A 47,380-nucleotide genomic window follows, 5' to 3' on the forward strand; every position below is an offset into this window, starting at 1 on the left:
GGTAACAATGGGAATAACGGTAACAATGGGAATAAGTGAATTGTCGTAGAGTAATCCCTTCATAGTATGACCGCGTTAAATGGGGCCCTTTTGGGCCCCATTTTTATACTTCGCGAGATAGCCTCAGTAGCTCCAGCCCTGATCTTGCAGGCTTCATTTCAACACTAAATCGCTCCTCCAAATCCGATGCACTGAACATCAGGACATGGAAATCCAGTTTCACATGACAACTACTATTGCTTAGTAAACCAGCACCACGTCTCATGTGTCAGTGTAGAATTATGACGTCATGCATCACCCATTGTGGAGCCATCCATGCCAAACCTTATCAAGATCAACACACTACCAGGCCGACAGATCGACATAAGACCTGCTAGCGTCAAACGGGAGTGGATGGAGAATTCTCCAGACCGCTTTGCTTATCGCTGTCTTCCTCTCAATATCGCTAACGCTCACGGGTGGACCATCGCATGCAGCTCGCGATTTAGCGTACGGTGGAACGGAAGCGACGCCCTGGAAGCATTAGAGTTCGTTTATGAAAATGAGGCTGACCCACCTGCGATTTCACACTTTGGATCAGGTATTCTAACGTTTCACATCAACGCCATTGTGACAACAGAGCCAGGGGTATCGATACTTGCTAGCGGTCCTTTTAACGATCCGCGAGCTCATATCTCCCCGCTAACTGGAATCATCGAGACCGATTGGCTGTCGTTCACGTTCACAATGAACTGGAAGATGACTTCGCCAAATGAATGGGTGACCTTTGAGAAGGGTGCGCCATTCTGTATGATCTTTCCTGTGCGCTTAGATGACATTGAAGCATATGAACTTGAAGTTACACCTCTTGATGAGGAATCAGATTTGATGAAACGCTACGCTGCATATTCGGCTTCGCGAAATGAGTTTAATGAAAAGCTCAAGGTTGGGGATCCCGAGGCGGTATCACGCGGCTGGCAGAAGGATTATTTTCAGGGACGAGACGATGATGCCAAAATCAGCCACCATCGAACTGGGCTCAAGCTATCAAAACCAGTGTTTCGGGGCGTTTAAGTCTACACACCCTTGGATAGTATGATTGCTTCTCAAACAGCTTAAGTGATTTCTGGCCATGTTGGGACCGCGACAACTCTGCGGCTGAAGGCTGTGTACAGGGTCCAAGTGTCTCTCGAAATACAAGCAGTGATACCTCAGCAGGAGATAGTACGGTAAAAACAAGGCTGCCAGAAAATAAAATTTTTCAACTGAATCAATAATTTATTCACTTATTTGGAAATCACATTCCGAGTCTCGAATGCTTTTGACCTAGATCAATGTGAAGTTTGCTCAAAAGGTGAACAATCCCTTGGTTCTGACTTTTGAGGAAGGGGAGTGTCTCGAGATGACAGGCAGGAATTTCTTTAAGAACTCTGTATCAAAGTTGTGTGTCGGCTTGTTTGCTGTGGTGAGTTTGGCTGGTGTTCCTGATTTTGCAAGAGCGCAAAGTTCGGAGTCCGGAAATGTTCTGAGAGTGCCAGAAGGTTTGTGCACATGGGATTGGTCTAAGCCGAGTACACGGCAGATCCTTGCAAAATTGGCAGAACGTCCAACGTTCCATACAAACATGCGGTATGTGTCGGAGGAATGTCCTCTTGTATTTTGCGAGATAGATACTGACGGCGATGCATTGCTGATTGCAGATCTTATGCAAGGTCGCACTTACTACCCTGATCTCATCACAACTCTGGAAAACGCCTGTCCTCAGGTAGCGTTGGCTTTCGCAGAAGGGGCAACCGCCAGTGGGCAACAGAGCAACTTGGCCGCAGCAGACCGCGCCAGAACGCCCGAGCAAGGTGGTCAGGTTGTGAGTGATGACGACGACAGTGGTGGAAATAACGAGCCCGGCCCTGGTAATGAGCCCGGTCCCGGTAATGAGCCCGGCCCTGGTAATGAGCCCGGTCCCGGTAACGAACCCGGTCCCGGTAACGAGCCCGGCCCTGGTAATGAGCCCGGTCCCGGTAACGAGCCCGGTCCCGGTAACGAGCCCGGCCCTGGTAACGAGCCCGGCCCTGGTAATGAGCCCGGCCCTGGTAATGAGCCCGGCCCTGGTAATGAGCCCGGTCCTGGTAACGAACCTGGTCCCGGCAACGAACCGGGTCCAGGACAAGGTCAGAATCCGGGCAATGACAAGGACGTCGGAAATTCCAAATATGACGGCGTACGGGGTGAGGAGCCCTCAGGAAAAGACAAGGATACACCTCCGGGCCAAGAAGATAAGGGAACACCCCCGGGGCAAGCGGACAAAGACACGCCTCCAGGCCAAGAGGATAAAGGCACACCTCCTGGAAAAGGTGGCACACCTCCCGGCCAAGCAGATGCTGGGGATTTGGAAGACGGCGAGTCCATCTTGGTCTGTGAAGTCGAGCTGTCTGAAGATGAGTGCTTCGAACTTTGAGAAAACGGCTTCTTGGAAAGCGTGTTTCTAAGAATAGGAGTGCGGGGCTCGAGAGGGTCCCGCACTGCGTTTTCAGCTAGGGCAAAATACTCTTTGCCCACCTTGCTGCATCGAACGTCACCAAGGACGTAAAAAGTGATGATATTCAGAATTCGCCCATCCGCCAAAAATCTGATCTTCGTGATTGCCAATCTGCTGATTGCAGCGGGAGCCACAGCCGAAACACAAAACCCCTATGCGCTCAACACAACTTGGGAGACAAAATACAAAACATTCAACATGTCTTCCTTCGCCTACATGGATCGCAACGAAAACGGTTCCTATGACCTTGGTGATCAACCTCTTGCAGGTATCATCTTTGTTTTGGAGAAGGATGGCCAAGAGCTTTGGCGCGTTGCTTCCAATGAAAACGGGTTTGCCAATTTCGCGGGCTCCCGAGTAACCGACGAAGCGCCGATATACGAACTCGGAGACTACAGCTTTACCGCTCTGGTTCCGCCTGACTGGCGTGTTACGTCGGGGAATACATCGCAGATCAGGAAATTTATCGATGTCCCAGGAGCCTCGATGGGCGGTGGTCTGGATGAAATGATGAACCCAGTTGGGTTGGTTCCACCGAAGGAAATCCGGGGGCGGGCCGAAGTGGGTACAGAGCTAAGAATCTCAGGTCCTGGTTTTTCGTCACATCCAATCGAAATTTCAGAGACAGGACAGTTTCGCATCACAGTTCCTGAGCGTGGGCGTTACGAGTTGACGTCGGGAACTTTCAAGCGGCTGGTTGAGATTGAGGAGTATCCGGTCAATATTGGAAACCTTCGGGAAACAGAGCCAGTTTCAGGTCGCCTCCTGACGCTCACGTTTGACGAAATCTCCCAGAATGAGCTTAGGAAAGTGCCTTCAGGATATGGCGGGCTGGAGTGGTTCAACTTCAATGCAATGATTAACGTCTTCGCAAAGTCCAGCCGTGGCTATGTGAATGGCGCCACTTCAGGCAGTTTCATAGCTTACAACAGTTCTGGCCATCCAGGACGGATCAGTCATCCTGACGGCTATGATTTTGTCGAAGTTCATCTCACGGGAGCCTGGCCTGATTCAGAGGGGGAAACGGCAATTTTCGAGTTCTGGCGTGGAGATAAGAAGGTCGCAGAAGATCAAGTAACGCTAAGCGCCTATTCTCCGGTGCGGTATGCGCCGCACATGTCCAACATCACCAGTGTCCGCATCTCTACGCAGCATTACTGGCAGATGGTGCTCGACGATCTTATCGTGGGTTTAGCGCCTTAAGACTCTGCTGCCTTCCCAACGAGAGCATCTGCCCGTGCGGTGGTGGTATCCATGAAACAGCGTAGTGCTTCTCGCGTTGCTTCCAGCTCAGCTCCAGTGGCACGGCGGGGCAGGGTGCCGTCAAACCGGGCGAACACCTTTGCCCCTCGGCCAAAAGGCAAAGGCACAAGCATCTTATCCCAAGTGTTGAGCTGCCGCCCGCGCGTGGTGGAAAACGCATAGCAGAAGACCGGTGCCCCCAGCGTACGCGCCCAGTCGAGCGGCGCATCGAGCACCTCATGCGCTGGACCCAGCGGACCATCCCCGGTCATGCCAATGCTAACACCGTCACGAAAGCGTCGCAGTACCTCGCGCGAGGCACTGCGGTTCGACCGGGTGCGTGACATCTCCACCGCTTGCAAACCAGCTCGGCGCTGCACCGCGCCTGAGATGCGTCCCACCGGTGAGCGGTTGTAGAGACTGGAGAGCGGTCCATCTGCAACCGGCCAATGGATGGCTCCCATCACTGACCGGCTATGCCACATCACCAGCAGGATCGGGCCTTCGGACAAGGCATCCTGTAGATCTGTAAGACCTTCAACCTGCCAATCCGTGTTTCTGTCACAAAAGGCCAGATAACCCCAACCAAGGGCGCCCAGACCCGCCGCAACCGTTTTAGATGTCTCGATCCGTCTGCGCAGGGACACGGGAGTTTGCCTAAAGAATTCGTAGAGCCGTTTGTTTTGGAGGTTTTTGCCCTTCAAGACAAGACTGCACCAACGCCATGACAGGAGGGGGCTGACCTCTATACCAAATCACTGTAGAGGCAGGCGTAAGACCCAATGGAATCCTGCATGGCCCTGTTAGCCGCTTCAAAGAAACCGAAAGACGCCAAAGAGAAACGGCCAATGTTCAGTGAACAGGACCGCGATAATATCGCATGGTTCTGGCGTAACTACCTCAAGTCCAAAACACCTTGGCTTTTTGTGGTACTGGGCATGATAACCATTCAAGGGGTGGTCTATCAGCAATTTCTCTCTCTGACAGAAGACGGATTAAGGGTGATCTTCGACAGCGGCGCAATGTCCGACCTGATCGAGGTCTGCGCAATCGTCTTTGGCCTCTTCACCACGCGTGCAATCATCTCCTACCTGATCCCGCGTTTGTCTGTGCGATTGGCAAGTGACGCAGTAATGAAGCTGCGACGCGATCTAATCGACCACCTGATGACACTTGATCTGGCGTTTTTTGAGCGTACTCAGTCTGGCGAGATCATCCTGCGGTTGGTCAACCAAGCGCAGGGACTAAGCCTCTTCGTGGGGCAGGCCACGGTCAATGCGGTGCGAGACGCTGCAACGGTCATCATCGTTTCGGGCTATCTGATTTACAAATCACCGCTTCTGTTCACTGCTGCTCTGATCATCCTGCCAACAATTCTACTTTTGTTGCAGCATGTGTCCGCAAAGATAAAAGAGGTCCAAGCTACGTCAGAAAACGCCATGGGCGCCTATATGACAGGCATTGACGAGATGTCCTCAGGCATGCGCACTGTAAAAATTGCGGGGCAGGAGCCTATCGAGCGCGAACGTCTCGTAGAAGCCACCAAAAATCTACGCAAACTATCAATACGCCTACAGAGCGCTCAAGCTGTTGTCGTCCCCGCCATCGACATGATGGCAGCTTTTGTTTACGTGCTGTTAATCGGCGGTGGCGGCTACATGGTGCTGTCTGGAAGCTTTGGCCTCGATGGGGCTGGGATCATTGCATATCTACTTGGGCTTGTCCTGGTTTTTGATCCAGCAAGATCGCTGGCCAGCTTCTTTGCAAAACTGCAGGCCAATTTGATTATTCTCAACGGAGTGCGAAGTCTTCATCGGGAGAAACCGACCATTTTCGACAGAGAGAATGCGCATACGGATTTCAACACGGACGGTGACATCGTGCTCGAAAACGTCCGCTTCAGCTACGATCGTAAGCATCCACTTTTTGACGACCTTTCGATGCGCTTTGAAGGTGGCAAGGTGACAGCCATCGTCGGTGCCACTGGCTCCGGTAAGACCACGGTGCTAAGCCTGCTGACCCGGCTTTACGACGTCGAACACGGTCAGGTAACTATCGACGGCACGCCAATTACGGATCTAAAGATCAAAAACTGGCGCTCTTCTTTCTCAGTGGTGGCCCAGGATATTGTAATCTTCAACAGCTCGCTGAAAGACAACATCCGTTACGTGCGTCCAGATGCAAGTGACGAAGAAGTACGTGCCGCCGCAGAAGCCGCTGAAATCGCAGAGTTGATGGATGCTCGTGGAGACAAGCCACTTGGTCCTAAAGGCAGTCAACTATCAGGTGGGCAGAAACAACGCATCGCAATCGCTCGTGCCTTCTTGCGGGCCTCACCAATCCTGCTGCTTGACGAGGCAACCTCTGCCCTTGATCAGAAAACTGAAGACAAGGTCAAACATGCCTTGAACCGCCTCTCAAAAGGCAAAACCACTCTTATTGTAGCTCATCGTTTGTCGGCAATTACCCATGCGGACTGGATATACGTGCTAGATGCCGGAAAAGTGGTCGAACAAGGCACCCACAAAGATCTTTTGGCACAAGCAGGCCTCTATGCTGGAATGTATGGAGCACAAAAAAAGAGCTACCGATAGGAACAGCGTTCATTGGTGCACTTTGGTCTACGGCGTCAACACGACAAATCACCAGGAAGAACAAGCCAGAAAACGGAACTCCGTGTGGTTGCTGGGCGCGGCAGATCGGCAGACCAGTCTAATTTTCTGACATTGAGCAAAGCATATTATAGAAGCTGATTTCATCTCGAAAGTGGGCCTTGAACTCATTGCTTCCACAAAAGGCCTGCTCTTCTATGGTGAAAGCATTGGCCTTGTTTTGGGTACGGTTAAGGGTACTAAGACCACCAACATGGTTCCTGGTTTGCCGGAGATACTCAGTCAGTGGCGCAAGATTGGACTGGTCAAAAATCTTGATCTGACCGCTTCTGACGTAGTCTTCCGCTAAAGAAAATCGCTCTTCAAGAGTGGAGCCATCCCTGCTGGGATGTCCGAGCATCCAACTGGTTTGGGCAATCTCAACCCCCGCGAATTTTGTATCCATAAACTCCGGGAGGGACATTGTCCGCATGGCCTTCATGCTGGGGCCAAAGCTTTCGGGGTTTTCCTCAGCCCGACGGGCATGCCCAACTGCAGACAAAAAACGATCAACCGGGTTGCGGATAACAGTGAATACATCACCCGCGTTTGAACCACGTTTTTCAAGCAGCTTCGAGAGATAAAAATGGCCTGCAACTGTCGAATATACGTTGATGTCTGTGCAAGCTGTAAGCTCTTGATGGGTCGAAAAATACTGATATCCGATAGATTTGGAGCGCAGAACCTGTGTGATTGAGGTGCCCGCAGTTTTAGGAATGTGCACGAAATCAAGTTGTGCGCTCAAGCCTGAGACACGATGCATGATTTCCGTCATATGTGCCTGTGCAACGGAAGTCGCGAGCTGAAATCGACCTTCGGTTCTAGGACGTCTCAGTACGAAAAAAACACTGTTCTCCAAAACCGTTTCATACTCAGCCAGTCTAGCGACAAGCCACCGAGGAAACGAGAGCAGAGCGTCCTTGTGGGCAACGATAACTTCGTAATCTGTTGTTGAGCTTATCTGGCTGTAAGGGGTGACACCAGCCTCACCAAAGGCTTCGGGTACAAGGACAGGGCCGTTTCCAGCCACACGAAGGGCTTTTTCATAGGCTACCTGCCAGTAGGTGTCTGGATATATGGCCAAGAAGGCGCTCCTTTTTATGACTTTCTACCGCAGCGTCACATCACACACCGTGGGGGTTTTTCTATGTCACGGCGTTGCATGGATTGTTTGAGCAGGGACGTCATCTCGTCCAATCGGATATCAGTCGCTCAGCTCGCTCAAAATCGCGCGGTGAAGTTATCTTGAAGTTGTCTTCGTGTCCTTCGACTACACATATACGAAGTCCGGCTTTGCAGGCGATTTCCACGTCATCAGCCGCATCGGCATCTCCATCAGCATGGGCTGCCATGATGGCGCCAAAGCGAAAGGCCTGCGGGGTCTGTGCTCTCCAAAGGCCATCACGCGACACAGATGTCATTGCTTCAGAACCGTCAGTTCTCCAAAGAGCATCGACAACTGGTAAGCCAGCAAATGCTCCGTCAAATTCCGGCAACGGCCGCAGAACCGCCCGTATCAATTCCTGCGCACAAAAAGGGCGTGCCGCATCGTGGATCAGCACATTTGCAGGAGCCTGATTGCGCAACCCTTCAAGACCCAAGCGCACGGAAGCCGCCCTTGATGACCCTCCTTGGACTGGAGGCAAGAGTCTGGGATCATCGAGCCCGGCGATGGCGGCATCATACTTGCTCCGATCATTTTCATGGATCACGACACAAACGTGATCGATGTCGGAGGAAGCAAGAAAAGCCTGTACCGTGTGCCACAGAACCGCACGCCCTTCTAACAACAAGTATTGCTTGGGTGTCATTTGCATCATGCGGCTGCCTCGGCCCGCAGCAACGATTAGCGCGGCATTTGTCATACCTGGTTTTCCTCTGGCTTGGCTGCACGGCAGTTGTAATCCTAGGCTGCTTTTACTGCTCAAAGCGGTATTGCCAAGTCCTCCGAGCGATGCAGTGTCCGATGCATGAAAAGGACAAATTTTACATAATCATAATTATGCGTAAAACGAATTGTGCGGGACACATTCTGAACTGAGTTTAGACATCTTCCCTATCTTACGGAAAAGCATAGTGCACAAACATCATCCACACAGAGCTGGCTCTGTGTGGATGATGTTTAAACTTTTCAAATGCTTAGCCCAAACGTGCTGGCCGAAAGCATCTATTGTTTCGCGGTCTTACGACGATCTGAGAAGCACCTTGTTGGAACTGATTGAAGCAGCCACTGTTTGATACAAAAGAGCTTTCGAAGAACTGTTGGCTGCCGACCTCAGCAAAACAGTTTCGGCCTCTTCAAGTATATTTGCGGCTTCACGCTTCAGTTCAGCGGTTTTGTCTTCTCGTACGGCCCGCATTGGGGGCGTAGAGAGGATTTTTTCTTGGTTCGATGGATCTGTTAGGTGGGCACGAAGCGGCGTCTTTTGACGGTCCAAATTGTTCCTGACCAATGCATCCAGCTTACGCGCTGCGTCAGAGAGAGTTTCTCGTACCAGCTCATCACCTCCAGCTTCTTCGATAGCATCGGCCAAGTCACGATACGTTGTCGCAAAGCAATCAACCTTATAAGGCTCATCCATCGAGTTACAGATCGCTTCGATTTGCCCCAAGCGCTCAGCAATCACGGAAGCTTCATTTGTTTCTGTCAAAACAAGCCCACTGATCACCGTCGATCCAGATGCCGCCCCACCATCAAGGTTCGACCTACCAGAAAGATTCAGTGCCCTTTCACGACGTGGACCATCATCGTCGTCCGATACAAATCTAAATGACGGCGGAGAGTCATCATCACTGCTGTTTCCGGGGGATGGAGGCTCATCGTCATCCGGTGTCGGAGGAGCATCGTCGCCATCATCTGGAGGCGGTGGTGGAGGAGGAGGAGGTGGTGGTGGTGGAACATCGTCACCATCATCTGGAGGTGGTGGAGGTGGCGGAACATCGTCGCCATCATCCGGTGGAGGAGCATCAAAAAGGGAGAATCCCGGCAACTGGCCAGAGTCGGCTCCTGGCTCAGGACCAGTCCATTGAACCTGATATTCTCCGTTTTCATTGATCGTGCCGGAAAACTGTCCCGAGAAAGGCTGCGTAAAACTCTGCTCGCTATCACTGAAGGTCGTAGTCCCCTGAAAACTACCGGATATGGTACCATCAGGAGAAATACTCCCGGAGAGGTCAGTGCTGCTGAACTCCTGGTACCCTGGCTCGGAATAGCTCTCCTGCAGACTACCCGAAATCTGGCCATCAGGACTAATGCTGACTGATCCGCCCGGAACGTCATATGTTTGCGCATGGGCCGCAAATGCGGATGTTGCAGCCAAAAAAGTAAATGATTTTAGAAGATGACGTCTCATAGTGCCGTCCTTGCTGAGCAATGTATGTAGCAGAAGCCTAACGGCGATTGGTCAATTCTGTCAAAGACGACCGGCACGTGGGAAGAGCAGTGAGCCGCCCTGCCCTACTCAAACGGTTGGCGAAAAGTAGAGCCAAGTAGAAACCTAAAGCCTGAGCAAGTAGAAAAAGTTGAACTCAAGTAGAATTTGAGCAGAAGCATCAGGATTGGCTGTTTGGCTTTAGGTTCTCTTTAGGCCGGTGGAAAATCCGCCTATCGCCAAGGTGTGGCACAGACCGTTCACTCCACCTACCAAGGCGTCGATCCGCGTACAGGATGGAGCCAGACAGGGGAGATGGCAGGCTACATCTACGGAGCCAAGGCAGATCGGGTTCGTAAGAACATCCGACGGATACAGAATGACCTCTCTGCAGATACCCACCTGATCCCGATCTTCAACGCTCAAGGCAATGTGGTGGCCTATGAGAGAACCATGGATCCCAAGAAGCGGGAGGTTCTCCAGCAGGATAAACACATGGCTCGTATGTTGGGTGTCTGGTCTGGTCGTATCGTGGAAGAGACCCAGTCCGACATGTTCAACAAGCAACTGGTTCAGACGCTCAAAGACACTTGGGAAGAAGCTCGGAAGAATGGCGAAGAGAGCCAGTTCATCAATGTGGCTGATCCCAAGGTGAAAGATCAGGTCATCCGGGATGCTTGGGATACGATGGGCTACAAGCTCAAGGAAAATGCAGCAGAGCTCTTCGGGGAAGATACCCTCATGATCCGTAAGGACATGGTGAATGATGCTCTGGGCTTCCACCAAGCGTCTGTGCGGGATGCCTGGACCGGTGTCAGCCGGTGGTCTCCTGAGGCTCAGAACGCCATCAAGGAGGCTGCTACGGTCATCATGGGGGACAATGCCTACAAGTACATGGTGAAGGCAGAGACGGCTGTTACAGAGGTTGTGAGCATGGCCAAGACCACCATCGTGGTGCGGTCTCTGACGGTCATCTGGGAAAACCTGATCTCGAACAACCTTCACTTGATGACATGGGGTGTTGGTCCTCTGCAGTTGGTGAAGCAGCAGCGAGCCAAGTTCCTTGAGATCAACCAGTATGTTCAGAACCAGAGCAAGATCCTGGAGCTGAACGCTGAGCTGGCTGCCAATATCGACAATCCTGCCAAGGCACGTCGGATCAACGCCGAATTGCAAGTCCTCGAAGATGCCAACAACAACCTCTCGATCAAACCTCTGCTCGATGCCGGTGAGTTCAGCACAGTCTCTGAGAGCTTGACTGAGCAGGATCAGGCTTTGCGTGAGGGTAAGCTCGAAGAGTACCTCGATTGGGCTGCAGACAAGCTTCCTGGGCCTGCACAGACAGCGTTCAAGAACTTTGTCATCACGAAGGACTCTGCCCTCTTCCAAGGGCTCAACAGGGCTGTTCAGTACGGTGACTTTGTGGCCAAGGCTGTTCTCTACGATCACCTGATCAAAGAGAAGGGATACTCGGAAGAAGATGCCATGCGAGTGATTGCGGAAGAGTTCGTGAACTACAACCGTCTTGCAGGCAGGGATCGGGATTACCTTGAGAGCACAGGCATGCTGTGGTTCTGGAACTACAAGATCCGGATCATGAAGGTATTGGCTCGGATGGCCAGAGAGAGACCGGCGTCACTCGTATTGTGGACTGGGGGAGTTGGTCCCATGCTGGATGTCGACTCCGCAGCAAGCGGGTCACTTCTCGGAGCATGGAACAAGGGGACCTTGGGATATTCGATAGGTCCGGAGATGGGCATCGATTCACTGACGATGAACCCATGGAATAGCTTTTACCTTTTAGATGCTTTTTAGCCGAAATCGGGGTTCTACACCAAATTGGCCTTTAGATCTTAACTTTTAAGTTGAACTCTTCCAACCTGCCAAATCCATTAACCGAAGACAAAAAAGCCATCACCGATGTCGATGCTGACCAAATATACCCCTAAAAACCAAAAAGTTAAAATCGCCTTCAACAGAGTACCCTCGCTGGGCGGCTAGAACAGGTCGGCTCAGGCACGGGAGCCGGCCTGTTCTACCTAATGTACAGACTTATTTTAGAACGTATATTCGACGAAATCTGTGTTTGACAATCCAGTCAACTCGACCAGCGAGTCGATGTTGTCAAACACAGCCGTTTGTGACCGGCTAGTTGTCGTTGACCAATCCGTGTCAAACCAGAGCTCGCCTTTTCCAGACGTCGAATTGAAGACCAAAATATAGCTTTGCAGCGCGCTACCTGTTTGGTTTTCGATTTGGTCCTGAGACAGGGCAGTCTGAAGCTCGACAATCCGCAGAGTTTCAGCATTCGACAACCCGGTAATCGACGCAACATTTTCAATGTAATCGTCAGTACTGACTACGGTACCAGCTTGCGTTTCGGTGGTGTTTCCAAAAGCAACGCGTTGTAGACCTACAGTGTCTTCTCCAGCCGTGAAGTCTTGGATTGTTGACGTGCCGGACCAATTGGAGAAACGGAATTGGTCCGATCCCTCATTGCCCGTCAGAACATTGTCCCCGCCCAAACCATAGAGGACGTCATTCCCAGACCCACCCTGGATCACATCTGCGGCCCCAGAACCGGCAATACGCAGGTCCCCTGTGGCATTAGACCCGTCAAGATTGACAGCCCCTTCAAATCCTCGTTCGTCAGAGGCCGCGTTCAAGTTCACACCCGTTTCAGCGGTGATGGTCAGCGCTTGAGATCCAGAAATGGTGAAATTGGTTGGCCCATTTTGGTTGTCAAATGCATAATATAAGTCGCTTCCATTATCCTCAGACCGGATGACGTTCGCGGCGGCATTGCTGCCACTGGAAATGATCTCAACCGAAGAAATATTGGAGTTGCCAAACCCGATAGCGGCATTGTCATTACCCGAGTTTGTATCGGTCACAATCCGGATTTCCCCACCTGTGCCGCTCTGAGCCTCCAGTTCAAATGACAGGGAAGTACCCGCATTCTGGCCAGAGAACCGAACCGTCTCATCCCCTTGACCCTGATCCGACGTGAATATGAAGTGATCGTCGTTTTGGATACCTGTGATATTGAGGCGATTGCCATTTGATGTTTGGCCCGCAAAGATAAAGGTGTCGATGTTTGTGTAGTTGTTTGCGACAAGACTTGAGACGGCATTTGAGGCTTCCAGCATCTCGAAGCTGGTAACTTGGTTGATCGAAGATGGGGACAGATTGGTGAACGTCTCCACGATCAACGTGTCCATGCCGCCTCCCCCGTTCAGAGACAGGGTGTTTGCACTGTTAAACAGTGAATTGTTCAGCTCCAACGAATCCGCTTGTCCACTCCCTGTAAAGGAGAATGAGGACACAGTGCTCCCTTCAGCATTGATGGCCAACCCGCCAGCTGTCATCCCACTCGCATCCACAGATTGAAGCGTACTGAAACTGTCGTCTGTATCTTCAAGGAAAAGCTTTTGGTCTCCTGTGATAACAAGAGACAGAAGTTCCATGCCCTGTAAGTCCAAAACAGATGGGCCCGTGCCACCAGTTTCAATATTTGCAATCTCGAAAGTAGTATCAGATGTCGGTGCAGTGGTAGCTGCGTAGAAGATCGCACTGTCTTCCAGAACTCCGGAGTTCTCAACATAAAGGTCAATAACATCATTGGTTGAGGCGCTTCGATCCCCTTTGAAGGAAGCGGTCGTTTCACCATTCATATTGACCAGTCTGATCTGTGTACCTTCATCAAGATTGGTAAAATCAGTAAATATGGCATTCGTTGAGCTGCTCATCGTGGAGGTCACCGACATCTCACCTTCAATCGCGACGAAATTGAAAATGAAAGTGCCATTTTGGGCCTGATTATCCACGGAAATTTCTTCAAGACCTGTGGCCGCAGGGGCTACCGTTTCGGTATTATTTAAAGAAATCACACGCACCGCGAGTGTGTCTGTTCCTCCACCCGCCGCGATCACATCATTGTCTTGCAAGGTACCAGCGCCATTGGCTGAGATTGTTGCAGAGTAAGTGTCATCATTCCCAGTACCTTGGGTATCTGTACCTCCGCCGCCGCCGCCAGGCTGGTCCTGGCTTGTTGTCAGATTAATTGTGTTACCCGCAACTGGGAACGCTGCTGTGATTGTCGCTGTGGCGGTGTCAACGGACGCCTGTGTACCATCAACATTGTCTAGAATGGTGTCTTTCAGAGCGCCGGTGCCATTGTCACCAACAGCCTCCGCAGCAGCAACATATGCAGTAGCAACATCGATCTTGTTGGTCAGAACTGCCAGATCATTACCTTGAGCACCGCTCATGATGTTCAGGATCACCTGACCAACCTCAGCGCCTGGCTTTAACACTTCTTTAACCCAGAAGTTATCAGGCCCAATGTTGCTTGGATCACGGTTGAACAGATTGTTGAATACATCCGTCACGAGTTTAATCGCGTCGGCCTGGCTAATCACGGCACTATTTACTGATGGATAGAGGTTAAGCGTCTCAGTTTGTGGAACAAACGATCTGGCAACTTGTGCAGGCGTCTGACCGTTCGAAAAATCAGTGACATACGCATCCTTACCAGGAACCGCAGGAGCCCTGTTATAATACCCAATGAAAATAGCTGAAACTCGATCTTCAAAACTTAGTGTGGAGAAAACTAGGGCCATGAGACATACCTTTTTTAAAACCGAGACACAAAGTTGGCTCGACATTGGGAGTTGTGTGTTGGCCTGATAAATCCGCTATAGGTAGATCTATGGCGATCAACATGATGAACTGCGACTACGGTCACTACATTAAAATAACATTTTGATCTTAGACAGTTTTTCGATTCGTTCCAGTGCCTGTTGCCCAGTCTAAAATTTGCAGCTGCTTACTTCTGATCCGACTTCCAAAATCTTCCAAACCAGTTAAGAAATCTTCCCACTTCAATATGCGTCCCGTCATCTTCAGGTTCGCGCACGGGCTCAACAGATTGACTAACGCTAATGGGGCCAAGATTTATGCCAAGGCCCTGTAATGTCTCGAACTTCCCGTCCTGATCTTTTGGTGAATTCGGATGGCAGACGATGGCATGTTGACAGAAGCCTTTCTTCGTTCCATGTCGCTGATAAAATGAATGGCCCAATGCAGCCAAAGTCAGGCCCGTCCGTTCACAACGGCCAAGAACAGGCTTCGTCCACCCATCCTTTATTGCACAATGCTCCCAAGCTTCGGGCCTCTCTGACCAGTCAATATGATAGTTGTTCAGAAGAACCTGGTTGAGAGTACGCTGATCATCTCCATCGAAACTTGAACGAACAGTATCTGCGAAAGCTGCTGCCTGAGGGCTCGGCCGCATTAGAAAGAAACCGGTACATGCAGAAAATCCCCAAAGCTTCTTTGCGTCGTCAGGAAATGATCCAGGCTGGAACAGGAAATCCGCGTCGATTGACTTTAGGTCGGCCAGTGGGTTTTTGAGCCAAATCGCATCGACGTCGCTATACAAGATCGTATATCCTGATTTCAAATATTCAGATGCCACTTCAAGCTTTAGAGAGATCGTAAATACGGCTTTCTCAGTCGGAAAATGTATCTCCCCATAGTTCTTTTCTTCCGGCGCGAAGTTCGCTTCTACAAACGCATACTTGGTACAAGGAAACCTATGAGATTTCAGATACCTGAATGACTCTTCATCTGAACAAACAAAATGGGGCTTTATCCCGGTTACCTCCTTCACCTGAAGCCCCCAAGCCAAGCCTAGTTTGGCGTATTCTTCACTGATCACCGTAAACAGGAAAAGCTTCTCTTTGTCTTTTGAGGTTATCATTGGCTGTGGTGCCACCCTTGTTTTTCATACTCATTTTTGTTCGATTGACTGTCTCAGTAGTGACTTTGGCTCCGGCAATGCAAGAGCCATCAGGCTTGGGCCATCGATATCGACAACGGGCTCGGCGAGAGACATGTATCTATGCAGGAAGCCTTGCCTTCATGACAGGCTTATCCTCGATCCAAGCAACCACAGGGCGGAGCAGACCGGGGTCTGGAAGACTGATGGAGGAAGACCCTGACACTGGCACGTGGCTAGGTGTCGTTCCTGATTGACTACGTTGAATGGACGCCATAGTCACGCCAAGACCTCAGCTAGCATCTTGGAAGCATGTAATAATGACTGATGAAGTTCGTCTTTTCTTTGACGTATCGTCCTTGCTCAACCACATTCGGCATGCACGTCACTACACAGGCATCCAACGGGTTGTCTCGATGTTGGTTTCCGAGATTAGCGAAATTCATTCTCCTTCAAATGTATATGTCTCTTACTATGATCGAAAAGACAGAAACCACAAATGTTTATCCCTTGAGGATCTGACAGCGGACGTCTTAAAATCCCCTACCCGACTTCAATCTGTCTTTTTTGAAGACCGGAGCGTTCATACGTCAAATACAGTGTTGAAGCGCTATGAGCACAATTCTATCAAAAAAGCGTTTTACAAGATACAGTTCGATTTTTTTGCAAAAATGGGGAAGAACCGGAAATTTAAAAGATTTGGAATTACTGCTGCAGATTGGATCAAAATAAGAGAGAATGAAAAAAATTCGTCTGTGAATAAGAAATTAAACTCCATGCCGGCACTTGAAGTGATGAAGCCAGGTGACAAGCTGGTTCTACTCGATTCAACATGGAATGAGAGATATTTTGCATTCTTTAAGGATGCTCGAAATATGGGGTGCCATGTTTATACCTTGGTTCATGATTTGATACCCATTATCACCCCTGAGACAACACCAGGGTTTGTCCCGCTCGATTTCAAAAACTGGCTAACAGGATCTCTCGATTTTACCGACTCTTATTTGGCTGTTTCAGATGCAACCCGGAAAGATCTTGAATTGTTTCTAGATCAGTTTGATGAAGATCGTGAGATCGAGGTCATCAGATTGGCGCAAGCTCAGTTTGCAGACGAACCTAGAACTGAAACCCCTCCCTCTCCGAGAACTTACACGGAGTTGAAGGCCCCACACGACCGTTTGAAAAAACTGTCGGATGTCGGTCCAATCATCCATTTGCCCGACGCCACCCGTGAGGCGCTTGGCTCACCTTTCGTTTTGTGTGTAGGAACCATCGAACCACGGAAAAACGTCTGGCGGCTTGCGCTGGCGTGGAAATCCCTGATTGATCAAGGGCATGTTGACCTTCCGAGGCTGGTTATCGCTGGCAAGGAGAGTGTCATGGTGCAGTCTCTTAAGGACCTGCTAAACGCAACCGGCAATGTCTACGGATATGTGTCGGTTCTCGATAGCCCAAGTGAAGACGCCTTGAGGCGTCTTTACGAAAACTGCCTGTTTCTCGCTATGCCAAGCCTGTTTGAAGGATGGGGGCTTCCTGTCGGCGAGGCCTTAAGCTTCGGAAAGACAGCTGTCGTTTCCAATACATCTTCCTTGCCTGAGGTAGGGGAGAATTTGGTCGAGTATTGTGATCCTGAATCTGTCAAAAGCATTGCGGATGCAATCATGCGGCTCGTTGGTGACTCTGATCACCGTGCCAATCTAGAAGCCCGCATTCGTGAAACGGAGCTGCGCTCCTGGCATACAGTCGCAAAAGAGCTGCATGATATTGTTGTCAGTGAGAATAGCGCAAAGCCCAGACTTGCGTCGTCTCCAATGATGCATCCTGCCAGTTAGTTGGCGTCTGAAAACTCGATAAGATCCAATTGTAATGGAGTGTACCCTTCTAAATTTCGCTGGATACATGCCGTTACGAAGATCCGCAGGATCGGCGATTTCGATGCAGCACTCATGATCAGCTTAAACCGTGCAGAGGTACTGTTTTCAGACTAGCAGGTCACAGGCTGACTGCCCTACCCTTCCCCACGTTGCTGAGCCCACTTCTTGCAGAAGCCCAGGAACGCCATTTCCGGATTACGGGGCGTCGTGCTGGCCCAGGCACGCCAATCTGCCTCGATTGCGTGAACATCCCAGCCGGGGGCAGCGGCGCGAGCCATATCGTAGACGTCCGGGTCGAGTGGAGGGATGTCGACCGCCTCAGATGGGTCGGCCCCTACGGTGCCGCGGGAGCGGGCAATGAGCTGGTCTTTGGCGTCGTCGATGCGGATCTGGTAATCCGGCATGTGATTGTACTCGGCATCCTCCTTGGCGATGGTCGCCACGAGGCGGCGGAATTCGCGCAGGGTCGATCCCGAGCCGCATTTCTTCTGCAGCACTTCCATCGAGACGCGCCATTCCTTCTGGCGGCCGCAGTGTTTGCGCGCCAGTTCGTAGATGCGCCGTTCAAGCGGTTTGCGCAGGCGGAAATACTCGCGGCTGAGGGTCAGCACCTCCTGCGCGCGGATGGCGTTGAAGACCCAGTCCGACAGCTTGACCTCCACCTCCTGCATCCGCCCGTCGCGGGTCTCGCGGACGATCCTGGCGCGTTCGATGAGGCCGAAGGTCTCGAAGATCTCCTTGCCACCGGTGGTGATGTTGGTCGAGATCCGGGTGCCGGCGAGGCGCTCCATCGCGGCCTTCAGGAGGTTGTAGCCGCGCCCGGTGGTCATGCGGTTGGTGGCCTTGAGCAGGTCGGCGGCCTGAAAGCGGATCACCTGCTGGGGTTCCTTGCCTTCGTTCATGCCCTTGATGAGCGAGGAGATGCAGTAGATCAGCACGTCGCGGTCATGCACCGTGGCCAGCCCGTCGACCGAGGGTTTGATGTCGATGGTGACACCGTTGTGTTCATAGCGCCGGGGCCGGGTGTCGGGCTTGGTGCTCAGGGAAAAGATAGGGTGTTCCATCGAGCCCATGTCGCCCTTGGGGGCGGCATCGAGGATGTCACAGACAAAGAAATCCCCCTGCGGATGGCGATCCGGCAGCAGCGGATAGGCGGTTGTCGCCGATGACATGAGGCACGCTCCTCTACGACACTTCACACACGCAGCACCGTACAACGACATTTCACACACGCCAAGGGGAAAACGACACTTCACACACAGGGCTTTCGACACTTCACACACGGTGCGTGCCGAAAAGACGAGTCGCCGCAAGGGGTTATCGGGCAGGTTTCAGGGGGATCAGCGGCTTGATTCGGGAATCACCACTCTACACACGGTGAATCACCACTTTACACACGCAGAATCACCACTTTACACACAGGGGGTGCTCGGAAGGCTTTGAGAAAGCTAGGAAAAAGCAGCCTGATAGGTGCCTTAACACGAGTCTAACACTTATTAACACTCTCGAGGCTGGTGATTGTTCACAGATCAGGATGAGACCACTGATGATTCCCGTTCAATCACGCAGAGAAGATAGAGCAGGACCTCGTAGCTACTGCTTTCCTTCAAAGTGCGTGATCAAGATATCGAGCATATCGGCATATGTACGGCGATCTTCTTTGCAAAGCGCTTTGAACCTTTGGATGGTGGTCATAGGGCCTTTGATACTGATCTGACCATCAATGCTTGCTTCCCGACTGGGCCAGCGTTCCATCGCATAAGGTTGTCGTGTCTCGTGTTCATTGCGGAGAGGTTCAGATTTGGAAGGTTCAAATTGTTTCAGTCTGTCGAGATCCAACGATTTAGGCATTTTGTGTTTCCTCGAGCAATTCGACAACCTCGGCAGCAAATGCTTGAGCGTTTGCAATGGCTTTATCAACACCATTGACGTCACTACGATCTAACTGACGCAATCCTCCTCCTGCATTATGCAATGAAGAAAACGCTGTGCGGCGATGAAGTTCAGTTTCAAAAACACGCCCTGCCCTCTTCAATTCAGAGTGTATGTGTTTTTCAAGTCTGCTCTTCACCGCGGCAGAAGTTCTTGCCAGCAAAATCGCTGCAGGAATGGGCCTGCGGCGAGCACGGCTCTCCATGGCAATTTCTGCTAAGGTATCTATCGCTGCATCCGCATCCTGCTGCTCTTCACCAGATGGAATGATGACAAAGTCAGACTCAGAAATTGCGAAAGACGTGAGTCGGCTGGCTGAACCCTCAAGATCGATCAAAACAAAAGCTGCTTTGCTTTTTGCATCATCGATCTCAGATTGAATGCTTCGCTCTCCTCCACTCGAAATAACATCGAGAGAGGGGTGTGCCGGAGACAATGATGCCCATCGTTTGAGACGTTGCGCGGGATCCGCATCAATCATGATGACACTTGTACCTTCAGCAAGCTCGGTGCCGAGAATGATTGCTGAGGTGGTTTTTCCCGCTCCACCTTTGGAGCTCGCAAATGAGATAACCGGCATAGACTCCTCTATAAAGTAGCTGCAAGTATAGTACTTATGCCTAGAGTATCCAACTCATGTCAACCAATGAGTAGATTTGTAATGTCGTAGGTATAGTAGATATACCTATAGTACCTTATGGTACCCTACTCTACCTGTGGGTAGTTAATCGAAGCATGCTTGTGTGCTGTGGATAGCTCGACTACGCACAGCACACAACACATCCGAGAACTTCGTTTTTAGCCCAAACTCAATCTCCCAAAACGGCAGCGTACAAACCCCATGCCTAGACTATTGGTATCGACATTCAGACGACTGCTGGACGTGACGCTTACAGAACCGGGTGAGCTTCAATCCATCAAGGTCGTAAGCGACAAACACGGTGTCTACTTCGGTCTTGCACGGAAGGGGCCGATTGTTTTCGTTGCCGAACGCAACGCGGATATCGATCAAAAGCCAATTACGCCTGGTGATCCGGTAGACGTTATTCGTGTTTATGTGATGTTGCCTGGCGGGCGGTTGCTACCAACACCTATCCGGTATGGACATAAAGACTTCTACGATCTTCATGAAATTGAGGCAGACCAGAATTCCCTGTTTGTTACAGTGAGTAAGTATCCGTTTTTATTGAAGAAAAGCATTATTGGGTCAGATCAGCCCCTTCCGGTCAATGAAGCTGTCCCGTCGCATCTCAAGCGCCATGACGATCATACTTTTGACGCGTACCACATCAATTGTGCAAGCAGGGGAGGGGACCACCTATACGTTCTTGCCCACAACTGGGATGATCCGAGTTTTGCAATGCGTCTATCTCTCAAAGAGGCGCATCAAGGGCGCGTTGTCTGTACGAGAGTCTATGAAAATCTGGGGTCTTGTTGCCATGACATCGTGCCTATGGGCGATGTGTTTTGGACGCTCGACAGTCGGGGTTCAGCGCTCGTGAGAGTCAGCATCGAAACGGGGAAACAAGATAGATTTCTTCTGGAAAGCCCCTCTGACCCTGATCTCCTGGGTTCTGGAGAGACCATTGGCATCCCATTTCCTCGGGGATTGGCTCGATTCGGAGACCTGCTCGCGGTGAGTTATGGGTTCAATGAAGACCGTGCAGACCGCATGGATAGCAACGCTATGCTTGCGGTGTTCGACCTCAAGAAAGAGATTTTCACTAACCATATCCATTTGGGGAAACATGGAAACACTTGCGCAGTGTTGAGCCTCTAAGGCACTGGAAAATATGATTTTTGCAGACTGATTGAGCCTCGTGGAGTGGAGGTTCGATCAGATGCGCTTGGCTAAGAAGTCAGGGAGCAAATCTGACGCCACAAGCGGGGGCCGAGTACTTGATACGCGTGGCTCTGTCGCCAGCGATTTGCGTTCTCACGTATTGTGTTCAGTTGTCTTGCCGTGGTGGGCTCGGTTTCAGGATCTCGCAATGCTCGGATCACAGGTTTGAGCCCTTGCGCAATCGCTTCAGCCGTCGTGCCGGGGAGGCGCATGATCAAAGGTTCCACGTCATCAAAAATGCGCAAGGGCGTTGCCAGAACGGGGCGATCCAAGGCCAGAGCCTGCCGGATTGCGCCAGAGGCGGACTCGGCTGTTTTCTGATAGGAAAAGACCAGCGCGTCTGCCCGAGCAAGACGTGAGAAGCTCTCTTCATCATCCAGAAATCCTGTTTCCAGGTTCACATATTGGTCCAGCTCCAATGCTCGGATTTGCTGCCTCGCCGCACCAATGGCTTCTGCGGAATCCTTAATCGGGAACTCCGCGTTGATCATTTCCAAAGCGACATTCTCACCCTGGTTTCGCAGCTGTGCGACAGCTTCTATCAGTCGATCCAGACCTTTCGGGGGCAGGAAGAATCCGTAGGTTCCCAATACCACTGGTCGGTCAGGGGTTATGGGGGGAGAAGGAGGTACCTTTGCGTATGGTACACCATGGGGGAAAAGAGCAACATTCTCAACTAAACCTAATGATTTTAAATGGTTAAGGTCATGATGTGAGTGAACCAATAAGCGATCGCACGCCTCGAGCGCAGGGCGAATGCGGGCAAGATGCCGTTCTGGAGGGACGGGAGTATCATCCGTCGCATGCAGCATCATCACCACATTTCGCCCCTCTGCTTTGGCGCGTAAGATCAAAGCGCCCAGATGCGGAAAGTTGAAAAACCCATAGTTGAACTGGATCACCAAAACCTGTGGGTCACTGGTGCGGATTTCAGCCTGCAGATGAGCAAGAGTGTCATGGCCATCTTGTCGCCAGCAGCGTCGAATATTGGCCTCATCCGAGGTGATGCGATCCTCAGAGTGAGATGCAAAAACAGTGACCTCATCCGGAAAGGTGCCGATCAGATGCGCAGAGTACGTCGCGATGCCGCAGCGCGTATTGTAGCTTGAAATCCATCCCACTTTGGGGGGAGGGCAGGGGGCTCGGGACGCAATGTGCCGAACGGCGGTGTCTGATCGCTTCGCAACCTGTTCCCATGAATGCTGTGACAGAATTTCGTTTGCTGCTTTTTCACAATCGTCCGGGCCGGGCTTTGGCGTGGTTCTGAACGCCTTGAGTTTTTGCACCAAGTCAGCGGTGTCCGGTTCTGCCCAGACAGAATCCCATGTGTCCAGATGGCTCTGCGCCGGTTCGAATTTATAGTCTATGAAGTGAACCAAGGGGTTGCCGGAAAAGACTTTTTGCCCGCCCCAACCAGTGGTCAAAACAGGTGTTCCGGCCAACACGGCCTCTGCCACGGGCAAGCAGTAGCCCTCTGCACGGGAGGGGGCGATGAGAAGATCTGAAGCGACATACAGGCTCCGCATCTGTCCGGGTGTAAGCGCGTCGTCCAGGATCGTGATCTGGGGCAGATCGGGGTGGGTCTTTTTCAGGGTTCTGATCTGGCTGGCTATATCGTTATGTGGGTTTGGAAACGTCTTGATGAGGAGTTGCACACCGTCATCGCCTGCAAAGGCTTCGGCGAAAGCCTTCAGTAAGACATCTGCACCCTTGCGGGGGAAGCAAGAGGAGACGTGCAGGCACGTCAGCTCCGCTTGCGGCAGGGCAAAGGGCAGCGCCTCGTGTGGCACATCCAAATGATCCACCCCATTGCCAACGACATGAACCGGCAAGCCAACTCCAGCATCTTCAAAGAGTTTTTTGACATGAGGGGAGGTGACCAGAAGCCCTTGTAGATGGTCTGTCATGTCTCGGGTAAACGCTTGCGGCAGGCCGGTCTCTTCCCATGCATATCCATGAAGCAAGTTAAGTGGCGCTCGCATGTCAGAGACGCGTGGCGGGAACATATTCCGGCTGACAATATCAGCGGCTTCCGGGGTGATTTTGTCTCCAGATCTGTGCAACATCGCGAGATCGGAATGCTCGTGCAGAAAATCGGGATCAGGATCGAACGGGCCGTCTCCTTCGGCAGAGACAAGAGCCACGTTGATACCCCGTTTTTCCAAAGCGCGTGCTGTTTCGCGGTTTACAGATGCAAGGCTGTAAGTGCTGTCAAAGGGGCCTTCGAGTCGCCAGTTCAGGTCCGTCTTCTTCAGGTCGCGTGGACGCCAGAAATCTTCCGCCGTCTTTCGTGTTCGGGCAAGGGCGCGGGCCAGATCCTTGTGGTCCTGGTCGCGCATCCCGGTCCCTGGCCGGGGAAGGCGCTTTAGTGCAGTGATGGCATGATCTTCCAGTGCATCAAGCCGTGTTTGTGTGGCAGTCCAGGCCGGTTCGGTCGTTTGGGTCTGCGCGTATTCTGAAAAGACGGAAAGAGCCTTCTGCGCTGTCATTTGCCAAGAAAATTGAGCGCTATGGCGTTTCTGCCGGTCCTGCATCACGGCCCTGAAGTCCTTATGTGTCAGGCTCTTCAAGATCAGGGAGGACAGTTGTGAGCTGTCCATGGGCTCAAACAAGGTCTCACTGGTGCCAATCACGTCTGGCAGGCCGGAACAGTTTGCCCCAAGCGTCAGTGTCCCACAGCGAATGGCTTCCAGGGCCTGTCGACCAAAATGTTCCCCTGAGCACGGCGCTATGAAAAGTTCAGCCAGTCCATATAATCCGGGAAGGTCTGCGTCTGAGACATGTGTGAGGATACGTATGTGCGCAGCATCAACTGCGTGCGACTTTGCCACTCGGTGCAGGCTGTTGGCACCTTCTCCGGACAGGTCGCCGATGATCACCAGTGCGTGGCGTTCGATCATTCCCTTCGGTAAAGCGCCATATGCAGCGATGAGGTTTGCCATGCTGTCTGCGCAGTCATCGGCTGCAACACAAAGCATGTAAGGCCGATGCAGCGCATGCCGTGCGCGCAGATGTGCCATATCGTCCAGAGACATGTGATCGGGTGGGGCGAACTGGGGGCCGACATCCTGGGAGATGATATGAAGGTTTTCCGCGGGAAAAGCCGAGGCTTCCAACGCGTCTTGATAAGCGGTCTCGGACAGGACCATCATCCCATCACTGGCTGAAAGCACTCTTTGCACGGCGGCGGGATGGTTTTCGAAGTTAGGATTGGTATCCGAATTGGACTTCAGAATTTCCTTAAACCCTGGATCTTGAAGGAGCATCAGGTTGGGAGTGTTTGATAAGACCAAGCCGCTCCCTACACCCGTTATCTGGCCCTCTGTGGCCGGAACCGGGCTGACAATCAGATCAGGTGACAGGCCGGCAATTGCGAAGTCACGAATGAGCGCGGATGCTGCGGACCGCCAAGCCTCGATGTCTTGCTGCGTGTGTGTCTTCTGCAGACCATCAAAGACATGGATACGACGGGTTTTACAGAGATCTGGATAGCGCCGTTGCAGAACGGGGACGGTCTTTGGAAACGCGCTGTTGAGCAACAGCTGGACGTCATGCCCAGCAGTTGTCGAGGCGGGAAGGAGAGCGTCCACAAAACCCAGGAGAAAGCTTCCCATTCTGTGATGCAGCGGCTCATACTGCACGCATTGAAGATCGATCAGGACACGCATGGTTTACTCGGCTTCTGGTTCAAGCAAACGATTGCGTATCGCGACCTCACGGGAGGACAACGGGATCGGATCCAGCGTTGGCGGCGCAGCAGGGTTGGCAGCGTGTGCAATCCTTTCAGGGATCTGAGCCCCTGATGAAATGTCTCCCTCCTTCTTCACTACCGATGAAAATGCACGTGTCTCGGTTTTCGAGCGCCATTTGCTTTTGAGGTCGAACACCAGTTTGCGCAGTCCTCTGCGACGTGTTGCACGTTTCAGCTTCGTCTCCAGTGCGGCCACATGTTCTCGGAGGTGATTGATTTCCGCAGCCTGTTTTTGCAACGCGCTGTCGAGGTGACACAGACGGTTTTGCAGGGTGGAGTCAACATCCTGGACTTTGGCGTCAACATCGAAAAAGTGTTGCTGCAGCCTGAGATCAGCACGCTTTATGCGGTCCAGAGAGGGAATTTCCGGAGCCATGGAAAACGGGGCTGAGAAGACATCAAAAGGTTTCCCGTAGGCTTTGGTTTGCCCCACGATGGCATATCTTCGGCTGATCCCGTACAGGTCCGACAAAAATCTCTCGTCCGTGGTGTCCACGATTGGATCAATGATGCGGATGCGCTCCACACCAGCGGCGCGCAAAAATTCAACTCCTTCGATTTGCGGAAGCGTGCCGGTCGGGGCTTCTGGGTGGTTCGGATTATCTCCTCCTAGAACCAGAATGGCGCCAGGCCTGCAGCGTTGGACCAATGTCAGCGCCCAGGCTTTCAGTTCGTCGCGAGGCAATCTGTCCAGCGCATCGAAATCCGTTATGACTGCACAGTGTTCCGGAAGCTGGTCAAAGCCTGTCCGCATCCGGATTCCCAAGCCAGCCAAGATGTTGTCCCAGCCGTCGGTCTTGGAAGATATGACTTCCAGATCCGGGTCCATTTCTGTCCAGGCTGTTACAAACGGCAGGATGGCGGCGTGTACGGCCATGGCATCGACGGCTGTCATAAAACCTCTTTCGTGGGTGTTGGGTGGCCGTACATATGATTATGGGCCGACTCTCCCATTCTGAACCCATCAAGGTCGGGACTGTCAGTGAAATCGGGGGAGCTGTCAAATCGAGAAAAGGTTCATTCAGCGCATGGTTTCGTTTTGAATCAAGGGTTTGCAAGGGCCCTGTATGCTGCGCGCAGCGCCGGTTGTGAGAGGTCATTTGAGCACGATTTGCGCAATGCGTGATCGCATCCGGATCCTCGGAAAACAAAATATGTAGCAAAAACACAATAGTAAGCATGATTTTAGGGGGAGTATAAAAATCACGCTACATCTCTTCTTGTCGGTGGAGTGCGAAGGCTGTAACACCGTGCCAATTGATTGTCTTGCGCCTGCTGTTTTTGTGGGTGCGAGCAGCAATTGCGTCGAACCCATGTCGAGGCGTTTTGTTGCCTCGGAGCAAAAAGGAATAACCCATGGCTCTGGATTTCTCCACGCTAACACCTGAAGAGCAGGTTACAGCCATCTTTGTTGGCTACTACAACCGCGCGCCCGCGGTGCCCGGCCTGAACGCATATGTCGCTGACCTGGCTGCAGGACAGTCGCTGGCTGACGTTGCGCGGTCGTTTGTCCCGCAGGCTGAAACGCTTGCGCTCTATCCGTCGCTTGGCTCCGCGCAAATCAGCGAAGCTGATGCCATCCAGCTCGTCACGGATGTCTTCAACAACCTGTTTGGTCGTGACCCGAGCAACATCGGCCCGGACAACTTCTGGGTTCAGGAGCTTCTGACCCCGGGTGCGGAAGTTGGCCAGGTTATCCTGAACATCATGAGCGGTGCTCAGGGCGATGACCTGCTGGTCCTGAACAACAAGATTGCTGTTGGTTCGGCTTATGTCGAAGCTGCAATCGCAGCGGGTGTTGATGGCACCGGCGATCTGAAAGACACCATCCTTGATGATGTTGATGGCACGCAGAACTCCGTCAACGACGCACTGGACGCAATCGCAGCGGCCTTCCCGGTCACTGAACCGTCGGTTCCCGGCGAAGAGCGCCTTCTGACATCCGGCACCGATGTGCTGGATGGCACAGAGAACGATGACATGTTCAATGCCTATATCCAGCAGAATCCGTTTGCTGGTGGTGTGTCGAACTCCCTGTCATCTGCTGATCGCCTGGATGGCAAAGGCGGCTATGACACTCTCTATGCTGAACTCAGCTTTGAGCTCTTTGGTGTCAGCAACCTCGGCGTGACAGATGTTCAGCCGCGGGTGAAAAACATCGAAGAAATTCTGATCGAAGCGCGTGACTTCGGGGACCGCGACAATGATCAAGAATTCCCGTTCGATGGGGATGATGAGTGGGATGAGGACGAACTGGCCGTCGTCGTTGACGCTAAGCACATCACAGACCATGTGAAAATTGGTTCTTACTATTCCGATGGCGATCTGAAAATCGAGAACGTGACCACGCTGACCAGCGATGGTTCGGTTCGGAATACGGATGCCATCACTGTGGTGATGGATCACACAGACAACTTTAACTCCGATGACGATGCGTCGGATCTCGTTGTTCTCTTTGACGAAGACTATCTTCTGTCCGGCCAGGATTCCGCTGGCGAGGCTGTGTTCTTCCTGTTGGACCAGGATGCCGAGCTGCGTCTGAAGCGTGGTCAGGCGGCGGAAGGTCGTCTTGATGAGATCGACAAGAACGGTATCCGCGTTCTGGTCAATGGTAGTGAAGTCGATATCAGCTTCGCAGATGAGCTGCTTGACGAAGCCAACCCGAACGAAGTGAACTCGCATGACGCGTTTATCGCAGCACTGCAAGCTCCGCTGCAGGATGCGATTGCCGCGGGTCTGCTTCCGGCAGGATCGACAATCGAAAAGCGCGACTACAGCACTGTTTTGCTTGATGACGAAGGTCTGCCGCTCAACCAGGCTGCCCTGCAGGATGGGTCGTTCTCTGAATTGATCCCGGGCATCGTCTTCACATCTGGTGACGGTTCTGAAGTGACGGCTCTTGGCTTCACCGCGCCGGACGAACTGACCGGCGAGTTCAACGTGTTCGGTCGCTTCGATGATGATTTCGCAATTGAAGACCAGCCGATCTCCGTCAACATCGAACTTGAAAAAGTCGGTCGTGAAGGTGAGGGTGGTGATCTCATCGTTGGTAGTAAAGTTGTTGACAACAGCGATGAAGGTATGGGCATCGAGGTGTTCCATGTCTCTGTCAAAGGCGAAGACAACAAGCCTTCGAACCTCACCCAGCTTGCGACAACAAACTCCTATCTGGACGCAATCTACGTCAAAACTCACGAAGATTTCGTGGATGCAGACAGCCATGCAAGCCTTACCATTCGTGGTGGCTCCGATGGTAGCAACGACTCCCCTGACCAAGATAATGAAGCCTTCGGTCAGAGTTCGTTGAACCTGTTTGATGCATCGGCGTTCCTTGGTGACCTGACCCTGGGCAATGATGAAGACATCGACGATCTGATCACACTTATTGCCGATGGTGGCGGTGATGTGACGTTCTTCGGTGAGGTTGATCTGGAGGCCAATCACAGCATCCTCACAGGTGCTGGAAATGACCTGATCGATCTGAACATTGATGGAGACGCCGTCGATGTCATCGGAACAAGCCACATCACAAACACCGGTGCAGGTGACGATGAAGTGATCGTGAGCACTGAAAGCGGTGTTTCCCAAGAGACAATGTTCCTGTTGGACAACCTCGATATCAACACTGGAAGCGGTGAAGATCTCGTCGAGATCAATGGGTATATGCGCTTCGAGATTGATGCCGGCGATGATAGCGACTTTGTCATTCTCAACGCATCGAGTGGCAGCAACGAAAGCCGTGACATCGGTGATGGGACCGGTATTCAGGACTTCGCTCCGCGTGTTCTGTATCAGGCCGAGCTGACAGTGATGTTTGCAGGCTTCGAGGAGACGGTTCGCGTTAACACCACGGCTGGTAACAACTATGTTGCAACCCAGTTGGACATTAATGCGGCGATTGCGGCGGCCATTGCGAATAACCCGGAACTGGCCCGTCTTCTGACTGTCACTGAACTGGACGGTCTGCAGGAGATCCGCGTTCAGTCTACAGTCGAAGGCGAAAATGAGTTCGGTATCTCGCTTTATCAGCCGGGTGTTGTGGCTTCTGCGCCGGGTGAAGGTCAAGTCGTACTGTCCAGCACGTCCGATTGGCAGGCGGTTGCACGTGGCCTTATCCAGACTGGTGAAGTCGACAACTCGATTCCGGTTGACACTGCAGATGAGACGCGTGGTGTGCTGAACAATATTGCAGGGTCGTTGAATGAAGACGGCACTGTCGGCACAGAAGATGCGCTGGGAACAGGCCAGCATACCTATGACTTCATTTACGATGGAGATTTTGGTAGCAATGCTTCTTCCAGCTCTTCTGACACCAGCCTCAACCATTCCGAAGTTGATATGGGCGATGGCAGCAACGACCTGCTTGTTCTTGACTCCAATCCGTTGAGTGCAAGCACGCTGCAAATCACGCAGGAGTTTGGCAAGGTCAGTGTTGTTAACTTCTTCACGGACGTTTCCAACCCGAGCTTTGTTTCTGGTTCTGCGCCGGCAACGCTCTATGATGAAGAAGGTGACGTGGGTCGCCACGCTCTCGACTTCACGGCATATCTCGACAACATGGTTGATCCGTCGGACAACGACAATGCGTGGTCGACAGTTATGTCTCCGGTCGAGTTGAGCGGTGATACGGGTGGCTTCGGTATTGATCTCGCTGCTGATGACGCATCGGCCAACTCCGTCAGCTTCCTGAGCTTCGATGAAACTGTAACGGACTCGATCTCCTTTGCCAGCCTGACAGGCAGCCAGCTTATTGCGGCTCTGAACGGCTCGGCAGGGACCACTGTGACAGGTGGCTTGGTTGATGCGGATCTCGATGCGATCGCGACTGCAAACCTCATCGGTACTGTTCAAGACCACATCGTTATGGTTGAGAATGAGCAGAATCTGGGTGAATTCAAGGTCTTCTACCTGACCTCGACACTGGGCTCCGATGGCAACATCACTGCCGGGGGTGATTTCACCACAGGCCAGCTTCTGGGAACCATCGACTTCGGTGCAACATTCACCGTTGGAGATTCCCCAAGCGGTGACTTTGGATCGTCCACCTTGTTCACCGAGGCGAACCTTATTGGTTCGGTCAAGGCGGATGCAGAAACAGACGCTTGGCTTAATCTCTAAGCACAGTTAGGAGGCTGAAAAGCTTGGCCTCCTAAAGAAACCACTGATTAGGATATTATTCCTGACGTGGTCTGACCCCGCACTGGATTTCCAGTGCGGGGTTTTTTATGGATTGGTCTTGATCATTTAGGCCATTAAAGAAGAGCAGTGACGGATCGGAAATTATCCATAAACATGGCGCTCGAGCTGGTTAATGCTCAGCCCAAGAATGCAGAAGCATGGGCTGCTCTTGCGGCTCAATATTGTGCCGGCTCTCTCTATGTCGAAGGCGCTCGCAGTTTTCGGCGTGCGGCAAAACTCACAAAGGGTGAGAAAGCGGCTGACAATTGGACCGAGGCAGGGGCTGCTGCGGTGCTGGCGAAAAAGCCAAAAGCGGCTCTGTCGGATTATGCGAACGCGTTAAAAGCCAACAAACATCATGAGCAAGCAATCACCAATCGTATGGTGCTTTCATTTGATCTTGGAGATCAGACATCTGCTTTGAGCGATGCCAGGCTGATAAAAAGCGTCGCCTACAAGCTTGAAAACCTGCTCAAAGCCTATCGTGTGTTTATTGTTAACAAACAGTATCTCGATGCAGCGCAAACCATGGTGCGGGCATTCTCGCTGCATAAGAAGGAAAAAATCCGCTGGGCAATGGACCTAAGTGATTGGGTGGAGAAGATGGAATGGGAAGCGGTACAAACGCTGACCCGTGAAATTTACGCGCTTTATCGAGATGGGTGCACGTATTCTATTGGGGAGCCACACTTCGTTCATCTTAACGTTTCGGATGATCCAGATCTTTACATTAAAATGGCCAAGCAACTGAGCAATGTTCTTTTTGGTCAAACGGACCCAAAAACAGTCTCCAAACCTATAGATTCAACGAAGCGCCTTAAAATAGGATACCTATCCAGTGATTTCACTGATCACCCCTTGAATATAATTTTGATTGGCGCTCTGGAGTATCATGATAAGCATAAGTTCGAATTTTACTTTTACGATAATTCGCAGGATCTCCGTCCAACATCTTATCGGAAAAGGTTTCTGCAACTATCTGAAAATATTAGATATATTGGGAAAATGGCTGACCCAGAGGTTGTGAGCTTAATCAAAAAGGACGAGATCGATATTCTGGTCGATTTGAATGGCCACACGAAGCATAATCGACTGAGTGTCTTGAAAGATAGACCTGCTCCGATACAGGCTTCATATTTGGGTTTTCCGGGCACTCTTGGTACCAATTTTGTTGACTATATGATTACTGACAAAGTTGTGACACCCGATGGGAGCGAAAACTGTTTTTCGGAGAAACTTGTAAGACTCCCCGAGACTTATTTTTGCTCTGACAACAAGAGACTTGTTGCGAAGAACCGTCCTAGTAGGGCTGATGTTGGTTTGGATGAAAGTGCCTTTGTTTTTTGCTCATTCAATAGATCGATAAAGATTAGCCAGGCGTGTTTTGAAGGATGGGCTCATGCCCTCAAGGTAGTCGACAATTCTCAAATCTGGTTGAATGTCCGCCAAGAACAGATCCGGAATACCATTTTATCAAGATTTGGCGAGCATGGAATTTCACGCGACCGCGTTGTTTTTGCTCATTTGGAACCCTTACCCATACATATTTCTCGTTTGGGTTTGGCAGATCTGGGTTTGGATACCTATCCGTATAATGGTCACACAACAACGTCAGACCTTTTATGGGCCGGTGTGCCAATCGTCGGTTTTCCGGGTAATCAATTTGCATCAAGGGTAACAGTCAGTTTGCTCAAAGCAGCTTGGTTGGAGGAACTGATCGCGTCCGACCGAGATGATGCGCTACGTCTGACCATCGAGCTGGCGCAAGATAAGGAGCGCCTTTCTCGGATCAGGGCCAAGTTGATTATGAACAGATTGTCGTGCCCTTTGTTTGATACGGAACGGTTTACACGGCATCTAGAAGCGGCATATCTGGCTATGGCAGCGGATGCTGGCTCAGAGAAAGCGCCTCTTGACATTTCTGCGTTACCAGCAAGGCAACACTTGCATACATCGACCTTTCCCTTTGTAAATATCAATGCTGTTCATGTTGATTAATAACGGTGGCTGTCAGACACTCATCCTTTCAAACCCATTGAGCTTATAAGGATGTGCTCTCAAGGGATCTGCAAATACCCAGCGTTGATTGGGGTGTCGAGGTGGGGGATCTTATGAAGATTTTCCGCATTGTAAGAACATCCTTAGTTTTTTGGGGCTTTTGAATGGCTCGTCAGAGAGTAGGTTGGGTATCTGATTGACCAAGACCAAAGCTGAAGCGTCTCAAATACAGCCGGTCCTCGTGATTTCCTCCTACAGCAGTGGGTCCACGGCGGTAACAGGCTTCCTGGAGCGCTGTGGCGCCTACACTTGCCCGCCCCACACACGTACCAATGATGTTTTGACCCCTAATCCGCATGAGCCTGTGGCTTATAAAGAAGCTCTGTTGAAGCTCATCAACGAAGTGACACTGGAACCTGTTGGAAGACCAGCGGATTTCACCAGGTTTTTTGAAATTTGGTGGCAAGGTGAATGTGACAAAGCCAAAGCGCTTGGGCGGTCTCATATCGTTCTGAAACATGCTCTTCAGACTTTTGTCTTGCCGTATCTGAACCGTCGGCTTGCCCCAAAGTATGTCTTTGTAACTCGACCATTGAAGCATATCGAGGCAACGCGGGTACGGCGGAAGTGGCATCCTGTGCACGGCCAAACTGGCGCGCAAGCGATCTATCAGGCGTCTCACAATTTTCTGATAGAGAACTCCTGCCCATTTATCTCTGTTCCGTTTGAAGCCTTCCGCAAAGACGCGGCGCTGCGACAGAACGTTTTGGACTATATCGGCCTTGAACCGACCCCAGATGCGCTGAAAACAGCCGAAACCTTCATACGATCGTAAACTGATCTTCTCACCACCTCCCAAAGCCTCAAGGCGCCCCTGGCAGCCATGTTCGGCCCCGACCTCGGGCGGATCGTGTCAATTTGATGCAGTCAGACATGACCTCATGGGCAGAGCTTTTATTCATGGTTTTGGAGATGTATGTGGTGTCCCAAAGGTGTAATGACGAAAGGAGAACCTCATGGCCAAGGTGACGATCGACGGCAAGGAATACGATACAGAAATGCTGTCTGAAGAGGCACGAAACAATATTCAGAACATCCAATATTGTGAGCAGAGGCTCGCCGAGCTTAAGCGTGAAATGGCTCTCGCGCAGACTGCGCGCAATGCGTATGCACGCGTCTTGGCAAGCGCGCTGCCCAAAGATGCGTGACTGGCTCTCTCGAGGTTGTCTGCCTTGCCTGCCTCACTAGAGTACGGACCTTTCATCGAACGGTAAGGGGAGGTGCCGTTCAATTGCATCATACATCGCGCTGATGTATGAATTTGCAAGTTTGTCGGTGCCCGAGCAGTTAAGAAATGGTACCGTTTAGAACACAGCGAAAGGATGTTCGTGAATGAAACCCACGTCACCTCTAAAAAGAGCATATGGGCGGTTCAAAGCGATCATCTTCGCTACGGTCGTGTTCAGCTTCTTCTCCAACCTGTTGATGTTTGTAGGGCCGCTCTACATGCTGCAGGTTTACGACCGGGTGCTTGCGAGCCGGAATGAATTCACGCTCCTGATGATTAGCGCAATTGCCGTTGCGCTGCTTGTCACATACGGTCTGCTCGAGTTCATTCGTTCGAAAATGCTGGTTAGGGCCGGACTTCAGTTTGATGATATGCTCGCCAACCCCGCCTTCAATCGGGTCGTTCGCAAGCAACTTCTGGCCCCGAATTCTGGCGCTCACGTGACACTATACGACATTGATCGTGTGCGTGAATTTCTGACGGGGCAGGGCATTCTTTCCTTTTTTGATGCTCCTTGGGTTCCTCTGTTCCTGGCGTTGTGTTTTGCATTCCATCCCTGGTTGGGATGGGTGGCCACCGGTGGTGCGCTGATCATTTTTGTGCTCGCCGTTGCTAATGAATTCGCGACGCGCAAGCTGTTGCAAGAGGCGGGCGGTGCAAGTCAGGGGGCCTCGCATTTTGTAAATACTACTATGCAGAACGCTGAAGTCATCCGCGCTTTGGGTATGGAGCGCCAGCTGACGAAGCGGTGGCTCCAGCAACACGATCATGCACTGGATGTGCAGGCCCGAGCGAGTGCAAGATCCGGCGCGATTGTAGCATCAACCAAGTTCGTGCGCATGAGCTTACAGATCGCGATCCTCGGGACTGGTGCGTATCTTGCTATCCAGCAGCAGATTTCGCCCGGTATTATGATCGCGGCCTCGATCGTTATGGGCCGTGCCTTGGCGCCGGTAGAGCAGGCTGTAGGTCAGTGGAAGCAATTTGTTGGTGCCCGTGAAGCACATAAGAGACTGACCGAAGTGTTCGAAGCTCTTGATGACGAAGAAGATCGCATGGAGCTTCCTGCGCCAAAGGGCAATATTGTGGTCCAGGGCTTGATTGCAACAGCCCCGGGGGGCAAGGCTCCCATCTTGAAGGGAATTTCTTTCGGTGTATCCCAAGGCGAAGTTCTGGCAGTCATTGGTCCAAGTGGTTCCGGAAAGTCGACACTGGTTCGCCATTTGGTTGGTGCCATGCGGCCTCAGGCCGGTGCTGTGCGCCTGGAGGGCACGGAGCTTCATCACTGGGATAGCGAGCAACTTGGTCGCTACATGGGGTATATGCCACAGGACGTGAAGCTTTTCCGAGGAACAGTCTCGGAGAATATTTCCCGGTTTTCTGACAATGTAGATGACAATGAGATTGTCGCCGCAGCCGTTCTGTCTGGCGCACATGAGATGATCACCACCTTGTCGGACGGGTATGACACGGATGTTGGTGATGGCGGGAACGGGCTTTCGGGTGGCCAGCGTCAACGCGTGGGATTGGCTCGAGCCGTATTCCGGGAGCCGAGTGTGATCGTCCTTGATGAGCCCAATTCAAATCTGGATGCACATGGTGAGCAGGCGCTGGCCAATTGTATTCAAGAGCTGAAAAAACGTGGCAAGACCATCATTCTTGTCACGCACAAAGCCAATCTTTTGGCGGCGTCAGACAAGACTTTGATGTTGGTCAACGGTCAAATCGAGAAGTTTGGCCCGACGCGTGAACTCTTTGCTCAAGCTCAGCAACAGGCAGGATCTGCTGCTGAGCAAAAGACGGGTCAAACGATAGCCAAGCCCGCAGCAGAAGCTGGCTCGGCCGTCGTACATATGACGGACAGCAAACGCAGCTAATTCTGTCGAGAAAACAAAATCTGTTGCTCTTTGAGGAGCCAATTACCGATGGACAAGAAACCAAGTCCAAGACCCGTTGTTTTGGCAGGATATGTTCTAATCTTTCTGACTTTTGGAGTGCTGGGAAGTTGGGCAGCTGTGGCCAAACTTGACAGTGCGGTTGTGGCACCAGCGACAATTTCGTTGGAAGGTAATCGACGTGTCGTACAGCACTTTGAAGGCGGGATCGTTGAAGAGATCCTCGTCTCTGAAGCTGATGAGGTGGAAGAAGGAGAGGTTCTCTTGCGCCTTAGTGCAGTCGAAGCGAGATCCAACCTGGAAGTGCTGTCGTCTCGACTTGATGTTGCCCGTCTGACTGAGGCGCGCCTTCTGGCTGAACGCGCCTTGTCGGACAAGATCGATTTTCCCCAGGATCTCTTGTCAGAAGATCTCGATATGATGGGAGATGTGATTGCTGATCAGCGTGATCTGTTTGAGGATCGTCGATCCATCCTAAAGTCTCAGCAAGACATATTGACGGCGCGTGTGGAGCAGATCGAAGTCCAAATCGAGGGTCTCAATTTGCAGAAATCTGCATTTGAGCGCCGGATTGCCAACTACTCTGAGATGCTGGATCGCATGCGGGATGGTGAAAGTCGCGGATTGATTCAGTCCAACCAGCTGTCGCAACGCGAAGATGAACTGATTGAGATTGAAGCCAATCTTGGGCAGGTGATTTCAGATATTGCTCAAGCGCAGGCCAGCATCGGCGAAACCAAACTTCAAGCGCTCCAGATGACCCAGGAATACCGGGAGCGCGCCAATACAGAGTTGGATGACATCCGAACAGAGATCAGTGAGCTGCAGGAGCGCCGCAAAGTTGCACAGGACGTGCTTGACCGAACGGAAATTCGTTCTCCTGGGTCCGGCACCATTCAGAATCTCAAGGTGCATACAGTTGGGTCTGTCGTTCGCCAGGGCGAGATCTTAATGGAGTTGGTACCTGAGGATGAAGAACTCATCATAAACGCACGTGTGTCTCCAATCGATAAGGATAATGTCGCTCCGGGTTTGGAAACTGAAGTCCGCTTTACAGCTTTTAAAACCAAGTTGACACCGATCATGTTGGGTGCTGTCGAGACGGTTTCAGGAGATGTCATTACGCCGGAGAATTCTAACGAAGCGCCGTATTATCTTGCACGTGTGGTTGTCGACGAAAAAGATATTCCTCTTGAGATCAAAGATCGACTGACAGCAGGGATGCCGGCGGATGTGATCATAACAACCGGTGAACGTACTGTCGCAAATTACATCGTGTCGCCGCTTCTCGATGCCGTGCGTAAAAGCATGATCGAAGAATGAGATATTAGAGCAGACGCTACCGCTTAGTGACCAAGGACCGATGCATTGCGTCGGTCCTTCTTATTTCTGCGTATGAAAATCGCCTGTTCGGATCAAGCGATCATATCAACGTCCCGAATATCGTCCTGAACGCCTATCAGGGAAACAATCTTCCCATTGTCTGCTTCCCATTGGACATATTCGTAGTCTCCTTGGGCAACAGCTTGCTTGTCAATGAAGACAATGCCTCCGTTCCGGAGCTCCATGATGCCGAAGTCTCCGCTTTTACTCTGCATAAACTCCAGAACGCGTTGCGTTATAGCATCGAAATCATGGAGTTGAGTGGACTGGCTATCTATGTTTGTTGGTGCTTCAATCCATTCAAACAGATCAAATGCTTCATTCTTGTTGAGATTTGAGCTTATCCAAACGGATTCCTGTTCGAACTGGATTTTCTCCATTTCGAATTTTTGAGCCAATATTGTATTTGCGAGCAAGGAAGAAGGTGCTTCATCCGTTTGCTCAGTTTCGAGAGCAGATGTCGCCTGATTCATATTTTCGTCAGGTGACGCCTGTTTTTCACTTGATACAGCAGTTATGTCGACTGCCTGAGACGAGGGATCCGATGAAGCTTCGTTCTTTCGTGGCGGAGATGCTCTTTCTGCCCCAGACGACGCCTCTTTGAAATTATCTAACAGATGATCCAGAACACTTGGGTTTTGTTGCTCAGATGATTGAACTGCCCGCGAGTTTGCATGCGCGCCGGATATGTCATTGTCTTGCCCAAGCTCGACACCAACAAATTCAGCAAGCATCTCGATAAGGCCATCCGGAACCTCTTGTGCATCAACATCGAGAGTTGCTGTTTTGTGAGTGGTATCGTGTTGGTCGAGAAGTTCCAGCATCTCGAGGTTCTTTAGGACCTGACGTTGATTCTCGAGCAGTACAGTTTCTGACATGAACCCCATGGCAATCGCGATTGTGCTTAACCCAATCGCGAAACCGTTCGTACTCAACGACAAACCCTGATGATGGTGCCCGTCACGTGACTGCAAGTGATCCTCAGACATCGCATGCCCATGGCCGTCATCAAGGAATGCCAAATCCGATGCATCTATGATATCAAGAGGCTCAATCTCGAGAAGCAGTTCCGGGTCGGCATTGTTGCTGCTACTGACTTCAAACATCCCGCCGAAGTCAAAAGAAACACCATCTTCATTGTCCGCGTCTTCAGGCGCGAAGAGCACCAACTCTTCTGAAGCGAGGAACAAAGTCCATATTAGTGCAGCCAACATAGCAGATGGGTGCAAGCGTACTTTACCACCACGCTCCAAACGTATGATACGACGTTCAATGCCGTCTTGTGACTGCTGCTCTGGCAACGCTTGGTTTGTAAAGTCTGCTATCAGTTCGCCAAAATTTGCTCCTCTCAGGGGCCGTAGAACATTCGGGCTGTCCAAAAAGTACAGGCCATCGATGCGGCAGAGGTGTATAAACACGTCACCATTGGCGTGGCAAAAAACAAACCAAGGATCACCCTCATCGGTAACGCCCCGGTCCGTCTCGACAGGTACATTTGCTTTGCTCAGCAGCTGCCTTACCCGGAACAGATCCGCAAGTTCCTGATTGCTCCAGTCCTTCTTGGGATCTGGTTGAGGGTTAGAAAAAGCAGGTTGTGAAAACCCACCTAGGCTGATCTCACCATCCTCATTTGTCTGAAACGACAAGGTTTGCTGCTCGTCCGCCAGAAAAGCCTGATCGGAGGAAGCGTTCTTTTTGTTCCGAAAGTCGAGGATTTTCGCCATAGGATAGCTGTCCCGATCAGTCTAAATCGTCACTTATCTTACTTCTGATCGGTCCTGCGATCTAGTGAAGATCATCAGCCAGCGACGTCTTCGAACAGGATCTGATAGGTAAGAGGCTCGTAGTAGCGAAGCAGTTCGCGCACAAAGCTTTTGGGATCCTGCCCGAGTGCAACAGCCCATTCCGCATAACGGTGCGCCGGAATCTTGCCACGCCCATTCTCGAGCTGAGAGATGAAGGTGTAGTAATCCAGCGACAAGCGGTCAGCCAGGTCCCGTTGGGACAAACCTTCAGCTTCGCGCAATGATTTGAGCCAAAGCCCAAGAGTAACGCGTTGTTCCTTGGCTTCTTCAGGTGTCGATTTGTGCAGCTCAGCAAGCATAGCAAATCCTCTATTGGCAGCGGCGAGGGACCCAAGCGATCAGTATGCAGGGGTGTTTAGTACTTCACTATATAGCAGGATTTTGCCTATGGCAAACAGCATTGCTGCTTTTGAGTTGAGCGGCGCTGAATTAGCGACTACTGCAATAATACAAGGCAAGATCTGAAAAAATGTCCCCAAAAAGGGGCGGGTGTTTGGGCCACTAGCAGTGATTGAACACGTGAACTTCTGCGACTTGCGGCAATCCCGTAAGGCACATGTGCTGTCGCCGGACGGATTGGGCTGCAAAAAGAGCGCGTTCATTGCTGCGGATACGTCTGAAAAATCATCCCGCATATGGTATGACTGAGGCGAACAGCATTAATATGACGCCGCTTTCTTCTGTGGCTCATGAGCCCGTGGCTCTCGTAAATCACCCCAATTTGGACACATGCACTCCCGGTTGTCGCCCAAGTCTCGTTTTAGAGATCAGGCGGGGCTTGAACTGGAGAGTTTGAGATGTCTGCTGCCACCGCCAGTGATCTGGAAAGGTACATGTTAGACCTCGTGAACGAGGAGCGTATCAGCCGCGGCTTGAATGCTCTTGTTCTCGATAAAGTCTTGAACGCGTCTGCGGATGCGCATTCGTTGTGGATGCTGGAGAACAACATCTTCAGCCATACCGGCGTCGATGGCTCGACGCCGACCGAACGCATGACCGCAGAGGGATTCGATCTCTCTGGCTCATGGCGCACAGCCGAAAATATCGCTGCGCAAAGCGAGCGGGGGGCTCAAGGCCTGTTCGATGATGTGTACGACCTGCACATTGCTTTGATGAACAGCCCAGGGCACCGCGAGAACATTCTCATGCCTGATCTGGAAGTGGTCGGCATCGGCATCCAGACCGGAACCTACCGCTACGAAAGTGGCACATATTACTCAGTTATGGTGACGCAGAACTTTGCGATGACCGGCGGTCAGACAACGCCGGATGTTGCTAATGAAACGTCTGTTCCTCCCGCCGACTCCAATACGTCTCAGGATTTAACGGGTGTTCTTGTCGGAACCGCAACCGTTGAAAACTTGGTTGGGACCGTGCAACGGGACTTAATTGAAGGGTTGGGTGGTAACGACACTTTGACGGGTGGCCTTGGGGATGACTTGATTGATGGAGGCGCAGGTGTAGATACGGCAGTCTATTCCGGAGAGCGGTCTTCTTACACTGTGCAAATCTCATCAACCGGTGTGGTGATCACGGACCGGCGGCCATCACAAGACGGCACCGATACGCTCATCGATATCGAAAACCTACGATTTGCCGATGGTGACTTCGATCTTGGTATCAGGTCAGGAGCTGCAGGCTTGTCGACAGAAGACTTCGCTGCAATTGTCGAGCTCTATATTGCCTATTTCAATCGAGCACCTGCCGCACAAGGGTTGCTTTATTGGGCAACGCGTCTTGAAGATGGAATGACACTTCCAGAAATCGCAGAAAGCTTTTTTGGACAACCTGAGACGCAAAGAACTTATGCTTCATACTTGAACTCGGATGGCAGTCTGCAAGACACTGAAGCCTTTGTATCAGCTGTATTCAACAATGTACTCGGCCGGGATCCTTCAGGACCATACTGGGTCAATGAACTGAACAACAATCCCGAAATAACACCGGCGATATTTATCTTGTCTGTTTTAAATGGCGCGAGAGCTGCCTCCGGAGGAGCAGGGGATGTCGCCTATCTCCAAGACAAAACAGATATCGGGGTCTATTTTTCAGCCATTAAAGGCCTGTCAGATTTCAGTGATACGATTTCTGTCATGGAGCTCTACAATGGCACACGGTCTAGCGTCAGCAATGCCGTCTCGGTAATCGATGAGATTCATGCGGATGCGCTCGATCCGATGTCTGGTGAATTTTTGATGCCTCTAGTCGGCGTTATTGATGATCCATTCGCCATTTCTTGAGTGATAAGAGCGATAATGGGAAGCGGCCTTACTGATCAGGTAAGTGATCTAGAACTTCAACCATACGCTGCGCAATTGTGTCATATGAAGAGAACTGAGAATGCAAAGCCTCTGCACCAAGCTGGTTTCTTACAGCCCCACACAGCGGTGCACTCAATAAGCAAAGGTTCCCCTGATTAACCTCAAGGCAATAGATACGTCGCGTATTTTTACATCGCACCATGTCGATGCTCAGCACACATGTTTCGGGGAACAAAGAGGCGATCCATGATGCCATTTCAACCATCTCGGAGTCATTAACAAGTTCGCACATACGGTTATCAGAAAAATTTGACGTTGCCTCACCACCAACCAAACCGTCTATGTCTTTAACAAAAAAATCGTTAGGGGCTATTGTTTTGAAGCACATAATCGGGGCCCCAAGAAAAGTTGTCACCCGTGTACTTTCTGGCCGCTTACCTGTTTCGATATATTTCTGAAATATTGGCATAAATCTGGATTGGATATCCGATTTAAAAACATGCAAAATTTTTTCTCGTAATTTTTCAAAATCCATTGATCTAAATACAAAAATACCCTTTGCCCTAACTGTTCCTGGCGCAGTGGTTTTCACGGCAATAAATTCCCCAAGATCCTCTAATTCCATATTCCTATCCGGCTCAAAGAACACACTCGATGGCACGGGTACACCCGCAGTCTGAAGGTCACTAAATAGTTCAGTCTTCAATTTTTGATTAGAGAAAAATTTTGGTCCTGGAATGAAATCAAAAATTTGAGGTTGAAGATTGCTGTCCAGAGTGAATGTTGTGGTCTTGGATGATTCTATATTTGCAAGGTCAACCGGCACTATTTCACTGTCAAATGAGAAAAGTCGAATATCTGAAGTTCTTCTATAGAGAGCTTCTCGAATACACGAAATATCAGAAATCGTTGTGCGTTCATGGGTGTATGGCAATATCACTAGCGCTTGCTCATTTCTTTTCATCTGGATGCCTCTGTTGTAAACAAACTCTAATTAGATGCAGAGCGCAGGACTTCCAATGCACTCCTTAGATATTTGTCCTTGATTCTTTCACGAAATTGGTTTGCGTCTAATATTTCAAAATTTGAAGACATCGCACCTCTAATTGCATGGTTGTTCTTTGGAGAAAATATTCCTTCCCGTACATGTGGAGAAATTAGCTCCAACACATTATATAGATCGGTGAGATCGCCGCTCCATTCAGAAACAAATATCACATCACACATATCTATAGGCAGGCCACGCCTCAGCAAATCTTGATGATCGCAGATTAAAATAACGCCCTCAACCTCTGTGTCCATTAGTGAGGGAAGAATCTTCCCTTGAAGGTCGCTTGGTGACGTCGAGATTTGGTTCAGTGTATCGATTATATGTATCTCTTGGTTCGCCAATTTGGAGCGTATTTCATTTGAAATGATTTTTGCGTGACTTTTTATGTTCGTAAGGATTAATGATATGGGAATGCGGCCCTGTCCATCAATGTACGACTCGAATATCATATCAATTGATTCAGGGTAAATGGAGCCCATTTGAGGCGTTGCATTTACCTCGCAAATGGCAGCTCCATTTTCTTTCCAAGACTTTTTGTGGTTACTGGTAATAAAATCAATCCCTGCTATGTCCAGGCGTAAAAGGCGAGCGGCTTTTATACATAGATCAATGTTATCTTGATGAATTTCTTCGGATACCCGCTCTTTTGTGCCTCCTGCTGAGCTGTTTGGCAAGCGTCGTAGTTTAACAGTTTGGCCCTTTCTGGGTATTGAAAACTTGCTTAGGTTCTGGAGCTCCAAAAATCTTTCAACTTCTGTATCTATTTTTATTTTATACAGTCCAAACGTTCCCCGTCGTGTTCGCTGCGGGTTAGAATTGACCTCTTCGATAAGCTGTTCGATCGTTTTTTCCCCGTCACCCGTGACGCGGGCGGGATGTCGGGCCCAAGCACAGGCAAACTTTCCCTTGATTACTTCTACACGTACATCATATCCATCGATATGTCTCTCGATGAGTACATCTTTGCCAATCTTGCTAATTTCCTGAAAAGCATCTTGGAGCTCAAATTCGTTGTTGAGATTGGGTTTAACTCCCTGTCCTTTTGCAAGATTTGGAGCCTTTACAACAACAGGGTATCCATATTTTTCTACAAAATCGAGAGCGTGTTGGATGGATTGGACGCGTCTTTGCTCGGGGACCGACACATTCCCCATTTTGAGCAATCTGTTGATGTTTGCCTTCTGTTTTGCCCAGCTTACACTTATCGCGGGGCTGTCATCACTTATTGTGCTCCGAAAAAGCCGTGAATTTTTTGCCCAACCAAACTGCCAGACACCATCTGGAAGACCAATCATAGGTATGTTTCGTTTAAATGCGACATCAATCAGCTTGGGAGGGTTGCTCGCTTTTGGAGATGCTTTATCAAGATCATCAAGAATTCTATTCAGATTTATTATTTGCTCATTTTTCGAGTCTATACGCGAAGTGACGTCTATTTCTTTTTGGACTTCCTCTAAAAGTTTGGCGAGTAAAAAATTTGTTATTTTGGGAGCATACGTTGGCAGGGCCAATGTATAGATAATTCCAGATATATCTTTATATACACTTTTTGTCTCAACAATTTTTCCAGACTCGCATGTGGGAATTCTGCTGATATCCTGCAATACTTTTATTGCGTAGCATATTGCTTGAAGCAAATTTTCGCGATCGTTACCAGCCCAGTATGGTGGTTCATTTTGAATATTTGAGCCTACTATTTCAGAAATGCAGTTGCTTAAATACACTGGCAGTGAACTTTGAATTTGCCTGTCAATTGGAAAGTGTAACTCACAATGGAGAAAGTATTGCTTTAATCCATACTTGTAACCGATATTCATGCGGGATTGGAGTATTTTGATTTCGTTCATGCGTTTTATTGAATTCCGGCTCTTTTCTGTATGGTGCACAATTGAATCTGTATCCTTAGCTGGAGTGGTCCGCAATACAGTTGCCCGGCAAAAACCACGTCTTGGACGTCAAAGCGCCGGAATTCACCTGTAGTTCTTTTGAGCCTGTATGATGTTTGCGACCTGATGCTGGGGTCTGGCGGTGATCCAGAGGTGCGGGGAAAACGTACCAAGCGTGTTCGATGTCAACCCTTGGTCGGGCGAACCTAATACAGAGCGGCTGATCTAACAGCTTTTGAGGCAGAAAATGCATGAAACCTGGAGTCGCTTGCGAGCGTTCAAATTAACTGTGTGTAAAATGGCGGGGCGTAGGGTCGACTTTACCCGTGCTTTGGCTGTTTCCATAGCCCTTATGCTTCCATCCATAGTTGATGCGGCAGGGCAGTTTCACGGTCCTCACCTAGTTGCGAAGTTCGCTGCCGATCCTCCAAGAGGCGCTGTGGACCTCTGCGTGCGCTATCAATGGGCGTGTAGTCCGAAGTGGGGAGCGGGCCCGTTGCCTCCCGACATACTGAAACTTGCAAAGCAGATTAACAATGACATCAATCGAAGGGTCCGCCAGATCGAAGACCAGCGACAGTATGGTCGCAAGGAGTACTGGTCTCTACCGACAAAGCGGGGGGGAGATTGTGAAGACTTCGCGCTTCTGAAAAAAGCGGCATTGATGCAGAGGGGAATTTCACCTGAGAACCTCCTGATAGCCACTGTTCTGGACCACAGACGCAACAACCATGCAGTTTTGGTTCTACGAACCACGGCCGGTGATTATGTCTTGGATAATGTGACCAATCGAATTCTCTTATGGTCCAAGACACGGTATTCTTTCCTGAAAATGCAAGATCCAAATGCACCTCACAAATGGCACGCGTTGCTGGCGGGTGGCGTATTTAATTAACGCATGCCGTGTCCCGCAGCCGTCGCGAACTCGCTGCCGTGCTTGTGTGGGAATGGTGTGCCAGTTCGTTTCTGCACGCATGATCCTCCGACAGATGGGGTAAGTCATCGGTTGGAGGATCATCGCAAGGCAGGCAAAGAAAAATTCTGAGGTCACTCAATTTTTCAATTATACTGAGAGTCTCTTCTGAGAGGCTTGTCATGAGATTTTCTTATTCAACATCAATCCTGGTCCTTTCATTGGCTATGGCCCCGACACTACACGCTCAGGAATGCGATGAGTGCGAGTGCTACGAGTGCGATGATTACGAACCTGAACCTTCACCGGCACAGAACGCTTACAGGGACTACCGGGATCGTGATTCAAGGACGCCTCCAAACACTCCTGAGCCTCCCCGTCCTGGGATTATAATTCCAACGGACCCGCCGGAGCCAGTGGATCCACCAGAGCCAGTGGACCCGCCAGAGCCAGTGGACCCGCCAGAGCCAGTGGACCCGCCAGAGCCAGTGGACCCGCCAGAGCCAGCGGACCCGCCAGAGCCAGTGGACCCGCCAGAGCCAGTGGACCCGCCAGAGCCAGCGGACCCGCCAGAGCCAGTGGACCCGCCAGAGCCAACATTCAGATTTTTGTCAGATTCTGAAGATGGCCCGCTGCGCGAACGTCGCCTGAAGTCATTGAAAAAACAGTCGTCGCAAGGGTCGTCTTTTTCCGCAAACTCGCTTGATACAGACGCGATTGTCGAACGCCTCGAGCAGATGGAGCGTATATGCAAGCGAGTTCCGGATGAATACATCGTTGCATGTTTTGCTGCGGCGTATCGTGAGTTGGCAAACGACATCCGTTCCAGTGGAGGGGATGAAGAAGTTCAAAAAGCTCTTTTGGATGCCGCTCGCAAACTTGACGCTCTGGTTGCGGGCAATCTGGATACAGAAAAACCTGCAGTTCGTGCACACCTGACATCGCCATCGGGGCAGAGATTGCGCTCTACACCACCGTTGCGCCCTGTACGCCCAAACACAGTCGAAAATGTGAAGCAGCAGGCAGCGAACGTTCTCGAAGAAGTGGAAACCGTTTTATTGCGATCCGCCTCGGACGACTCGTCAAGGGCGTTGTCCTATCAGAGAATAGCTGCCGCAGTGGGGTCGCATAAAGTTCTGCTTCGGTCTTCGTAATGTCAGCGCAGCCTCTAAAAACTTAGAGGCTGCGGGCTGTATGTTCAGGGCTGATTTCCTTAAGGCGGCGAGCATGTCTCATCGCACACGTGTTGGCGTGCTTCATGCTAACCGGAGCCGGCTGGAAAGAATGGGTTCATAAACGATGTGATGCAATCGGTAGACGTGGAATGGTTCACCGACTGGAATAGACTCACCCTGTAACTGACAGTCCATTTTGGAGATAATCTCACCCCAAGACCACGACCCGAAGACGCAATCGAGTTTGACCGATTCGCTGGCTTCTGTCAGAAGTTGTACTCATTTTTGGTTAACAATCTGCCTGAGAGGCGGATATTTTTCAAGTTCTGGAAAATGTGAGAACCACTCGCTTCCCCAGAATATATCAAAACAATTCAAATATTTACCAAGAACCTCAATGGCCTCATGCGCTCTTGGAGGGGAGATTGTAATCAAACAATGAAAAATCTGTCATTTTTTGGGCTAACATACGCTGATTAAGACCTTTTTGTGTCCTATGGAGGGCAGCGTAAATGCGAAAATTTTGCTTTCTTAAACGATCTGTATCAACACTTGCAGTCGGTCTGATCGCCTTTGGGGGCTGGGTGAATGTTCCCGGAAGTGTTGCGGCTGGAAACCTAAAAGGTGTTTCTGATCCCGTTGTGCGGCCTTATGCCAAGCAAGGGCGTACACTCACAGTACCATCCGGCCTTTGCACTTGGAATTGGGCCCACCCTTCTACATCTCAGGTAGTTGCAAGTTTGGCTGAGAGTCCAACATTCCATCGAAATATGCGTTATGTGGCAGAGCAGTGTCCGACAGTACTCTGCGATGCAGATTGGAACAGCAACTCCTTGAACTCCGCCGCAGAATTGATGCAAGGGCGGCGTTACTACCAATCACTTGTGCAATCTTTGCAAACTGCGTGCCCGAGGATTGCGCTGGTTCTTTCTGACAATGCGACAGCATCGATAGGAGACAGCCGCAACCCTGCTGCTGAAGGCCGTGCACGGGGTCCGGACGAAGACCGGATCGTTGGCGGGGACACTTCAGGACCAAATGGTCCACCGAGTGAGCCGCCAGTTGGTCCGCCGCCGTCACCACCGCCGTCGCCACCGGGGTCACCACCTTCGCCACCGGGGTCACCACCTTCGCCACCGGGGTCGCCACCGTCGCCACCGGGGTCGCCACCGTCGCCACCGGGGTCACCGCCGTCGCCACCGGGGTCACCACCGTCGCCACCGGGGTCACCACCGTCACCACCGGGGTCGCCACCGTCACCACCGGGGTCGCCACCGTCGCCACCGGGGTCACCACCGTCGCCACCGTCACCACCGGGGTCGCCACCGTCGCCACCGGGGTCGCCACCGTCACCACCGGGGTCGCCACCGTCACCACCGGGGTCGCCACCGTCACCACCGGGCAACAGTGGCTGCAGAAGTGACTGCAACAATGGCTTCGGGAATGATGATCAGGCTGCACCCGGTGGTTCAGCTGAGAATAACAAAGCTGAGAATGAAGGAGCTACCGACGATACCAATCCTGATGGCACAGGCACTCAGGGTAACAATGGGAATAACGGCAACAATGGTAACAATGGCAACAAT

33 protein-coding genes are annotated in these 47,380 nt (G+C 51.1%); 16 read left to right on the forward strand and 17 right to left on the reverse strand.

Annotation, left to right across the window (positions count from 1 at the left end; genetic code table 11):
- Positions 1–315 precede the first annotated feature (315 nt).
- From MGEO_RS21205 to MGEO_RS18325, 3 genes are all read left to right on the forward strand, one after another.
- Positions 316–1,053, forward strand: a complete 738-nt coding sequence (locus MGEO_RS21205; protein WP_143746293.1) for a DUF6065 family protein — start codon at positions 316–318, stop codon at positions 1,051–1,053.
- 797 nt (positions 1,054–1,850) lie between these two features.
- Positions 1,851–2,465 carry a hypothetical protein gene (locus tag MGEO_RS18320; protein ID WP_085641091.1) on the forward strand — a complete coding sequence of 205 codons (615 nt, stop codon included), beginning with the start codon at positions 1,851–1,853 and terminating at the stop codon, positions 2,463–2,465.
- 104 nt (positions 2,466–2,569) lie between these two features.
- Entirely contained in the window at positions 2,570–3,718 is a 1,149-nt protein-coding gene (locus tag MGEO_RS18325) for a hypothetical protein (protein ID WP_143746294.1), read from the forward strand.
- Here MGEO_RS18325 and MGEO_RS18330 read toward each other — a convergent pair.
- Positions 3,715–4,404: a lysophospholipid acyltransferase family protein gene (locus tag MGEO_RS18330; RefSeq protein ID WP_233139999.1), complete on the reverse strand. Its 690-nt coding sequence runs from the start codon at positions 4,402–4,404 to the stop codon at positions 3,715–3,717. The two genes, MGEO_RS18325 and MGEO_RS18330, sit on opposite strands and share 4 nt — an antisense overlap.
- Positions 4,405–4,551: 147 nt before the next feature.
- On the opposite strand from MGEO_RS18330, the gene MGEO_RS18335 reads away from it, so the two are divergent.
- Positions 4,552–6,351, forward strand: a complete 1,800-nt coding sequence (locus MGEO_RS18335) for an ABC transporter ATP-binding protein (RefSeq protein ID WP_233140000.1) — start codon at positions 4,552–4,554, stop codon at positions 6,349–6,351.
- Positions 6,352–6,469: 118 nt separating this feature from the next.
- Here MGEO_RS18335 and MGEO_RS18340 read toward each other — a convergent pair whose 3' ends face one another.
- The 3 genes from MGEO_RS18340 to MGEO_RS21600 form a co-directional block, all read right to left on the reverse strand.
- Positions 6,470–7,492 carry a sulfotransferase family 2 domain-containing protein gene (locus MGEO_RS18340; RefSeq protein ID WP_085641099.1) on the reverse strand — a complete coding sequence of 341 codons (1,023 nt, stop codon included), beginning with the start codon at positions 7,490–7,492 and terminating at the stop codon, positions 6,470–6,472.
- A 100-nt stretch (positions 7,493–7,592) separates the two neighbouring features.
- Positions 7,593–8,273 (reverse strand): 2-C-methyl-D-erythritol 4-phosphate cytidylyltransferase, encoded by a 681-nt coding sequence (gene ispD, locus MGEO_RS18345; RefSeq protein ID WP_085641101.1) that lies wholly within the window; start codon positions 8,271–8,273, stop codon positions 7,593–7,595.
- Between the two features lie 318 nt (positions 8,274–8,591).
- Positions 8,592–9,761: a hypothetical protein gene (locus tag MGEO_RS21600; RefSeq protein ID WP_170102926.1), complete on the reverse strand. Its 1,170-nt coding sequence runs from the start codon at positions 9,759–9,761 to the stop codon at positions 8,592–8,594.
- Between the two features lie 264 nt (positions 9,762–10,025).
- Here MGEO_RS21600 and MGEO_RS18355 point away from each other — a divergent pair, with 264 nt between their 5' ends.
- Positions 10,026–11,594, forward strand: coding sequence for a hypothetical protein (locus tag MGEO_RS18355; RefSeq protein ID WP_143746295.1), 1,569 nt, complete (start codon positions 10,026–10,028; stop codon positions 11,592–11,594).
- A gap of 242 nt (positions 11,595–11,836) precedes the next feature.
- On the opposite strand, the gene MGEO_RS18360 is transcribed toward MGEO_RS18355, so the two are convergent.
- Both MGEO_RS18360 and MGEO_RS18365 read right to left on the reverse strand, forming a co-directional pair.
- Entirely contained in the window at positions 11,837–14,401 is a 2,565-nt protein-coding gene (locus MGEO_RS18360) for a beta strand repeat-containing protein (RefSeq protein ID WP_143746296.1), read from the reverse strand.
- 206 nt (positions 14,402–14,607) lie between these two features.
- Positions 14,608–15,543, reverse strand: a complete 936-nt coding sequence (locus MGEO_RS18365) for a putative nucleotide-diphospho-sugar transferase (RefSeq protein WP_085641107.1) — start codon at positions 15,541–15,543, stop codon at positions 14,608–14,610.
- Between the two features lie 338 nt (positions 15,544–15,881).
- Between MGEO_RS18365 and MGEO_RS18370 the strand changes: the two genes are divergently transcribed.
- Positions 15,882–17,393, forward strand: a complete 1,512-nt coding sequence (locus MGEO_RS18370; RefSeq protein ID WP_158091050.1) for a glycosyltransferase family 4 protein — start codon at positions 15,882–15,884, stop codon at positions 17,391–17,393.
- 176 nt (positions 17,394–17,569) lie between these two features.
- Here MGEO_RS18370 and MGEO_RS18375 read toward each other — a convergent pair whose 3' ends face one another.
- The 3 genes from MGEO_RS18375 to MGEO_RS18385 form a co-directional block, all read right to left on the reverse strand.
- Complete coding sequence (locus tag MGEO_RS18375; protein WP_085641111.1) at positions 17,570–18,607, reverse strand: replication initiator protein A; 1,038 nt, start codon at positions 18,605–18,607, stop codon at positions 17,570–17,572.
- Between the two features lie 421 nt (positions 18,608–19,028).
- On the reverse strand, positions 19,029–19,286 hold the full coding sequence (locus MGEO_RS18380; protein ID WP_085641113.1) for a hypothetical protein: 258 nt from the start codon (positions 19,284–19,286) through the stop codon (positions 19,029–19,031).
- Positions 19,279–19,947, reverse strand: a complete 669-nt coding sequence (locus tag MGEO_RS18385; protein ID WP_085641115.1) for a ParA family protein — start codon at positions 19,945–19,947, stop codon at positions 19,279–19,281. The genes MGEO_RS18380 and MGEO_RS18385 overlap by 8 nt, the downstream gene beginning before the upstream one ends.
- Before the next feature lie 303 nt (positions 19,948–20,250).
- On the opposite strand from MGEO_RS18385, the gene MGEO_RS18390 reads away from it, so the two are divergent.
- Positions 20,251–21,147 (forward strand): hypothetical protein, encoded by an 897-nt coding sequence (locus MGEO_RS18390; protein ID WP_146132422.1) that lies wholly within the window; start codon positions 20,251–20,253, stop codon positions 21,145–21,147.
- 71 nt (positions 21,148–21,218) lie between these two features.
- On the opposite strand, the gene MGEO_RS18395 is transcribed toward MGEO_RS18390, so the two are convergent.
- On the reverse strand, positions 21,219–24,878 hold the full coding sequence (locus MGEO_RS18395) for a glycosyltransferase (protein WP_085641119.1): 3,660 nt from the start codon (positions 24,876–24,878) through the stop codon (positions 21,219–21,221).
- A 3-nt stretch (positions 24,879–24,881) separates the two neighbouring features.
- Positions 24,882–25,856, reverse strand: coding sequence for a hypothetical protein (locus tag MGEO_RS18400; protein ID WP_085641121.1), 975 nt, complete (start codon positions 25,854–25,856; stop codon positions 24,882–24,884).
- A gap of 461 nt (positions 25,857–26,317) precedes the next feature.
- On the opposite strand from MGEO_RS18400, the gene MGEO_RS18405 reads away from it, so the two are divergent.
- The 6 genes from MGEO_RS18405 to MGEO_RS18430 all read left to right on the forward strand — a co-directional run bounded on the left by MGEO_RS18405 (position 26,318) and on the right by MGEO_RS18430 (position 36,643).
- A complete protein-coding gene (locus tag MGEO_RS18405; RefSeq protein WP_085641123.1) occupies positions 26,318–30,079 on the forward strand; it encodes a hypothetical protein in 3,762 nt (1,253 codons plus the stop codon).
- Positions 30,080–30,253: 174 nt separating this feature from the next.
- Entirely contained in the window at positions 30,254–32,137 is a 1,884-nt protein-coding gene (locus MGEO_RS18410) for an O-linked N-acetylglucosamine transferase, SPINDLY family protein (protein ID WP_085641125.1), read from the forward strand.
- Between the two features lie 196 nt (positions 32,138–32,333).
- The gene (locus tag MGEO_RS18415; protein WP_143746298.1) at positions 32,334–32,972 is read left to right on the forward strand and encodes a hypothetical protein; all 639 of its coding nucleotides are present in this window, start codon (positions 32,334–32,336) and stop codon (positions 32,970–32,972) included.
- Positions 32,973–33,153: 181 nt separating this feature from the next.
- Positions 33,154–33,345 (forward strand): DUF6447 family protein, encoded by a 192-nt coding sequence (locus MGEO_RS18420; RefSeq protein ID WP_085641129.1) that lies wholly within the window; start codon positions 33,154–33,156, stop codon positions 33,343–33,345.
- A 184-nt stretch (positions 33,346–33,529) separates the two neighbouring features.
- On the forward strand, positions 33,530–35,302 hold the full coding sequence (locus MGEO_RS18425) for a type I secretion system permease/ATPase (protein ID WP_085641131.1): 1,773 nt from the start codon (positions 33,530–33,532) through the stop codon (positions 35,300–35,302).
- A gap of 48 nt (positions 35,303–35,350) precedes the next feature.
- Positions 35,351–36,643, forward strand: a complete 1,293-nt coding sequence (locus MGEO_RS18430) for an HlyD family type I secretion periplasmic adaptor subunit (RefSeq protein ID WP_085641133.1) — start codon at positions 35,351–35,353, stop codon at positions 36,641–36,643.
- Positions 36,644–36,735: 92 nt separating this feature from the next.
- Here the strand turns inward: MGEO_RS18430 and MGEO_RS18435 are convergent, their stop codons facing one another.
- Entirely contained in the window at positions 36,736–38,427 is a 1,692-nt protein-coding gene (locus MGEO_RS18435) for a hypothetical protein (RefSeq protein WP_085641135.1), read from the reverse strand.
- 74 nt (positions 38,428–38,501) lie between these two features.
- A complete protein-coding gene (locus MGEO_RS18440) occupies positions 38,502–38,807 on the reverse strand; it encodes a helix-turn-helix domain-containing protein (RefSeq protein WP_085641137.1) in 306 nt (101 codons plus the stop codon).
- Between the two features lie 498 nt (positions 38,808–39,305).
- Here MGEO_RS18440 and MGEO_RS21210 point away from each other — a divergent pair, with 498 nt between their 5' ends.
- On the forward strand, positions 39,306–40,748 hold the full coding sequence (locus MGEO_RS21210) for a CAP domain-containing protein (RefSeq protein ID WP_106299230.1): 1,443 nt from the start codon (positions 39,306–39,308) through the stop codon (positions 40,746–40,748).
- 28 nt (positions 40,749–40,776) lie between these two features.
- On the opposite strand, the gene MGEO_RS21215 is transcribed toward MGEO_RS21210, so the two are convergent.
- Positions 40,777–41,733 (reverse strand): hypothetical protein, encoded by a 957-nt coding sequence (locus MGEO_RS21215; RefSeq protein ID WP_143746299.1) that lies wholly within the window; start codon positions 41,731–41,733, stop codon positions 40,777–40,779.
- Between the two features lie 26 nt (positions 41,734–41,759).
- Entirely contained in the window at positions 41,760–43,667 is a 1,908-nt protein-coding gene (locus MGEO_RS18455; RefSeq protein ID WP_085641141.1) for an ATP-binding protein, read from the reverse strand.
- Positions 43,668–43,953: 286 nt separating this feature from the next.
- Between MGEO_RS18455 and MGEO_RS18460 the strand changes: the two genes are divergently transcribed.
- Positions 43,954–44,601 (forward strand): transglutaminase-like cysteine peptidase, encoded by a 648-nt coding sequence (locus tag MGEO_RS18460; RefSeq protein ID WP_233140001.1) that lies wholly within the window; start codon positions 43,954–43,956, stop codon positions 44,599–44,601.
- A 405-nt stretch (positions 44,602–45,006) separates the two neighbouring features.
- On the opposite strand, the gene MGEO_RS21445 is transcribed toward MGEO_RS18460, so the two are convergent.
- Complete coding sequence (locus MGEO_RS21445) at positions 45,007–45,219, reverse strand: hypothetical protein (RefSeq protein ID WP_158091051.1); 213 nt, start codon at positions 45,217–45,219, stop codon at positions 45,007–45,009.
- 8 nt (positions 45,220–45,227) lie between these two features.
- On the opposite strand from MGEO_RS21445, the gene MGEO_RS21450 reads away from it, so the two are divergent.
- A complete protein-coding gene (locus MGEO_RS21450) occupies positions 45,228–45,773 on the forward strand; it encodes a hypothetical protein (protein ID WP_158091052.1) in 546 nt (181 codons plus the stop codon).
- A gap of 892 nt (positions 45,774–46,665) precedes the next feature.
- Here the strand turns inward: MGEO_RS21450 and MGEO_RS21605 are convergent.
- Positions 46,666–47,223, reverse strand: coding sequence for a hypothetical protein (locus tag MGEO_RS21605; protein WP_170102925.1), 558 nt, complete (start codon positions 47,221–47,223; stop codon positions 46,666–46,668).
- Between the last annotated feature and the right edge of the window lie 157 nt (positions 47,224–47,380).

This window comes from Marivita geojedonensis (genome assembly GCF_002115805.1).
Classification (GTDB): Bacteria; Pseudomonadota; Alphaproteobacteria; order Rhodobacterales; family Rhodobacteraceae; genus Marivita; species Marivita geojedonensis.

Excerpts from the sequence above, each read along its gene's own strand:
- MGEO_RS21215 (WP_143746299.1), bottom strand. The coding sequence starts at position 41,733 with ATGAAAAGAAATGAGCAAGCGCTAGTGATATTGCCATACACCCATGAA.
- ispD (WP_085641101.1), bottom strand. The coding sequence starts at position 8,273 with ATGACAAATGCCGCGCTAATCGTTGCTGCGGGCCGAGGCAGCCGCATG.
- MGEO_RS21445 (WP_158091051.1), bottom strand. The coding sequence starts at position 45,219 with ATGTTGGCTCTGGCGGGTCCACTGGCTCTGGCGGGTCCGCTGGCTCTG.
- MGEO_RS18385 (WP_085641115.1), bottom strand. The coding sequence starts at position 19,947 with ATGCCGGTTATCTCATTTGCGAGCTCCAAAGGTGGAGCGGGAAAAACC.
- MGEO_RS21210 (WP_106299230.1), top strand. The coding sequence starts at position 39,306 with ATGTCTGCTGCCACCGCCAGTGATCTGGAAAGGTACATGTTAGACCTC.
- MGEO_RS18430 (WP_085641133.1), top strand. The coding sequence starts at position 35,351 with ATGGACAAGAAACCAAGTCCAAGACCCGTTGTTTTGGCAGGATATGTT.
- MGEO_RS21205 (WP_143746293.1), top strand. The coding sequence starts at position 316 with ATGCCAAACCTTATCAAGATCAACACACTACCAGGCCGACAGATCGAC.
- MGEO_RS18395 (WP_085641119.1), bottom strand. The coding sequence starts at position 24,878 with ATGCGTGTCCTGATCGATCTTCAATGCGTGCAGTATGAGCCGCTGCAT.
- MGEO_RS18365 (WP_085641107.1), bottom strand. The coding sequence starts at position 15,543 with ATGATAACCTCAAAAGACAAAGAGAAGCTTTTCCTGTTTACGGTGATC.
- MGEO_RS18460 (WP_233140001.1), top strand. The coding sequence starts at position 43,954 with ATGCATGAAACCTGGAGTCGCTTGCGAGCGTTCAAATTAACTGTGTGT.
- MGEO_RS18420 (WP_085641129.1), top strand. The coding sequence starts at position 33,154 with ATGGCCAAGGTGACGATCGACGGCAAGGAATACGATACAGAAATGCTG.
- MGEO_RS21600 (WP_170102926.1), bottom strand. The coding sequence starts at position 9,761 with ATGAGACGTCATCTTCTAAAATCATTTACTTTTTTGGCTGCAACATCC.
- MGEO_RS18440 (WP_085641137.1), bottom strand. The coding sequence starts at position 38,807 with ATGCTTGCTGAGCTGCACAAATCGACACCTGAAGAAGCCAAGGAACAA.
- MGEO_RS18405 (WP_085641123.1), top strand. The coding sequence starts at position 26,318 with ATGGCTCTGGATTTCTCCACGCTAACACCTGAAGAGCAGGTTACAGCC.
- MGEO_RS18335 (WP_233140000.1), top strand. The coding sequence starts at position 4,552 with ATGGCCCTGTTAGCCGCTTCAAAGAAACCGAAAGACGCCAAAGAGAAA.
- MGEO_RS18400 (WP_085641121.1), bottom strand. The coding sequence starts at position 25,856 with ATGACAGCCGTCGATGCCATGGCCGTACACGCCGCCATCCTGCCGTTT.
- MGEO_RS18370 (WP_158091050.1), top strand. The coding sequence starts at position 15,882 with ATGACTGATGAAGTTCGTCTTTTCTTTGACGTATCGTCCTTGCTCAAC.
- MGEO_RS18380 (WP_085641113.1), bottom strand. The coding sequence starts at position 19,286 with ATGCCTAAATCGTTGGATCTCGACAGACTGAAACAATTTGAACCTTCC.
- MGEO_RS18410 (WP_085641125.1), top strand. The coding sequence starts at position 30,254 with ATGGCGCTCGAGCTGGTTAATGCTCAGCCCAAGAATGCAGAAGCATGG.
- MGEO_RS18455 (WP_085641141.1), bottom strand. The coding sequence starts at position 43,667 with ATGAACGAAATCAAAATACTCCAATCCCGCATGAATATCGGTTACAAG.
- MGEO_RS18360 (WP_143746296.1), bottom strand. The coding sequence starts at position 14,401 with ATGGCCCTAGTTTTCTCCACACTAAGTTTTGAAGATCGAGTTTCAGCT.
- MGEO_RS18425 (WP_085641131.1), top strand. The coding sequence starts at position 33,530 with ATGAAACCCACGTCACCTCTAAAAAGAGCATATGGGCGGTTCAAAGCG.
- MGEO_RS18435 (WP_085641135.1), bottom strand. The coding sequence starts at position 38,427 with ATGGCGAAAATCCTCGACTTTCGGAACAAAAAGAACGCTTCCTCCGAT.
- MGEO_RS18320 (WP_085641091.1), top strand. The coding sequence starts at position 1,851 with ATGACGACGACAGTGGTGGAAATAACGAGCCCGGCCCTGGTAATGAGC.
- MGEO_RS18375 (WP_085641111.1), bottom strand. The coding sequence starts at position 18,607 with ATGTCATCGGCGACAACCGCCTATCCGCTGCTGCCGGATCGCCATCCG.